Origin of the sequence: Rhizobium sp. L9 (assembly GCF_002531885.1) — a bacterium.
GTDB lineage: Bacteria > Pseudomonadota > Alphaproteobacteria > Rhizobiales > Rhizobiaceae > Rhizobium.
In genome coordinates this window covers 1-54,757 of the sequence record NZ_NWSZ01000002.1, presented here as the reverse complement: position 1 = coordinate 54,757, position 54,757 = coordinate 1, and the positions used below count along the sequence as shown (strand labels likewise).

At 61.2% G+C, this 54,757-nt stretch carries 57 protein-coding genes and 2 pseudogenes (1 of these 59 cut by a window edge); 28 read left to right on the top strand and 31 right to left on the bottom strand.

Annotation, left to right across the window (positions count from 1 at the left end):
• Positions 1-378: the 5' portion of a DUF58 domain-containing protein gene (locus tag CO660_RS00820; RefSeq protein WP_097596964.1), read on the bottom strand. 543 nt of this gene lie to the left of the window's left edge; 378 of the gene's 921 nt are visible here — the first part of the coding sequence; the start codon lies at positions 376-378; its stop codon lies off the left edge, out of view.
• A 13-nt stretch (positions 379-391) separates the two neighbouring features.
• Positions 392-1,402 carry a MoxR family ATPase gene (locus CO660_RS00815; protein WP_097596963.1) on the bottom strand — a complete coding sequence of 337 codons (1,011 nt, stop codon included), beginning with the start codon at positions 1,400-1,402 and terminating at the stop codon, positions 392-394.
• 158 nt (positions 1,403-1,560) lie between these two features.
• Between CO660_RS00815 and CO660_RS00810 the strand changes: the two genes are divergently transcribed.
• The 3 genes from CO660_RS00810 to CO660_RS00800 are packed head-to-tail and all read left to right on the top strand — an operon-like array spanning position 1,561 to position 4,081.
• A complete protein-coding gene (locus CO660_RS00810; protein ID WP_097596962.1) occupies positions 1,561-2,184 on the top strand; it encodes a DUF1285 domain-containing protein in 624 nt (207 codons plus the stop codon).
• Positions 2,181-2,831 carry a CoA pyrophosphatase gene (locus CO660_RS00805; protein WP_097596961.1) on the top strand — a complete coding sequence of 217 codons (651 nt, stop codon included), beginning with the start codon at positions 2,181-2,183 and terminating at the stop codon, positions 2,829-2,831. Before CO660_RS00810 ends, CO660_RS00805 begins: the two co-directional genes overlap by 4 nt.
• Positions 2,828-4,081 (top strand): CCA tRNA nucleotidyltransferase, encoded by a 1,254-nt coding sequence (locus tag CO660_RS00800; protein WP_097596960.1) that lies wholly within the window; start codon positions 2,828-2,830, stop codon positions 4,079-4,081. The genes CO660_RS00805 and CO660_RS00800 overlap by 4 nt, the downstream gene beginning before the upstream one ends.
• Before the next feature lie 71 nt (positions 4,082-4,152).
• Here the strand turns inward: CO660_RS00800 and CO660_RS00795 are convergent, their stop codons facing one another.
• The 3 genes from CO660_RS00795 to hemF all read right to left on the bottom strand — a co-directional run bounded on the left by CO660_RS00795 (position 4,153) and on the right by hemF (position 5,729).
• Positions 4,153-4,338 carry a DUF1059 domain-containing protein gene (locus CO660_RS00795; protein WP_097597125.1) on the bottom strand — a complete coding sequence of 62 codons (186 nt, stop codon included), beginning with the start codon at positions 4,336-4,338 and terminating at the stop codon, positions 4,153-4,155.
• A gap of 113 nt (positions 4,339-4,451) precedes the next feature.
• Positions 4,452-4,715 carry a hypothetical protein gene (locus tag CO660_RS00790; RefSeq protein WP_085778925.1) on the bottom strand — a complete coding sequence of 88 codons (264 nt, stop codon included), beginning with the start codon at positions 4,713-4,715 and terminating at the stop codon, positions 4,452-4,454.
• Positions 4,716-4,817: 102 nt separating this feature from the next.
• On the bottom strand, positions 4,818-5,729 hold the full coding sequence (gene hemF / locus CO660_RS00785) for an oxygen-dependent coproporphyrinogen oxidase (RefSeq protein WP_097596959.1): 912 nt from the start codon (positions 5,727-5,729) through the stop codon (positions 4,818-4,820).
• Positions 5,730-5,906: 177 nt separating this feature from the next.
• On the opposite strand from hemF, the gene CO660_RS00780 reads away from it, so the two are divergent.
• On the top strand, positions 5,907-6,167 hold the full coding sequence (locus tag CO660_RS00780) for a hypothetical protein (protein WP_085778923.1): 261 nt from the start codon (positions 5,907-5,909) through the stop codon (positions 6,165-6,167).
• A 3-nt stretch (positions 6,168-6,170) separates the two neighbouring features.
• Here the strand turns inward: CO660_RS00780 and CO660_RS00775 are convergent, their stop codons facing one another.
• Positions 6,171-7,817 carry a Na/Pi cotransporter family protein gene (locus CO660_RS00775; RefSeq protein ID WP_097596958.1) on the bottom strand — a complete coding sequence of 549 codons (1,647 nt, stop codon included), beginning with the start codon at positions 7,815-7,817 and terminating at the stop codon, positions 6,171-6,173.
• Positions 7,818-8,017: 200 nt separating this feature from the next.
• Positions 8,018-8,479, bottom strand: coding sequence for a tRNA (cytidine(34)-2'-O)-methyltransferase (locus CO660_RS00770; protein ID WP_085778921.1), 462 nt, complete (start codon positions 8,477-8,479; stop codon positions 8,018-8,020).
• 383 nt (positions 8,480-8,862) lie between these two features.
• Here CO660_RS00770 and CO660_RS00765 point away from each other — a divergent pair, with 383 nt between their 5' ends.
• The gene (locus tag CO660_RS00765) at positions 8,863-10,719 is read left to right on the top strand and encodes an ABC transporter ATP-binding protein (RefSeq protein WP_097597124.1); all 1,857 of its coding nucleotides are present in this window, start codon (positions 8,863-8,865) and stop codon (positions 10,717-10,719) included.
• Between the two features lie 101 nt (positions 10,720-10,820).
• Here the strand turns inward: CO660_RS00765 and CO660_RS00760 are convergent, their stop codons facing one another.
• Positions 10,821-11,051: a CopG family transcriptional regulator gene (locus CO660_RS00760; protein WP_085778920.1), complete on the bottom strand. Its 231-nt coding sequence runs from the start codon at positions 11,049-11,051 to the stop codon at positions 10,821-10,823.
• A gap of 161 nt (positions 11,052-11,212) precedes the next feature.
• Between CO660_RS00760 and CO660_RS00755 the strand changes: the two genes are divergently transcribed.
• On the top strand, positions 11,213-13,126 hold the full coding sequence (locus CO660_RS00755; RefSeq protein WP_097596957.1) for an ABC transporter ATP-binding protein: 1,914 nt from the start codon (positions 11,213-11,215) through the stop codon (positions 13,124-13,126).
• Here CO660_RS00755 and CO660_RS00750 read toward each other — a convergent pair.
• On the bottom strand, positions 13,082-14,014 hold the full coding sequence (locus CO660_RS00750; RefSeq protein WP_097596956.1) for an endonuclease/exonuclease/phosphatase family protein: 933 nt from the start codon (positions 14,012-14,014) through the stop codon (positions 13,082-13,084). The two genes, CO660_RS00755 and CO660_RS00750, sit on opposite strands and share 45 nt — an antisense overlap.
• A gap of 286 nt (positions 14,015-14,300) precedes the next feature.
• Between CO660_RS00750 and petA the strand changes: the two genes are divergently transcribed.
• From petA to CO660_RS00730, 4 genes are all read left to right on the top strand, one after another.
• Complete coding sequence (gene petA / locus CO660_RS00745) at positions 14,301-14,879, top strand: ubiquinol-cytochrome c reductase iron-sulfur subunit (protein WP_097596955.1); 579 nt, start codon at positions 14,301-14,303, stop codon at positions 14,877-14,879.
• Between the two features lie 14 nt (positions 14,880-14,893).
• Positions 14,894-16,174: a cytochrome b N-terminal domain-containing protein gene (locus tag CO660_RS00740; RefSeq protein WP_085778917.1), complete on the top strand. Its 1,281-nt coding sequence runs from the start codon at positions 14,894-14,896 to the stop codon at positions 16,172-16,174.
• A 25-nt stretch (positions 16,175-16,199) separates the two neighbouring features.
• Positions 16,200-17,084, top strand: a complete 885-nt coding sequence (locus CO660_RS00735; RefSeq protein ID WP_020921913.1) for a cytochrome c1 — start codon at positions 16,200-16,202, stop codon at positions 17,082-17,084.
• A 115-nt stretch (positions 17,085-17,199) separates the two neighbouring features.
• Positions 17,200-17,742 (top strand): adenine phosphoribosyltransferase, encoded by a 543-nt coding sequence (locus CO660_RS00730; protein ID WP_020921912.1) that lies wholly within the window; start codon positions 17,200-17,202, stop codon positions 17,740-17,742.
• A gap of 18 nt (positions 17,743-17,760) precedes the next feature.
• Here the strand turns inward: CO660_RS00730 and CO660_RS00725 are convergent, their stop codons facing one another.
• Together CO660_RS00725 and CO660_RS00720 are read right to left on the bottom strand one after the other, a co-directional pair.
• Entirely contained in the window at positions 17,761-18,228 is a 468-nt protein-coding gene (locus CO660_RS00725; protein WP_097596954.1) for a MaoC family dehydratase, read from the bottom strand.
• Complete coding sequence (locus CO660_RS00720) at positions 18,225-18,716, bottom strand: MaoC family dehydratase (protein WP_097596953.1); 492 nt, start codon at positions 18,714-18,716, stop codon at positions 18,225-18,227. Before CO660_RS00720 ends, CO660_RS00725 begins: the two co-directional genes overlap by 4 nt.
• A gap of 192 nt (positions 18,717-18,908) precedes the next feature.
• On the opposite strand from CO660_RS00720, the gene CO660_RS00715 reads away from it, so the two are divergent.
• Complete coding sequence (locus CO660_RS00715) at positions 18,909-19,982, top strand: hypothetical protein (RefSeq protein ID WP_097596952.1); 1,074 nt, start codon at positions 18,909-18,911, stop codon at positions 19,980-19,982.
• A gap of 16 nt (positions 19,983-19,998) precedes the next feature.
• Here CO660_RS00715 and ychF read toward each other — a convergent pair whose 3' ends face one another.
• Positions 19,999-21,102 carry a redox-regulated ATPase YchF gene (gene ychF, locus CO660_RS00710; protein ID WP_097597123.1) on the bottom strand — a complete coding sequence of 368 codons (1,104 nt, stop codon included), beginning with the start codon at positions 21,100-21,102 and terminating at the stop codon, positions 19,999-20,001.
• A gap of 154 nt (positions 21,103-21,256) precedes the next feature.
• Here ychF and CO660_RS00705 point away from each other — a divergent pair, with 154 nt between their 5' ends.
• From CO660_RS00705 to clpS, 3 genes are all read left to right on the top strand, one after another.
• The gene (locus CO660_RS00705; RefSeq protein WP_097596951.1) at positions 21,257-21,535 is read left to right on the top strand and encodes an AbrB/MazE/SpoVT family DNA-binding domain-containing protein; all 279 of its coding nucleotides are present in this window, start codon (positions 21,257-21,259) and stop codon (positions 21,533-21,535) included.
• On the top strand, positions 21,525-21,923 hold the full coding sequence (locus tag CO660_RS00700) for a type II toxin-antitoxin system VapC family toxin (RefSeq protein ID WP_097596950.1): 399 nt from the start codon (positions 21,525-21,527) through the stop codon (positions 21,921-21,923). The genes CO660_RS00705 and CO660_RS00700 overlap by 11 nt, the downstream gene beginning before the upstream one ends.
• A gap of 92 nt (positions 21,924-22,015) precedes the next feature.
• On the top strand, positions 22,016-22,327 hold the full coding sequence (gene clpS / locus CO660_RS00695; RefSeq protein WP_085780144.1) for an ATP-dependent Clp protease adapter ClpS: 312 nt from the start codon (positions 22,016-22,018) through the stop codon (positions 22,325-22,327).
• A gap of 9 nt (positions 22,328-22,336) precedes the next feature.
• Here clpS and CO660_RS00690 read toward each other — a convergent pair whose 3' ends face one another.
• The 5 genes from CO660_RS00690 to CO660_RS00670 all read right to left on the bottom strand — a co-directional run bounded on the left by CO660_RS00690 (position 22,337) and on the right by CO660_RS00670 (position 27,556).
• Positions 22,337-22,798, bottom strand: coding sequence for a GNAT family N-acetyltransferase (locus tag CO660_RS00690; protein WP_097596949.1), 462 nt, complete (start codon positions 22,796-22,798; stop codon positions 22,337-22,339).
• Entirely contained in the window at positions 22,795-23,526 is a 732-nt protein-coding gene (pth, locus tag CO660_RS00685; RefSeq protein WP_097596948.1) for an aminoacyl-tRNA hydrolase, read from the bottom strand. Before pth ends, CO660_RS00690 begins: the two co-directional genes overlap by 4 nt.
• 91 nt (positions 23,527-23,617) lie before the next feature.
• Positions 23,618-24,331, bottom strand: coding sequence for a transporter substrate-binding domain-containing protein (locus CO660_RS00680; RefSeq protein ID WP_097596947.1), 714 nt, complete (start codon positions 24,329-24,331; stop codon positions 23,618-23,620).
• Between the two features lie 24 nt (positions 24,332-24,355).
• Entirely contained in the window at positions 24,356-26,707 is a 2,352-nt protein-coding gene (locus tag CO660_RS00675) for an EAL domain-containing protein (RefSeq protein ID WP_097596946.1), read from the bottom strand.
• A gap of 234 nt (positions 26,708-26,941) precedes the next feature.
• Entirely contained in the window at positions 26,942-27,556 is a 615-nt protein-coding gene (locus CO660_RS00670; RefSeq protein ID WP_085778907.1) for a 50S ribosomal protein L25/general stress protein Ctc, read from the bottom strand.
• Positions 27,557-27,958: 402 nt separating this feature from the next.
• Here CO660_RS00670 and CO660_RS00665 point away from each other — a divergent pair, with 402 nt between their 5' ends.
• Entirely contained in the window at positions 27,959-29,509 is a 1,551-nt protein-coding gene (locus CO660_RS00665; protein WP_097596945.1) for a hypothetical protein, read from the top strand.
• 211 nt (positions 29,510-29,720) lie between these two features.
• On the opposite strand, the gene CO660_RS00660 is transcribed toward CO660_RS00665, so the two are convergent.
• The 6 genes from CO660_RS00660 to lgt form a co-directional block, all read right to left on the bottom strand.
• Positions 29,721-30,653, bottom strand: a complete 933-nt coding sequence (locus CO660_RS00660) for a ribose-phosphate pyrophosphokinase (RefSeq protein ID WP_011426263.1) — start codon at positions 30,651-30,653, stop codon at positions 29,721-29,723.
• Positions 30,654-30,758: 105 nt separating this feature from the next.
• Positions 30,759-31,580, bottom strand: coding sequence for a hypothetical protein (locus tag CO660_RS00655; RefSeq protein ID WP_097596944.1), 822 nt, complete (start codon positions 31,578-31,580; stop codon positions 30,759-30,761).
• A 102-nt stretch (positions 31,581-31,682) separates the two neighbouring features.
• Positions 31,683-32,834: a Xaa-Pro peptidase family protein gene (locus CO660_RS00650; RefSeq protein ID WP_097596943.1), complete on the bottom strand. Its 1,152-nt coding sequence runs from the start codon at positions 32,832-32,834 to the stop codon at positions 31,683-31,685.
• 5 nt (positions 32,835-32,839) lie between these two features.
• Positions 32,840-33,634 carry a peptidoglycan editing factor PgeF gene (gene pgeF / locus CO660_RS00645; protein WP_097596942.1) on the bottom strand — a complete coding sequence of 265 codons (795 nt, stop codon included), beginning with the start codon at positions 33,632-33,634 and terminating at the stop codon, positions 32,840-32,842.
• 109 nt (positions 33,635-33,743) lie between these two features.
• Positions 33,744-34,844 (bottom strand): class I SAM-dependent methyltransferase, encoded by a 1,101-nt coding sequence (locus tag CO660_RS00640; protein WP_097596941.1) that lies wholly within the window; start codon positions 34,842-34,844, stop codon positions 33,744-33,746.
• Positions 34,845-34,862: 18 nt separating this feature from the next.
• Complete coding sequence (gene lgt, locus CO660_RS00635) at positions 34,863-35,711, bottom strand: prolipoprotein diacylglyceryl transferase (protein ID WP_097596940.1); 849 nt, start codon at positions 35,709-35,711, stop codon at positions 34,863-34,865.
• Positions 35,712-35,915: 204 nt separating this feature from the next.
• On the opposite strand from lgt, the gene CO660_RS00630 reads away from it, so the two are divergent.
• The 4 genes from CO660_RS00630 to CO660_RS00615 all read left to right on the top strand — a co-directional run bounded on the left by CO660_RS00630 (position 35,916) and on the right by CO660_RS00615 (position 38,246).
• Entirely contained in the window at positions 35,916-36,176 is a 261-nt protein-coding gene (locus CO660_RS00630; RefSeq protein ID WP_085778900.1) for an accessory factor UbiK family protein, read from the top strand.
• A 387-nt stretch (positions 36,177-36,563) separates the two neighbouring features.
• Positions 36,564-37,064, top strand: coding sequence for a YbjN domain-containing protein (locus tag CO660_RS00625; protein ID WP_097596939.1), 501 nt, complete (start codon positions 36,564-36,566; stop codon positions 37,062-37,064).
• A gap of 1 nt (position 37,065) precedes the next feature.
• A complete protein-coding gene (gene proC, locus CO660_RS00620) occupies positions 37,066-37,893 on the top strand; it encodes a pyrroline-5-carboxylate reductase (protein WP_097596938.1) in 828 nt (275 codons plus the stop codon).
• An 11-nt stretch (positions 37,894-37,904) separates the two neighbouring features.
• The gene (locus tag CO660_RS00615; RefSeq protein WP_097596937.1) at positions 37,905-38,246 is read left to right on the top strand and encodes a tRNA-binding protein; all 342 of its coding nucleotides are present in this window, start codon (positions 37,905-37,907) and stop codon (positions 38,244-38,246) included.
• 51 nt (positions 38,247-38,297) lie between these two features.
• On the opposite strand, the gene CO660_RS00610 is transcribed toward CO660_RS00615, so the two are convergent.
• Positions 38,298-38,951, bottom strand: a complete 654-nt coding sequence (locus CO660_RS00610; RefSeq protein ID WP_097596936.1) for an MBL fold metallo-hydrolase — start codon at positions 38,949-38,951, stop codon at positions 38,298-38,300.
• Between the two features lie 288 nt (positions 38,952-39,239).
• Between CO660_RS00610 and CO660_RS00605 the strand changes: the two genes are divergently transcribed.
• From CO660_RS00605 to CO660_RS00590, 4 genes are all read left to right on the top strand, one after another.
• The gene (locus CO660_RS00605; protein WP_011426253.1) at positions 39,240-39,857 is read left to right on the top strand and encodes a DUF1236 domain-containing protein; all 618 of its coding nucleotides are present in this window, start codon (positions 39,240-39,242) and stop codon (positions 39,855-39,857) included.
• Positions 39,858-40,200: 343 nt separating this feature from the next.
• Positions 40,201-40,692, top strand: a complete 492-nt coding sequence (locus CO660_RS00600; RefSeq protein WP_097596935.1) for a MarR family transcriptional regulator — start codon at positions 40,201-40,203, stop codon at positions 40,690-40,692.
• Positions 40,693-41,394, top strand: a complete 702-nt coding sequence (locus tag CO660_RS00595) for a response regulator transcription factor (RefSeq protein ID WP_011426251.1) — start codon at positions 40,693-40,695, stop codon at positions 41,392-41,394. It begins immediately after the preceding gene.
• A gap of 75 nt (positions 41,395-41,469) precedes the next feature.
• Positions 41,470-42,846 carry an ATP-binding protein gene (locus CO660_RS00590; protein ID WP_097596934.1) on the top strand — a complete coding sequence of 459 codons (1,377 nt, stop codon included), beginning with the start codon at positions 41,470-41,472 and terminating at the stop codon, positions 42,844-42,846.
• Here CO660_RS00590 and CO660_RS00585 read toward each other — a convergent pair.
• Positions 42,843-43,265 carry a helix-turn-helix domain-containing protein gene (locus CO660_RS00585; protein WP_097596933.1) on the bottom strand — a complete coding sequence of 141 codons (423 nt, stop codon included), beginning with the start codon at positions 43,263-43,265 and terminating at the stop codon, positions 42,843-42,845. The genes CO660_RS00590 and CO660_RS00585 overlap by 4 nt on opposite strands.
• Before the next feature lie 71 nt (positions 43,266-43,336).
• Between CO660_RS00585 and CO660_RS00580 the strand changes: the two genes are divergently transcribed.
• Positions 43,337-44,209: an oxidoreductase gene (locus CO660_RS00580; protein WP_097597122.1), complete on the top strand. Its 873-nt coding sequence runs from the start codon at positions 43,337-43,339 to the stop codon at positions 44,207-44,209.
• 59 nt (positions 44,210-44,268) lie between these two features.
• Here the strand turns inward: CO660_RS00580 and CO660_RS00575 are convergent, their stop codons facing one another.
• The 3 genes from CO660_RS00575 to CO660_RS00565 all read right to left on the bottom strand — a co-directional run bounded on the left by CO660_RS00575 (position 44,269) and on the right by CO660_RS00565 (position 46,469).
• Positions 44,269-44,730: a BA14K family protein gene (locus CO660_RS00575; protein WP_085780142.1), complete on the bottom strand. Its 462-nt coding sequence runs from the start codon at positions 44,728-44,730 to the stop codon at positions 44,269-44,271.
• A gap of 147 nt (positions 44,731-44,877) precedes the next feature.
• Positions 44,878-45,093 (bottom strand): cold-shock protein, encoded by a 216-nt coding sequence (locus tag CO660_RS00570; protein WP_003561293.1) that lies wholly within the window; start codon positions 45,091-45,093, stop codon positions 44,878-44,880.
• A 485-nt stretch (positions 45,094-45,578) separates the two neighbouring features.
• Positions 45,579-46,469 (bottom strand): DMT family transporter, encoded by an 891-nt coding sequence (locus CO660_RS00565; protein ID WP_097596932.1) that lies wholly within the window; start codon positions 46,467-46,469, stop codon positions 45,579-45,581.
• A 99-nt stretch (positions 46,470-46,568) separates the two neighbouring features.
• Between CO660_RS00565 and CO660_RS00560 the strand changes: the two genes are divergently transcribed.
• On the top strand, positions 46,569-47,039 hold the full coding sequence (locus tag CO660_RS00560) for a DUF3052 domain-containing protein (protein ID WP_097596931.1): 471 nt from the start codon (positions 46,569-46,571) through the stop codon (positions 47,037-47,039).
• 4 nt (positions 47,040-47,043) lie between these two features.
• Here the strand turns inward: CO660_RS00560 and CO660_RS00555 are convergent, their stop codons facing one another.
• The 3 genes and pseudogenes from CO660_RS00555 to CO660_RS00545 form a co-directional block, all read right to left on the bottom strand.
• The gene (locus tag CO660_RS00555) at positions 47,044-48,186 is read right to left on the bottom strand and encodes a PQQ-dependent sugar dehydrogenase (RefSeq protein ID WP_097596930.1); all 1,143 of its coding nucleotides are present in this window, start codon (positions 48,184-48,186) and stop codon (positions 47,044-47,046) included.
• A 59-nt stretch (positions 48,187-48,245) separates the two neighbouring features.
• Positions 48,246-49,007: a class GN sortase gene (locus CO660_RS00550; RefSeq protein ID WP_097596929.1), complete on the bottom strand. Its 762-nt coding sequence runs from the start codon at positions 49,005-49,007 to the stop codon at positions 48,246-48,248.
• A pseudogene (locus CO660_RS00545) lies at positions 48,997-51,376 on the bottom strand (marine proteobacterial sortase target protein). The gene CO660_RS00550 and the pseudogene CO660_RS00545 overlap by 11 nt, the downstream one beginning before the upstream one ends.
• 519 nt (positions 51,377-51,895) lie before the next feature.
• Between CO660_RS00545 and CO660_RS00540 the strand changes: the two are divergent.
• The 3 genes and pseudogenes from CO660_RS00540 to CO660_RS00530 all read left to right on the top strand — a co-directional run.
• Complete coding sequence (locus tag CO660_RS00540; protein WP_097596928.1) at positions 51,896-53,098, top strand: pyridoxal phosphate-dependent aminotransferase; 1,203 nt, start codon at positions 51,896-51,898, stop codon at positions 53,096-53,098.
• A 298-nt stretch (positions 53,099-53,396) separates the two neighbouring features.
• Positions 53,397-54,302 carry a glycosyltransferase family 8 protein gene (locus CO660_RS00535; protein WP_097596927.1) on the top strand — a complete coding sequence of 302 codons (906 nt, stop codon included), beginning with the start codon at positions 53,397-53,399 and terminating at the stop codon, positions 54,300-54,302.
• A 47-nt stretch (positions 54,303-54,349) separates the two neighbouring features.
• Positions 54,350-54,757, top strand: a pseudogene (locus CO660_RS00530) (3-deoxy-manno-octulosonate cytidylyltransferase); the annotation flags it as partial.

Genomic DNA, 54,757 nt, shown 5'->3' with positions numbered 1-54,757 from the left:
CAGCATGACAACGAGCGCTCGGCTTTCCTTGGAGACGCTGCCGTAGCTCGACTTGTACATCATCGAGGGCGACATGTCGCACCAGAGCCAGATGGTGTGCGCTGCCTCCCATTCGCGCTCGCGCACATAGGTATGATCGTCGCGGGCGGAGCGGCGCCAATCGATGCGCGACAGGCTTTCACCTTCGGCATAGGGACGAAACTGCCAGAAATTCTCGCCGATGCCGCGCTTGCGGCGGCCGTGCCAGCCGGCAATCACCGTATTGGCGATGCGCTTGGCTTCCACCAGGCAGTCCGGCATCAGGGCGGCCCGCTGCCTGGCGCGGGAAAGGGCATCGCTGCCTGACGTCGGGTTAACGGTCTGTCCGATAGATGCCACGCGTCCGGCTTCCTTATCCCTTTGCCTGCCTGACCAGTCCGGCGATGACGTCGCGCACCGACATGCCTTCGGCGCGGGCGGCGAAGGTCAGCGCCATGCGGTGCTGGAGAATGGGTTCGGCAAGCGCGAAGATATCATCGAGGGACGGGGCGAGGCGGCCCTCGTAGAGCGCGCGGGCGCGCGCGCAGAGCATCATCGCCTGGCCGGCGCGCGGGCCCGGACCCCAGGCGACGTTCTTGTCGGTCGAGGCATTCCCCTGGCCTGGGCGGGCGGATCGCACCAGCGAAAGGATGGCGTCGACGACCGTTTCGCTCACCGGCATCTGACGCACCAGGGTCTGGATTTCGATCAGCCGCTGCGCATCGATGACGGCTTCCGGCCGGGTTTCGCCGAGGCCTGTGGTCTCGAGCAGGATCTGTCGCTCGGCGGCGAGCTCGGGATAGTTGACGTCGACCTGCAGCAGGAAGCGGTCGAGCTGGGCCTCGGGCAGGGGATAGGTGCCTTCCTGCTCCAGCGGATTCTGGGTGGCGAGCACGTGGAAGGGAGCCGGCAGATCATGGCGCTGGCCGGCGATGGTGATGTGATATTCCTGCATCGCCTGCAGAAGCGCCGACTGGGTGCGCGGCGAGGCGCGGTTGATTTCGTCGGCCATCAGGAGCTGGGCGAAGACCGGGCCTTTGATGAAACGGAAGGAACGGCGGCCGCTGTCGTCCTGATCCATCACCTCGGAGCCGAGAATATCCGAAGGCATCAGGTCGGGTGTGAACTGGATGCGGTTGGCAGCAAGGCCCAGCACCTCGCCGAGCGTCGTCACCAGCCTGGTCTTGGCAAGGCCGGGAACGCCGACGAGCAGGGCATGGCCGCCTGACAGCACAGCGAGGACGGTGTTCTCGACGACGCTCTCCTGACCGAAGATCACTTTCGAGACTTCCCCGCGGATGGCGGCGATATCGGAGAGCGCCCTTTCAGCGGCGGCGACGATCGCCTTTTCATCGAGGCTGGCTTCGGTCTTCATCATACCCACGGGCATCTCCAACGGCTGAAATCATTCGGCAGCGAATCGGCGGACTTATCCATCTGCCTCATACTCGATAGAGTTATGGAGATGCGACGGGCTGACAAGTTCGTTACGAATGACTATCTCGTGACTTCACTTCGTTAAGGACAAACCGGGACGGAAGAATGGCAGCCGAAGAAATCAGCGGACAGGCGGATGCGGCGGGGCTTGCCGCGCTGATCTCGCGCGCCTCTGCTGAAAACAGCGGTAAAAAACGCGGGTTACCACCGGTCGAGCGGTGGAATCCGCCTTTCTGCGGTGATATCGACATGGAGATCAGGGCCGACGGCACCTGGTTCTACATGGGTACGCCGATCGGCCGGCCGGCGCTGGTGCGGCTGTTTTCGACGGTCCTGCGCAAAGAGGAGGACGAAAAGACTTACCTCGTAACTCCTGTGGAAAAGGTCGGGATCAGGGTCATCGACGCGCCGTTCATCGCTGTGGAGATGAGCGTGACTGTGCGCGAGGGTCGCCAGGTGCTCACATTCCGCACCAATGTCGGTGATGTCGTCGAGGCGGGTGGAGAGCATCGGCTGCGCTTTTCCATTGCGGGCGAGAATGCCGAACTGAAACCCTACCTGCATGTGCGCGGGCGGCTGGAGGCGCTGGTGTCACGCGCGGTGATGTATGAACTGGTCGCGCTCGGCGAGACGGTCGAAGTGGAAGGGCAGACGATGTTTGCAATCTGCTCCGCCGGCGAGGTCTTCCCCGTCATGCCGGCCGATGAATTGGATGCGCTTAGCCGATGAACGATGCGATCACCCAACGTTATCCGCTGTTTTCAGCAGCCGAATTCCGCCGCCGTGCGTTCAATCAGAATGGCGGGCCGGTGGACCATGCCTGGCGCGATCATGGCGACCATGTTCTCAATCCGGATATCGTGGAGGAGGTGGCGACCTTCAAGCTGCGCGACGCCGCCGTGCTCGTGCCTGTTATCGACGACGGCGAGGAAGCGCGTGTGATCTTCACCAAGCGCACGGCGACGCTGCGCAAACATTCCGGCCAGATCGCCTTTCCCGGCGGCTCGATCGATCCGGCCGATATCTCGCCCGAAATGGCGGCGATCCGCGAGACGGAGGAGGAGATCGGCTTGGCCGGTTCTTTCGTCGAAACGGTCGGTAGGTTGCCGAACTATCTCGCCTCGACCGGTTTCCGCATTACTCCCGTGCTCGGCGTCGTCGAGCGGGGTTTCGCGCTGAGGCTCAACCCGGCCGAGGTGGACGACGTGTTCGAGGTTCCGCTTTCCTTCCTGATGAACCCGGCCAATCACCGCCGCGATAGGCGCGTGATCGACGGCATCGACCGGCATTTCTACCGCATGCCCTATGAAACCCGGATGATTTGGGGCATCACCGCCGGCATCGTCCGTACACTCTATGAAAGGCTTTATGCATGACCGGCGTTGCCGACCAGGCATGGTTCCGCGATCCGGCTCTCGCCCGGGTCCTTGCGCTTCTCAATGCCGATAAGGGGGAAGGTCGAGTGGTCGGCGGTGCGGTGCGCAACAGCCTGATGGGCCTGCCGGTCAGCGATATCGACATCGCCACGACGTTGACGCCTGAGGTCGTCATGGAGCGGGCGGCGGCGGCCGGCATCAAGGCGGTGCCGACAGGACTGCAACACGGCACGGTGACGCTCGTCGTCGATGGCAAGCCTTTCGAGGTGACGACGCTGCGTACCGATGTGGAGACCGACGGGCGCCACGCCAAAGTTGCCTTCAGCACCGACTGGAAGGCCGATGCCGAACGCCGGGACCTGACAATCAACGCGCTCTATGCAGATGCCGAGGGCGAAGTGGTCGATCTCGTCGGCGGACTGGCCGATATCGAAACGCGCAACATCCGCTTTATCGGCGATGCGGCAAGGCGTATTGCCGAGGACCATCTGCGTATTCTGCGCTTCTTCCGTTTTTTTGCCTATTACGGCTCCGGGCGGCCCGATGCGGAGGGTCTGAGGGCCTGTGCGGCCGCGCGTTCGAAACTGAGGACGCTGTCGGCCGAACGCGTCTGGTCGGAGCTCAGAAAACTGCTCGGTGCTGCCGATCCCGGCCGGGCACTTCTCTGGATGCGGCAGTTGGCGGTGTTGACGGAAATTCTGCCGGAATCGGAACGTTGGGGGATCGATGCCATCCCTTCGCTTGTCGCCACCGAGAGGGCGCTCGGCTGGGCGCCTGATCCGCTGCTGCGCCTGATGGCGATCGTACCGCCCGATGCGGCGCGGCTGGAGGCGCTTGCGGCCCGGCTGAAACTCTCCAATGCGGAAGCGGCCACTCTCAAGGCCTGGGCGATGGCGGCGCCGGTCAACGATGAAATTTCGCCGGCTGCTTTCGAAAGGCTGCTTTACCGTAACGGCCTCGACGGCATCGTGACCCGGTTGAAGCTTGCCCTTGCTGTTGCGCGTGGCAAGGCTGAGGGCGATCTAGCCGAGATGGCGCGTTCAGCGCGGCTCGGCAAGCTCATGGATCAGGCCGCGAACTGGAAGAAGCCGCAGTTTCCTCTGAATGGCGGCGACGTGCTCGCGGCGGGCGTCGCCTCCGGCCCTCGCGTCGGCGAACTGCTTGCGGTGCTGGAAAACCAGTGGGTGGAAGAAAATTTTGCGTCCGACCGAACGGCCCTGCTCGCCCGGCTGAAGGAAAGCGCGCAATAGCCGACATCGCGCCGCATCGGATGGATGCGGCGCAGCTTCAATGGTTGTTGCCAGGACTCGCTCACCGGCCGTCAGGCGGCGGTGGCTTCGTCACGGATGCGTGCCTTGATGTTATCAACCATGTTTTCGCGTATGATCGTTTCGCCGTGAGTAGTCTTCAAGTGCTCAACGGCGCGGCGAACCACTTCTGCGTCATTATCCGCCCGGGTGTGCCAGGCGCAGCCGGGAACGAGCGTGCCGCATTCGAACAGTCGCATGGTTTTCTCCTCTGTCTGGAACGCAACGGCCATCGCGCTTTCACGCGATTGATGAAATGTACGTGCGAAGAGAAGGTTCCGGCCGGCAGGAGGTGGCGACCGGACAAGGTGGTTCAGTCGGGCATCGCCCAGGCTTTGTAGGTCTCCGAGAGATGGCCGGGCGTGTTGCTGTTGGCTGCGTCCTTCTGCAGATCCTCCGGCGACTTTCCGCCGGCCAGTTGCAACTTGACCTGCTCGATGAAGCAGCACAGCGGCAGATCGGAGCCACTCTTGGCCCGCAGTTTCTCGGCAATGCGGACAAGGAACTCGGGTGTGTCGATGGCACGGAATGTTTCCTGGGCATCCGTGGACGCAGGCGAGCCGCTTTCTGTCGTCATGACAATCCTCCTCCGATTGTTACGCACGTACATATAAAGTTAGGACTCACTGAATTTTTATGAAGGTCCCTCAGCTCGAATAATCGATGAGATTTTACAGTCTCACGGCCATCGCACGACAGGCGGCAGCGACGAGAGAATGGATTCGACGTTGCCGCCGGTCTTCAGGCCGAAGATGGTGCCGCGATCATACAGCAGATTGAATTCGACGTAACGGCCTCGGCGGATCAACTGTTCGTCACGATCGGCTTCCGTCCATAGCTTGTTGAAGTTGGAGCGAACGATTTTCGGATAGACCATGACGAAAGCCCTGCCGACATCCCGCGTGAAGGCGAAATCGGCGTCCCAGCCGCCGGCTGCCTCGCTCGAATGCAGCCAGTCATAGAAGATGCCGCCGATGCCACGGGGCTCATTGCGGTGCTTGAGGAAGAAGTAGTCGTCGCACCAAGCCTTGTAGGCGCCGTAATCGGCGACGGCGTGATTGCGGCAGGCGATCTCCATGGCCTTATGGAAGAGCTGGCTGTCCTCGTCCTCCTGGGTGCGGCGGCGCGACAGCACCGGCGTCAGGTCGGCCCCTCCGCCGAACCAGCGGCTTGTCGTGACCACCATGCGGGTGTTCATATGGACAGCCGGAACGTTGGGGTTGACGGGATGGGCGATCAGAGAGATGCCCGAGGCCCAGAAACGCGGATCGTCCTTGGCGCCCGGAATCTGGGCCCGGAACTCCGGAGAGAATTCGCCATGGACAGTTGATGTATGGACACCGACCTTTTCAAAGACGCGGCCTTCCATCATCGACATGCGGCCACCGCCGCCGGCGCCGTTTTCACGCGACCAGTCTTTGGCGACGAAGCGGCCTGGTTCCTGATCGGAAAGGGGGCCTTGCAATTCGTCTTCGAGAGCTTCGAAGGAGGCGCAGATCGTATCGCGCAGCGCTTCAAACCACCTGCGCGCGGTCTCCTTCTTTTCCACTATATCGTCAGGCAAGCCGATCGGCAGTTCGGGTCTTTCCATGTCGCGCCTCCGCGGTCGGCATCCTGTGTGGGCACGACTCGCTCGATTCCTCGTTGCCCTCCCATCTAGCAGGCGGCGGCGCCCGCCGCCAAGTCGAGGCGGGTTCTGGCGCCGCATTCAAGATTCGACTCGCAAATCAACTATTTCGATACTACCTTTTCGAAAGAGGTAGGTTTGATGGCAAAAATTCCAGGACCTCCGTCATTCGACGGCCTGAAGCGCAGAATGGCGAGACACCGGGCGGAAAATCCCCCCCGTAAGAAAGATCATTTCGTGCGGGAGACATATTGCCTCGGCCTGATTGATGCCCGCGCCAAGGCGCGTGAATGGTTCGACGAATATCCGAAAGCCGCCTATTGGACGGAAGTGGAAAGCTGGCGCCAGCTGGACGGTGACCGGATCGAATTCACCATGCGCCGCCTGCCTTCGGCGGACTGACCGTCACTCCGCGACGGCGCGCACTCGGCTTTCGATCAGAAGGCCGCTTTCATCCAGGATCGGATGCGCCACCGAGACGATGTGGGCGTTGATCCTCTTCAGGTCGCGCAGCATATCGAGATGCAGCGAGCTTGTCTGCAGACTGTCGGCGCGTCCGTCGCGCAGGCGTTCCAGATGGTGTTCGGCCGACTGTTTCTCCATGCGCCGGACCTCCACCTTTGTCTCCATCATCTGACGCGCAAGATTGAAATCGCGAGTGACGAAGATCGTCTGGGCGACACGAAGATTGTCGATCGTCAGGTCGAACAGCTTGCGTAGTTCCTGATGACCATCGTCGGAAAATCTGAGCCCGAGGGAGATCTTCTTCCTCACCTGTTCCAGCAGGCCCTTTTCGATGATGTCGCCCATGTGTTCGAGGTTGATGGCATAGTCAATGACGACGATCGAGCGGCGGGCATTTTCGTCGCTGAGCCCCTCACGGCCGAGCTTCGACAGATAGACCTTCACCGCCTGCTGCAGCTTGTCGACGCGCTCTTCGAGGGTCGCGATTTCGGAAAGCTTGGAAGAGTCATTGCCTTCGAAGGCTTCGGAGACCCGGATCAGCATGCGCTCGATGAGGTCGCCGATGCCGAGCACTTCGCGGGTGGCGCTGGTTAAAGCAATGACGGGCGTCGAAAGCTCATGCGCGTCCAGATATTTCGGCGCGGTGTCCGGCTCGGCCTGGTCCGGGACCAGCCGGGTCATCAGGGTGGCGAGCGGTCGGGAGAAGGGCCAGGCGAGTGCGGCGAGCAGGAGATTGAAGAGCAGATGCGCGTCGACGGGCAGCTTGGACGGGCCGAAGGGCAACATCTGAATGAGCTCCGCACCGTAGCCCGCAAGCGGCAGGGCGATGACGCAGCCGAGCGTGCGGACGGCGAGATTGCCGAGAGTGACGCGCCGCGCGGAGGCCGGGCCGGACAGCGTCGCGACGACAGGGGGTATTGCGCCGCCTAAATTGGCGCCGAGCACGAGCACGATGACCAGCTCGGCCGAGATCAGTCCGGCCGAGGCGAGCGACAGGATGAGCACCACCACCGCCAGGCTTGACGATGAGACGAAGGCGAGCGCTGCCGAGAAAAGGAGAGCCACGGGCAAAGCGCCATCGAGCAGGCTGATGAAAGCGGCGAGAGCGGGGGAGGCGCGCATCGGCTCCGTCGCAAGGCTCAGGAGATGCAGCGACAACAACATCAGGCCGATGCCGATCAGCGCTGCGCCGCCGCCTTGCCGGGTGCTGGAACGGCCGCGGTAAAGCACGATGCCGCAGAGGATCAGGAGCGGAGAGAGCCATTCGATGCCGGTCGCGACGATCCACGCGGTGATCGCGGTGCCGACATTGGCGCCGAGCAAGACGATCTGGGCCATGCGCGGTCTTATCAGATCACGTTCGACGAAAGAGGCGGTCATCAGCGCCGTCGCCGTGGAGCTCTGCAGCGCGATGGTCGCGACCAGTCCCGACAGGAATGAGCGAAGGCCGCCGCGCGTCCCGGTCGCCAGCCCGGTTCTCAGCCGGGCGCCGAAGGCCCTGGATACGCCGTCCTTAACCTGCGCGAGGCCGAACAGCAGCAGCGCCACGGCTCCGAACAGGTTGATCATGATGATCGTAGAATCCATCTTCTTGTTTTAGTCTGCTTTCATCGGTTTGGAGGGGTCTTAGCCTGAGGACTCATCTTCTCAAGCTATTGAAATTGTGCCAATCCTTCGATATTTTTGATTGCCCGGCTAATAGATATACTCCGGTTTGAAGGATTCACAATGTTCGATTTCCGACACTTCAGCAATATATCAGACAATCTTTTCCAAGCCGGGGCTGATCAAGTCCAGCCGGTCTGCCGCATCGCCTCGCCGACGATCATGGCTGCCGAAATTGCAACATTGATTGAGCGCTGACCCTCGACCATCGGGATGAGGATACGGGCGTCAGCTCTTTCGTGCACGTGATCCGGCACACCGGCGCTTTCGCGGCCGAAAAGCAGCACATCGTCCGGCCGGAAGGCGAAGTCGGTATAGTGATCGGCAGCCTTGGTGGAGGCGAGGATCAGGCGCCGGTCGGTCGTGGCGCGCCAGGCCTCGAAGCGGTCCCAGTTGACGTGGCGGGTCAGCGCGGCGGCGGCGACATAATCCATGCCCGATCGTTTCAGGTTACGATGGGAGACGTCGAAGCCGGCGGGCTCGATCAGATCCACGGTGAAGCCGAGGCAGGCGGCAAGGCGCAGGATCGTGCCTGTATTGCCGGGAATGTCCGGCTGGTAGAGTGCCAGTCTGAGGTTCGTCATTCAGCGCCGCCCGTTCGTTTCGACGCGGGAGGCCTAATACATCTGTGATTTCAGCGCAACAGGGCGCAGTTTGGCCCAGAAACGTTCTATTCGCGCCAGTTTGGGCTGGAAATTTCGCAGTTTTCGCGTTATGCATGCACATCTTCGAACGCCAGCAGGGAGGGCCTCATGAATATTTTGCTCATTATGCGCTTTCCCGCCGTGATGCCGACCAAGGCGACATGGCGCCGCTAGAGCGGGCTTCCTTCTATAACTTCCCTTTTGATCGATCGTGCGGCTGTTTCAGCCTCGCCCCTTGAACGTCCGGTTCCCATATGTGCTTGCATAGCGCCGGGATGGCGCGAAGCCGGGGAGCCGGAATGCTGATGTTTCGGAGCAATTTCATGTTTGGCTGGTTCGAACAGCGACTCAATCCCTTTCCGAGCGAGGAGCCCGTCGCGCCCCCGAAAGGTCTCTTTGCCTTCTGCTGGCATTACAGCAAACCGGCAGCGCCGTGGCTCGGCCTGATGGCCCTACTGACGGCGTCGATTGCCGTTGGCGAAGTGGCGCTCTTCCAGTTCCTCGGCGATATCGTCGACTGGCTGACCAATGCCGACCGCGCCACCTTCCTGCAGACGGAAGGCCACAAGCTGTTCTGGATGGCGGCGCTGGTGCTGGTCGGCTTGCCGCTGGCGGCCGGGCTCGATTCCCTCATCATGCACCAGATGCTGCTCGGCAACTATCCGATGATGGCGCGCTGGCAGATGCACCGCTTCCTGCTGCGCCACAGCATGACATTCTTCGCCAATGAGTTTGCCGGGCGCGTCGCGACCAAGGTGATGCAGACATCCCTTGCCGTGCGCGAAACTGTCATGAAGATCCTCGACGTCTTCGTCTATGTCGTCAGCTATTTCCTGACGATGATCATCGTGATTGCCGCTGCCGACTGGCGGCTGATGATCCCGATCCTCATCTGGCTCGCCATCTATATCAGCATCGTGTCGTACTTCGTGCCGCGGCTTCGCAAGATCGCGGCCCAGCAGGCGGATGCGCGTTCGATGATGACGGGACGCGTAGTCGACAGCTATACGAACATCGCCACCGTCAAGCTGTTCTCGCATGCGGGACGTGAGGAGATCTATGCCAAACAGGGCATGGACGAGTTCCTGCAGACCGTGCACAAGCAGATGCGCAAGGTGACGCTGTTCCATATCAGCGTCTACCTGAACAACTGCGTCGCGCTCTTCGTCGTCTCGGGCCTGTCGATCTGGTTTTGGCTGAACGGGGCGATCTCGGTCGGCGCGATCGCTATCGCCATCGGTCTTGCCATGCGCGTCAACGGTATGTCGCAATGGATCATGTGGGAAGTCTCGGCGCTATTCGAGAATATCGGCACCGTCTATGACGGCATGGAGATGATGAGCAAGCAGCACGACATCATCGACAAGCCGAATGCGCCTGACATGACGGCGAAGAAGGGGGCGATCCATTACGATCGCATCCGCTTCCACTATGGCCAGGGCAAGGGTGTCATCGACAATCTGTCGCTCGACATCAAGGCAGGTGAGAAAGTCGGTCTGGTCGGTCGTTCCGGCGCCGGCAAGACGACGCTGATGAACCTGCTCCTACGCTTCTACGATCTGGAAGCCGGCCGCATCACCATCGACGGGCAGGATATATCAGGCGTCTCGCAGGAGAGCCTGCGTTCGCTGATCGGCGTCGTGACACAGGATACGTCGCTGCTGCATCGCTCGATCCGCGACAACATCGCCTACGGCCGGCCGGAGGCGACTGACGCCGAGGTGATCGAAGCCGCCAAGCGGGCCAATGCCTGGGAGTTCATCGAAGGGCTCGTCGACATGCAGGGGCGCCAGGGGCTTGACGCGCAGGTCGGCGAACGCGGCGTCAAGCTCTCCGGCGGCCAGCGCCAGCGCATTGCGATCGCTCGCGTCTTCCTGAAGGATGCGCCGATCCTGGTGCTCGACGAGGCGACCTCGGCGCTCGATTCGGAAGTGGAAGCGGCGATCCAGGAAAACCTCTTCGCCCTGATGGAAGGCAAGACCGTGATCGCGATCGCCCACCGGCTTTCGACGCTGACGGAGATGGACCGGTTGATCGTGCTCGACAAGGGCCGGATCGTCGAGGCCGGTTCCCACGGCGAACTGATCGAAAGCGGCGGCATCTATGCCGACCTCTGGAACCGCCAGTCCGGCGGCTTCCTCTCCGATCACGCCGAGGAGGCGGAAGAGGCCGCGGAATAAAAATCGACCCTCCCGGCGTGAGCGGGGAGGGCATTTTCGTGATTGCGATGATTTGACCTCGCAAGGCGATTGTCGAAGACCGGCTGCGGTCGGGCGTGGTTTCAAAGGCTGTCGGCCCAGTCGATCACGCGGTCCTGTTCGACGACAACGATGGTGTTGGCGGCTGCGATCGTGCGCAGTGCCACGATGCGGCGGCGTTCCTCGCTGTCGAGCCAGGCAGCGATAGCCTCGATGACGATCTCGTCGCGCGGCAGCGCCAGGTCGAGAGCCAGGGCATCCAACCTTTCTGCAAGCGGAAGCGGAATATGCGCATTGAGCATTTTCGTTTCCATGACCTTCTCTCCGGTGAAGCGCGATTCTAGCGTCAGATTGCGACGAGTTCGGGGGCAATCAATGGCGATGCCGCCGATGTTATCGTTTATTACCAAAATATTAGGTTGCGTCCGCTTTCCATTCCCTTTGCCGCTCCCCTTAATCCGCCTATATCGCTTCCATGTTTCTGCGACCCGTCTTCCGCCTGTTCGAAACCTGGATCGATCCGTTCCGTCCGCGCGACGACTTGCAGCCGCCACGCGCGACGATCGGTTTCATCTGGTTCTACATCGGCCAGGCGAAGATGCCGTTCATCGCCATGCTCATTCTCGGCGGCACGTCGGCGGCAATCGAGGCTGCGCTCTTCTGGTTCGTCGGACGCCTCGTCGATATTCTCGCTAGTATTACGCCGGGCGCCGGCTGGAGCGGTCTTATCGCGGCCCATGGCGGCGAGCTGTTCGGCATGCTCGCTCTCATCGGGCTCGTGCGCTTCGTCGTCGCCTTCCTGATTGCCCTCGTCGATCAGCAGGTGATCACGCCGGGCTTCTACAATCTAGCACGTTGGCAATCTTATCTCCACGTCTCAAGGCAATCATTGTCGTTCTTTCAGAGCGATTTCTCCGGGCGTATCGTCACCAAGGTCTGGTCTGCCGGCCAGGCAACCGGCGATCTCGTCACGTCTCTGATGGAAAGCGTCTGGTTTGTCGGAATTTATGCGGTAACGACGCTCGTGCTCGTCGCCAGGCTGGACTTTACACTCGCCGCCGTCGTGCTGTTTTGGCTTGGCGCCTTCAGCCTGCTTGCTCGCCACTTCGTCCCGCGGATCCGCCATCACTCCCGCGAAACGGCGGAGGCCGGGTCGATGCTGAACGGCCGGATGGTCGACTCCTACAGCAATATGCAGACGCTGAAGCTGTTCGCACGCGATGAAGAGAGCGATCGCTACATGCGCCAAGGTTTCGATATCTATCAGGACACGGTGCTGCGCTTCACGCGGTTCATCACTGGCGTGCGGGCCTCCATGGCCCTGCTCTCCGGCCTGATGATCGTGACGATGGCGGGCTTGAGCGTCGATCTCTGGCTGCGCGGCTTGATCACTTCCGGCGCGGTGGCATTTTCGCTGGCGCTGGTGCTCCGGCTGAATTTCCTGCTCGGCAGGCTGATGACGCAGTTCAACGGCATCATGCGCAATCTCGGCACCATCCAGAACTCCGCGGAACTGATTTCACAACCGCTCGGGCTCGTCGATCGGCCCGATGCGAAGAGCCTGGTGATCCGCCATCCCGGCATTTGCTTCGATAATGTCTCCTTTCGCTACGGCAAGGGTCAGCAGCCCGTCGTCGAGAATTTCTCCCTTGCCATCCGCCCGGGCGAGAAGGTCGGGATCGTCGGGCGTTCGGGCGCCGGCAAATCAACACTGATGAACCTGCTGCTGCGTCTCTATGACATCCAGGATGGCCGTATCCTGGTCGATGGTCAGGATATATCGGCGGTGACACAGGAATCGCTCAGGATGCGGATCGGCGTCGTCAGCCAGGATACGTCGCTGCTGCATCGTTCCGTGCGCGACAATATCCTCTTCGGACGGCCGGATGCCGGCGAGGAGCGGCTGATTGAGGCGGCCCGGCGCGCCGAAGCCTTCGACTTCATCGCCCGCCTGCAGGATCAGCAGGGCCGTAGAGGTTTCGATGCGCATGTCGGCGAACGCGGCGTCAAACTGTCGGGCGGGCAGCGGCAGCGCATTGCTATTGCACGGGTCATGCTGAAGGACGCGCCGATCCTGGTTCTCGATGAAGCGACGTCGGCGCTCGATTCCGAAGTGGAGGAAGCGATCCAGTCCAACCTCCATCGGATCATGGAGGGCAAGACGGTGCTCGCCATCGCCCATCGGCTGTCGACGATCGCCGCGCTCGACCGGCTGATTGTCGTCGACCTCGGCCGGATCATCGAGGAGGGCAGCCACGACGAGCTGCTTCGCCGCGGGGGGCTGTATGCCGAGCTTTGGGCTCGTCAATCCGGCGGCTTCCTCGCGACCGACGAGGATGCAAGCTCACGGATCGAGGAGGAATTCCGCCATGAGGCCAAAATGGTTTGATCCGAAATTGTTCTCGATGCGGCGGACCGATTTCAGCCGCAGGGGCGCTTTGCTGAAGACGTGATCGATCGAAATGCCGAAGGGGCCGGCGGCGATCGGCCATGTCGCAGGCTCCAGCGATGCTGTGCCCAAGCCCTGGCTGCGCATGAGATACTGCACATCCGGCGCCAGAATCGACGTATTGAAATCACCGGCAAGCACGAGCGGTCCCGGCAGAGAAGGGATAATCTCGGCGAGATCCTCGACTTCCAGCCCGTGGAATTCGTCATAATACGGTTTGGTCAGGTGCGCGGCGAGGAAGTTGATCTTCTGGCCGTCGAAATCGATCGTCGAGATCGTCAGCCGGTTGCGCCACAGCAGGCCGAGGCTGCGGATGCGAGGCTCGATCAGCGGGCGCTTCGACAGGACGAGCGTATCGCATTGCCCCATGCCGACGCCGCAGCCGACGTAATAGGGGTAGGTCTTCAGCAGTCGCGGCAATTCGGACAATACCGGTTCGGCCTCGAGGATGTTGACGACATCGGCGCCCGAGCCGATCGCCATGTCGGCAATATCAGCGCCGTTTGCGAAATTGTCGTTCTCTATATTGAAGGACATCAGCTTGAAGAGAGCAGGACGGCTCTCGTCTACCGCAGGCTCGACGAATTCACGCGTCATGACGATGCCGTGGACAACGAGAACCATCGATGCGCCGAGTGTCAGCAACGCGTACCAATGCCGCTTAAAGAGGAGGGCTATGCCGGAGGCCACTGCTGCGGCCGCCGCCAGATGGATCTGGAAGCTGTAAAAAAGAGAAAGCAGATAGAAATCTTTGACATAGCGCAGCGAGATAATGGCGAGGACGAGGGTTGTGAGAACGCTCATTACGCAAAAGATCGTGTCTCTCATCCGCTCGGGTCCGGCTGGCTGGCATCGTTGCGGTTGCGCCTAACACGGTCGCTTTTTTGTTGCAATGCAACATAAAGGCAAGCGGGTGTTTGCCGTAAAAAATTCATCTGAAATTTCCCGCGACATTGTGCCCTCATCCCCCTGTCAAGGCTGGACATAATTTGCGATCAAGCTTAGAACGCGCCGGATTGCCGGGGAATCTATGGCCGAAATGTGTCCAGATCGATTCGCCAGCAGAGGGGGCGGGGCGGAATTCCGCGATAACTGCGCAGAGGATGGTTAAGCCGTGAGCGAACACGTAACGACAAGCGAGGCTTCAGCAGAGCCCACTCGCCGTGATTTCCTTTATCTCACCACTGGTATGGCGGGCGCGGTCGGCGCCGTTGCTGTCGCATGGCCGTTCATCGACCAGATGCGTCCGGATGCGTCGACGCTGGCGCTTGCCTCCATCGAAGTCGACGTCGCGAGCCTCGAGCCCGGCATGTCACTGACGGTCAAGTGGCGCGGCAAGCCGATCTTCATCCGCAACCGCACGCCGGAGGAAGTGAAGGCGGCAGCCGATGTACCGCTGGCGGATCTCAAGGATCCGGTCGCGCGCAACGCGAACCTTCCGCCTGAAGCGCAGGCAACCGGTGTTGACCGTTCGGGCGGCAAGGACAAGGAAAACTGGATCGTCATGATCGGCACGTGCACCCACCTCGGTTGCGTTCCGCTCGGTCAGGCCGGTGAGTACAATGGTTGGTTCTGTCCCTGCCATGGCTCGGTCTACGACACCGCCGGCCGCATTCGCAAAGGCCCTGCGCCGCAGAACCTGGCGATTCCGACCTTTTCATTTGTGTCCGATACCAAAATCAAGATCGGTTGAGGGGAGACTGATTTATGAGTGGCCATTCCAGCTACGAACCATCAACCGGCTTCGAAAAATGGGTCGATGCGCGCCTGCCGCTGCCGCGCATGGTCTATGACAGCTTCGTGGCATATCCGGTTCCCAGAAACCTGAACTATGCCTATACCTTCGGCGCGATGCTTTCCGTCATGCTGATCGTGCAGATCCTGACGGGTGTCGTGCTCGCCATGCACTATGCCGCCGACACGACGATCGCTTTCAACTCCGTTGAAAAGATCATGCGCGACGTCAACCACGGCTGGCTGCTGCGTTACCTGCATGCCAACGGCGCCTCCTTCTTCTTCGTCGCCGTCTACCTGCACATTGCCCGGGGCCTCTACTATGGCTCCTACAAGGCGCCGCGCGAAATCCTCTGGATCCTCGGCGTGGTCATCTACCTGCTGATGATGGCGACGGGCTTCATGGGCTACGTCCTGCCCTGGGGGCAGATGTCCTTCTGGGGCGCGACCGTCATCACCGGCTTCTTTTCGGCCTTCCCACTGGTCGGCGAATGGGTGCAGCAGTTCCTGCTCGGCGGCTTTGCCGTCGATCAGCCGACGCTGAACCGCTTCTTCTCGCTGCACTACCTGCTGCCTTTCATGATTGCAGGCGTCGTCGTCCTGCATATCTGGGCGCTGCATGTGACCGGCCAGACCAACCCGACTGGCGTCGAGGTCAAGACGAAGACCGACACCGTGCGTTTCACACCCTATGCAACGATGAAGGATGCGCTCGGCGTCTCCGTCTTCCTGCTCGTTTACGCCTATTTCGTCTTCTACCTGCCGAACTTCCTCGGTCACGCCGATAACTACATCCCGGCCGATCCGTTGAAGACGCCCGCCCACATCGTTCCTGAATGGTACTTCCTGCCGTTCTACGCGATGTTGCGTTCGATCACCTTCAACATCGGCCCGATCGACTCCAAACTCGGCGGCGTGCTCGTGATGTTCGGCGCGATCATCGTGCTCTTCTTCCTGCCGTGGCTTGACACCTCGAAGGTCCGCTCGGCGGTCTACCGTCCCTGGTACAAGCTGTTCTTCTGGCTGTTCGTGCTCAACGCGATCATCCTAGGCTGGCTCGGTTCGCAGCCGGCGGAAGGCAGCTACGTCATCGTGTCGCAGATCTGCACGCTTCTCTACTTCGCCTTCTTCCTGGTCGCGATGCCAGTTCTGGGTCTGGTGGAAACGCCGCGCCGCATCCCGAACTCGATCACTGAGGCGGTGCTTGAAAAGCGCAACAAGACCACTGGCGCCGCCGCGGCGGCCAATGCGTAAGCGAGCGACGGAAGGGAATAGAACTATGAAAACGCTTGTTGCAAGCATTCTGCCGCTTGCCGTCGCCGCTCTCCTTGGCAGCGCCGCTTTCGCCGAGGAAGCGACGCCCGCGAATGGTGCAGCTCCCGCGCATCACGAGGAAGGCGCGACGCCGCACTATCCGCTAAAGGAGCCAAAGGAGCAGGAATGGAGCTTTGCCGGCCCCTTCGGCCACTACGACAAGGCTCAGCTCCAGCGCGGCCTCAAGGTCTACACCGAAGTCTGTTCTGCCTGCCATTCGATGAGCCTCGTGCCTTTCCGCACGCTCGACGAACTCGGTTATTCCGAGGCACAGGTGAAGGCATTCGCTGCCAATTACGAAGTTCAGGACGGGCCGGACTCGGCCGGCGAAATGTTCACCCGCAAGGCAGTCCCTTCGGATCATTTCCCATCGCCCTTCGCCAATGCTGAAGCCGCGGCTGCGTCCAACAACGGTGCGGCTCCGCCCGATTTTTCGCTGATCGCCAAGGCTCGTGAAGTCGAGCGCGGCTTTCCGCAATTCGTCTTCGACATCTTTACGCAGTATCAGGAAAGCGGCCCGGACTACATCTACTCGCTGCTGACCGGCTATGAAGAGCCGCCAGCCGGCTTCCAGGTGGCGCAGGGCGCGCATTATAACCCGTATTTCCATGCTGCCGCCGTTCTCGCTATGCCGAAGCCGCTTTCCGACGGCCAGGTAACGTATGACGACGGCGCGCCGGCGACCGTCGACCAATACGCCAAGGACGTTTCCGCCTTCCTGATGTGGGCCGCCGAACCGCATCTCGAGGAGCGCAAGCGCACCGGCTTCATGGTGATGGTGTTCCTGGCGATCTTTACCGTGCTGATCTACCTGACGAAGCGCTCGGTTTACGCCAACAAGGAACATTAAGCGTTCCGTGCCTGAATTCGAAAAGGCGGCTTGCGAGCCGCCTTTTTTGTTGGTTCCACCCTCGGCAATTGATAGGGTGCGGCCGATTTTATGCGCTCGCAGATACGGACGTTCCATGGGCAATACAATTTCGGAGCTTGCAGCCAGCATTCGCTCCATCCCCGACTATCCCAATCCCGGCATCATCTTCCGCGACATCACCACCCTGCTCGGCAACCCCCGTGCTTTCCGCCGGGCGGTCGACGAGTTGGTGCAACCCTACGCCGGCACGAAGGTCGACAAGATCGCCGGCATGGAGGCGCGCGGCTTCATCCTCGGCGGTGCGGTGGCGCATCAGCTTTCCTCGGGCTTCGTGCCGATCCGCAAGAAGGGCAAGTTGCCGCACGACACCGTGCGCATCGCCTACAGCCTGGAATATGGCGTCGATGAAATGGAGATGCATCGTGATGCGGTCCAGCCCGGCGAGAAGGTGATCCTGGTCGACGATCTCATCGCCACCGGCGGCACGGCCGTGGGCGCGACGCAGCTTCTGCGCCAGATCGGTGCGGAGGTGGTCGGCGCCTGCTTCGTCATCGACCTGCCCGACCTTGGCGGCCGCAGGAAGCTGGAAGAACTCGGCGTCGTCGTACACACGCTGGTCGAATTCTCCGGGCATTGAGCCCGTATTGCGGCGGCGTCAGTCGAATTCCAGCACACCGCTTTCAAAGCGCATGACGGGATCGCCGTTCTGATTGACGCCCTCGCAGAGGATGGTGTTGAGATGCCAGCCCGGCCGTGATGCCAGCGGTCGGCTGGAGAGCAGGGCGACGGAATAGGTCACGGCGTCACCCGCAAAGACCGGCCGCAGCCATTTCAGCTTCTGAAAGCCGGGTGAGGGGCCGAGGTTCGGCGCCGTCAGGCCCCGCTCGGCGAGTGCGACGCGCTGCCTTTCCCAGAAGGCGAGGAAGGTTCGCATCCAGGCGGCCGTGGTGTGCCAGCCCGAGGCGCAAAGCCCGCCGAAGAGCGTGTCTTTCGCTGCTTCCTTGTCGACGTGAAAACGCTGCGGATCGTGGCGGGTTGCGAAGCGGATGATGTTTTCCTCGGTGAAGGTGTAGGTGCCGATCTCGGCTTTCTGACCGACGGTGTAAAGCTCGGACATTCTCATGCTGACGGCTCCGAGCTCACGTTGGCATCCTCCGGAGTGGGGCGCGCGCGGATCATCACGGAATTCTCTGAGAGGCAGACGAGTTCGCCGCGCTGGTTTTCCACCGCGTGGCGGAATTTGACGATGCCCATGCCGGGGCGCGAGCGCATCGGCCGGGCTTCGAGAACGGTCGAATGGCCCTGCAGCGTATCGCCCGCAAGCACCGGCTTTCGCCATTCCATCAGATCGATGCCCGGCGCACCCTCGCAAAGTGCGTCCAGCACGTAGCTGTCTGCCATCATGCGCATGAGCATTGCGGAGGTATGCCAGCCGGAGGCGGCAAGCCCGCCGAGGATGCTGGCGCGACCGGCGGCTTCGTCGAGATGCATCGGCTGCGGGTCGAATTCGCTGGCGAACTCGATGATTTCTTCGGTGAGCACCAGTTTCGGGCCGAGGGCGAAACGGCGGCCGGGTTCAAAATCCTCGAAAGACAGCTTTTCTGCCGGCATTCTCTCCTCCGCCATATCAAGCGCCTAGAACAGGATGTTTTTAGGCCGGTCGGCCTAAAATCTGAATCCTGTTCTACATTAAAGAGTTAGAGCATGATGTCGTCCGAAAACCGCTTACACTTTTCGCCATCATGCTCTAGTGCTTACAATAGCATCCGCGCGGGCTCAATGATTCCCGGGAGATAAACCGGTATGACGGAACTGAGGTCGATACTAGACGAGGCGGCGCGCCAGGGGCTGATTTCGTCGGAAGCGGGCGGGCGGCTTCTGCCGTTTCTGACCGAGCGTGGCGTGTCTGTTGTTGAGACGCAGAAGGCAGTCGCAGCCGAGGAGCGGGCCTGGTCGGACACCGAGACGCCGCGCTTCGTGCGCGGCTTTCACGACGTGCTGATCACCATCGGTGTTATCGTCGCGCTCGTCGGCCTCTGGGGCCTGGCGCCGCTTTACGCCGTGCCGGTCGCTATCATCGTGCTTTCGGAAATCCTGGTGCGCCGCCAGCGGCTCGCCTTGCCGGCTGTCAGCCTGACAATCGCGCTGTTCTGCTGGACATTTTTGCTGATGTCCCGCGTCTTCACGCCATGGACCTCCGAAATCGGGGCGGATCTGACGCAGTTCGTCGCCGGCTTTCCGATCCTGCTCGGCGTCTATTATGCCCGCTATCGCGTGCCCCTGTCGCTGGCGCTCACTATCATGTCGACGCTTGCCTTGGTGCTCACGCTGCTTTTGCGCCTGGTGCAATGGCTAAGCGGCAATCCCGCGTTTTTCGTCGATCATCTTGGCGTGCTGGCCGCTGTCGCTTTCGTCTGCGCGCTCGGCCTGTTCGCGACGGCGCTATATTTCGATCTCGGCGACCGGCTGCGGCGGACGACGCGTTCGGATATCGCCTTCTGGCTGCATCTCGGCGCAGCGCCGGCGCTGCTCTACAGTGCCGTCTCGCTACTATCGTTCGGGGAAGCCGGCCGTATCTTCGACCTGGCGAACATGTCGGCCCGGACTCCCGTGGTCGTCGCGACCGTGGCGGCGCTGATGCTGATCGGCCTGGTCATCGATCGTCGCGCCTTCGTCACGTCGGGGCTGCTGTCTCTCGGCGTTGCGATCTTCAGCGTCGTCCGCAAGGGAAATGCGACCGTCGATACCTACATCTTCACGACGCTGATCGTTGTCGGCGCGATCGTGCTCATTATCGGAACGGGTTGGATGCCGCTTCGGCGGCTGGTGCTCAGGGCACTGCCGCCGGCAATCGCAAACAGGCTGCCGCCGGGTTAAGGCGGCAGCGATTTTATCAGGTATTGAAACGGAAGTGGATGACGTCGCCGTCCTGGACGACGTATTCCTTGCCTTCGTCGCGCGCCTTGCCGGCATCCTTGGCGCCAACTTCGCCGTTGTACTTGATGTAATCGTCGTAGGCGATGGTGTTGGCACGGATGAAGCCGCGTTCGAAATCCGAGTGGATGACGCCGGCGGCCCGCGGCGCCTTGGTGCCGCGCTCGATCGTCCAAGCGCGCGTTTCCTTCGGGCCGACGGTGAAATAGGTGATGAGGTCGAGCAGCTTGTAGCCGGCGCGGATCAGCCGGTCGAGGCCCGCCTCGTCAAGGCCGAGGGCAGAGAGGAATTCCTTGGCTTCCTCTTCGGCAAGCTGGGCGACCTCAGCTTCGATCGCCGCCGAGATAATGACGGTTTCGGCGCCCTGCTCCTTCGCCATGGCGGCGACGGCGGCGGTGAATTCGTTGCCGGTCGAGGCATCGCTTTCGGCGACGTTGCAGACGTAGAGCACCGGATGCGAGGTGAGGAGGTTGAGGCCCTTGAGGATAGCGATCTCCTCGGCATCGAGCTTCGACAGCAGCGTGCGCACCGGCTTGCCTTCGTTGAGCAGCTTCAGCGAGGCTTCCATAATCGGCAGCATCGCCATCGACTCCTTGTCCTTGCTGGTGGCGCGCTTGCGCGTCTGCTCAGTGCGACGCTCCAGGCTCTCGAGATCGGCGAGCATCAGCTCGGTCTCGATCGTCTCGGCATCGGCGACGGGATTGATGCGGCCCTCGACATGGGTGATGTCGCTGTCTTCGAAGCAGCGCAGCACATGCACGATCGCATCGACTTCGCGGATATTGGCGAGGAACTGGTTGCCGAGGCCTTCACCCTTCGAGGCACCGCGCACCAGGCCGGCGATATCGACGAAAGAAATGCGGGTCGGGATCAGTTCCTTGGATTTGGCGATGTCGGCCAGCTTGCGCATGCGCGGATCGGGCACGGCGACTTCGCCGGTGTTCGGCTCGATGGTGCAGAAGGGGTAGTTCGCCGCCTGTGCAGCCGCCGTCTTGGTGAGCGCATTGAAGAGGGTCGATTTGCCGACGTTCGGCAGACCGACGATGCCGCATTTGAAGCCCATGGCTTGATCCATATCTATTGGTAACTTTGCCCTGCCTATGCGGGAATGGCCGGCTCGGGTCAAGGGTTTGCGGCACGAATCGAAAAAGCAAGGCCAGCCGGTTTGAAGGTAAGGCGGTTTAGCCTTACCTTTTGGCGGAAAGGATACAGCTGACATGGCAACCCTGAAAGTGACAGCAAAAGGACAGGTCACCTTGAGAAAAGAAGTGCTTCGGCACCTCGGGATCAGGCCCGGCGATAAAATCGACGTTGATCTCCTGGCTGGTGGCAAGCTTGAGGTCGTTGCGGTCAAAACGCAGCCGGCCAGCGGTTCCATCGAGAATTTCTTCGGAAGTCTCGAGAACAAGGGCAATATTCATGCGACGCTCAAGGAGATCGATGAGGCCATAAAGGCGGGCTGGGCTGGCGAGGTCGGCATCGCTGATGATCGTTGATACGAATGTGCTCGTGCGGGCGGCCGTGGATGACGATCCGAAGCAAACGGAACATGCAAGGATATTGATGCGCGAGGCTGAGCGGCTGTTCGTCTCCAACCTGACGTTCTGCGAGTTCGTCGGGGTCGTCGGCCGGATTTATCGTAAAAGCGCCTCCGAGATCGCTGCGACCATCCGGCTGCTGTTAGCCGACAGGAAGATCGTCTACGACAGAGCAGCTGTCGAGGCTGGATTGTCCTTCCTCGATGCCGGCGGTGATTTCGCCGATGGCGTCATTGTCTTCGAAGGCCGCAGGCTTGGCGGGGAAGTATTCGCGACCTTCGACAGGAAGGCTGCCGCCATCGTCGAAAGCGCCGGGCGAGCCTGCCTGCTGCTCTCGTCGGAATGATATTCCGTCATTGAACTGCCGTGCTGACGATGCAATATAGTCCGGCGGATGTTTCTTCCGCCTTTTCATGTCATCAACGGGTGGATTTTCCGATGACTGACAATGACGTTGCCCTGAAACCGAAGACCAAGGTGAAGCCGAAGCTGGACAAGCCGAAGCTCTACAAGGTCATTCTCGTCAACGACGATTACACGCCGCGCGAATTCGTCATTGTGATCCTGAAGGTCGTCTTCCGTATGAGCGAGGAGACGGGTTACCGAGTGATGATGACGGCGCACAAGCTCGGCTCCTGCGTGGTCGTGGTCTGCGCCAAGGACATTGCCGAGACCAAGGCCAAGGAGGGTATCGACCTTGCCAAAGAGATGGGTTTCCCGCTGATGTTCACCACAGAGCCCGAGGAATAGCCTTTCAGCTCACGGTCGGCGGATCTGATAGCCGGTCTTGTCCTGCAGGAAGCCGCAATTTTCGTAGAACCGCAGCGTCACCGGGTTCTTCGAGCCGGTGAGCAACATCACCTTATAGCAGCCGGCCTTCCAGGCCTCATTCACCGCATGGCCGACGACGGCGCCTGCATAGCCGCGCCGGCGGTGCTCGGCGTGGGCGACGACGTTTTCGATCAGCGCATAAGAGGCGCCGCCGCGCGTCAAGTTCGGCACGATGATCAGCGTGACGGTGGCGGCGGCGTGAGGGCCGGCAAAGCCGATGAATACAGTTATGCCGGGCTGGGCGAGAATGGCGGAAAAGCGCTCCTCGGCCATGGTCCCGTCGAGAATGGGATCGGTCGGATTCAGATGCCGGTAGAGGACGGTCAACCCATTGAGATCGTCGGGAGCGGCACTGCGGATGGTAAAATCCCGGTCTGGCAGCGGCCTCATTCCCCCTTGTTGCCGAACATCTTTTTCAGCATCTCTGCCATCGGGCCGCTGGTCGGCAGCTTCGGCTGATTGCTGTTGCGGGCCTGGCGGATATGCGACTGGCCGGCCGGCTTCTTGTCGCTATCCTTGCTTTCCTTTCGCGGCTTCTCTTCCTCGGCCTTGCCACCCAACGCCAGGGCGATCTTGTTCATCAGCTGTGAATCCTCGTTTCGCACCAGCATGTCGGCATTGTCGGCCAGCGTTTCGAGAAGCGGCTCCAGCCACGCCCGGTCGGCCTTGGCGAAATCGCCGAGCACGTGGTTCTGCACCATCTCCTTGACGCCGGGATGGCCGATGCCGAGGCGCAGCCGCCGGTATTCCTTGCCGCAATGGGCGTCCAGCGACCTGATGCCGTTGTGGCCGCCATGGCCACCGCCGGTTTTCAGCCGCGCCTTGCCAGGGGGCAGGTCGAGTTCGTCATAGATCGCGACGAGCTCGGCGGGCTGGAGCTTGTAGAAGCGCATCGCCTCGCCGACGGCCTCGCCGGAGAGGTTCATGTAGGTCTGCGGCTTGATCAGCAGGACCTTGTCGCCGCCAAGTTCTCCCTCCGCAATTTCGGCCTTGAACTTCTTCGACCAGGGCGAGAAGCCGTGGCGCCGATGGATGGCGTCGACGGCCATGAAGCCGATATTGTGGCGGTTGCCGGCGTATTTGCCGCCGGGATTGCCGAGACCCGCGATGATCAGCATGGCCTGTCGTCCTCGCTTAAGCTTTTCCGACGTTCACCACCCGGAAACGGGAGCAAAGTCAAGCGGAAAGGCAGTGGAGAACCGGGCGGTATCAGTCCGACAGGTTCATACCGTATTTCTGGAAGATCTGCTTCTGGTCGCCATCGGCAATCAGCTTGTTGAGCGCAGCCTGCATCTTGGCGAGCAGATCGTCGGGAAAGCTCTTCTCGCAGGCGATACCCATGGGCTGGGAGGAGAGCACGGTTACGATCTCCACCGGCTGATCGGCCTTCAGCTTTTCGAAATAGAGTTCGGAGATCGGCATCATGTCGATGCGACCGCTGAGCAGCTTGCGCAGCGTGGCGTTGAAGTCACTGGCGACGTCCAGCTTGGTGAAACCCTTCTCCTTCAGGATCGTCTCGGTGTAGTCCTCGCGCTGGGTGCCGATCGTATATTTCTTTGCTTCGTCGAGATTGCTGGCGGTGACGCCCGAACCCTTGCGGGTGATCAGGATGTTTCGGTCGATGAGCAGCGGCTCGACCCATTTGAACAGCGGATCGCGCGCGCTATTGTGGGCGGTGGCGAAAACACATGTCATCGGCGCAGTGCGGGCAAGGCCGAAAGCACGCGCCCAAGGCATGACTTCGATCGTATAGTCGACGCCGATCGCGGCCATCACCTTTTCGACCTGCTCGACCGTCGCGCCTTTGATCTCTTTGCCTTCGCGATAGTTGAAGGGGGCGTAATCCTCGGTCGTGAAAGCAACCGTCTGTGCGTGGGCGGCGCAAGGCAGCGCCAGCCATGCGAGAAGCAGGAGCTTTTTCATCGTGTCGTCTCCTTCGTTCTTCGTTTACGAGGCGCGTGCGACGGCTGATTGCGGGGCCATCAGTTCCTCAATGAGTGCGGCTGCGTGCTGTGGACGATGGAAGAGATAGCCCTGGCCATAGTCCAGACCCATCTGGTGAAGCGTGCGGCATTCCTCTTCCGTCTCGATGCCCTCGGCGATGACGGTGCAGTTCATCTTGTGGGACAAGGTGGTGATGCCTTCGATCAGCATGCGGCTCTTCTGGCGCACGTCGTCATCGCCGTCGTTGATCGCGCGGGTGAAGGACTGATCGATCTTGATGATATCGACAGGGAAACGGTTGAGGTAGCTGAGCGACGAGTAGCCGGTGCCGAAATCGTCGAGCGCGATGCGGCAGCCGAAGCGGCGAAGCTCGGTGACGATCATGCGAATCTGCGGGTTGTCGTGCATCAGCACGGCTTCCGTGATCTCGACCACGATGCGCTCGGGGCGGATGCCATGGCGACCGACGATCGCGGCTAGACGGGCCGGCAGAGCCGGCTCGAACTGCAGCGGCGAGAAGTTGATGGCCAGGTAGGTATCCTGCATCCCCGATATGCGAGAGATTTTCGCGAGATTGGAAATCGCCTTTTCCATGATGACGTTGCCGACGCGGACGATCTTGCCCGTCTCCTCGGCGACGCTGATAATTTCGGCTGGCGGCATCAGACCTTTCTGCGGATGGTTAAGGCGCATCAGCGCCTCGAAACCGGCAATGCCGCGGCGGTTGAGATTGACGATCGGCTGCAGGAAGGCTTCAAACCAATTGTCGACGAAGCCGGCTTCGATATTGGCCTCGATTTCGGCGCGGCTGCGGGCGCGGTCGAGCATGGCTTTGTCGAAGAGCTGTGCGCCGTTCTTGCCGTCCCGTTTCTTGGCATACATCGCCATGTCGGATTTCTGCAGCAGCTCGGCCGCGGTCGCGGCGTGATGTGGGTAGATGGCGATGCCGATGGACGCGCTCAGATGCATGTCCGGGGCAAATGGCGTTTCGAAGATTGAGGCGATCTGCTCGCACATCGCCTTTGCGCGCGTTTCGGCGTCCTTTGCAGGCAGCAGGATGGCGAACTCGTCGCCGCCGAGACGGGCCGCCTCGTCGGAGGGGGCAAGATGGGTCTTCAGGCGCTCGACGAGTTCGATCAGCGCCGTGTCGCCGGCAGCGTGCCCCATATTGTCGTTGATCCACTTGAAGCGGTCGAGATCGACGAAGAGGCAGGCGAGTTCCTGGCCGGCGGCGTCTGCGGCAGCGATCTTGTTATCAAGCACCGCCTCGAAGCCTTGGCGGTTGAGAAGCCCGGTCAGATGGTCGGTGATTGCCTGGCGATGGTTGCGGTCCTCCGAAGCCTTGAGCTCGGTCACATCCGTCATGACGGACAGCGAGAGGCGATCGTGAGCGCCGGCGGCCGCTTCCGATTCCATGATGAGGACGTCCATGGTGCGGCCGTCGCGGCAGACGAATTTGACGGTGACCGTCATGCCGTTTTCAGCGTAGCGGCGCTTGACGAATTTATTGCGGCTGTTCGGCGTGACCAGATCTGCAAAATTGCGGCCAATGACGTCGGCGCGACTATAACCGGTGGCGAGCAGCCAATAGTCGCTGACGGCAGTGATGCGGTCTTCCTCATCGAGCGAGAAGAGCATGGCGGGCGTCAGATTGTAGATGTCGGTGGCGCGGCGATGGGCGAGCTTCAGCTCCTTCTCCTCGCTTTCCAGCTTGGTTTGCATCTCGTTGAAGCTGCGGGCAAGCCGTCCCATCTCGTCGTTTGACTGCCAGTCGACATGATGGCGCGAGCCGAGCTGCCGGGTGGCCTCGATCGCCGCCGTCAGACGCATCAGCGGCTGGATGACGAAGAACCGGTTGCCGATCAACGCTGTGCCGAAAACGGTCAGAACCGCGAAGATGAAGATCGAAATGAAGACGACCTCTTCCTGCTTCAGACCGGAAAACAGCCCGAGGGCGGGATAATAGACGCTGATGCTGCCGAGGTTCTTCGGACCGTCGACGGTATTGTAGATGATGGCACGCGACACCTGCACGAGCTTGCCGTCAAAGGAACGCGGAATGGTAGATTGGCTGACGTCAAGCTGACCCGACTGATCCCGCACCTCGACCTTGACGATGGCGCCCTGGGAAACGACCGTCGCGCTGATCTGGGTGACGCTTTCCTCATCGAGGTCCCAGAGCGGTTTTGCCAGGGCTTGAGCATTGGCGACAAGAAGAACAGAGATATGGTCGCGTATTTCTTTATCGGCGCGTTCCGAGGAAAGAAAAAGGAAAAGAACAAAAAGCGGAGCGACAAAAACAAGCAGCGCTCCGCAAACAATCCCAAAAAACCTGTTCTCAACGGAATTGTTCATGGTTCCGTCTACTCCCCCAGGCCGGCATATTTGCTGTCGCGCGTTCAGGCCGGCTTCTTCGCAGCTGACGGCCCATGCTTTCATGAATATGTTAAATGTTGCTGAAACGGAGGCTTGGCAGGCAATGAAAAGCCCGCCTTCCCCGTGAACTGGTTCTCGAAAGTTGGATGACGACTTTCGGGAGCCACTTCACCGGGGAAGGCGGGCCATATGCTTTGCAACTGGTCGAAGCGATCAGGCTTCGGCTTCGCCTTCAGCTTCCGCGGCGCTCTCATCGACGCCGGCAGCCGGAGCGACGATGGTCGCGACCGTGAAGTCGCGGTCGATGACCGGGCTGACGCCCTTCGGCAGGGTGACTTCCGAAATATGGATGCTGTCGCCGATCTTCTTGCCGCTAAGGTCGATGTTGAAGAATTCCGGGATCGCATCGGCCGGGCAGTGAACTTCAACTGCGTGGCGGACGATGTTCAGAACGCCGCCGACCTTGAGGCCCGGAGACTTCGCTTCATTGATGAAGTGAACCGGGATTTCGACGGTCACCTGTGTGTTGCCGGAGACGCGCAGGAAATCGACATGCAGCGTGAAGTCGCGGACCGGATCGAGCTGGTAGTCCTTCGGCAGAACCTTGTACTTCTTGCCGTCGACTTCGATGGTCGCCACGGTGGTCATGAAGCCACCGGCGTGAATGCGCTTCGTCACCTCATTGGTGTTGAGAGCGATGGCAATGGGGGCCTGCTTGTCACCATAGATGACAGCGGGAATCAAACCGTTGCGGCGAAGTTCACGGGCGGACCCCTTACCAACCCGTTCGCGCGCCTCGGCCTTGAGCTCGTAAGTTTCCTGGCTCATGGCTATTCCTTTCGAGGTTATTTGGAGAGTTCGGCGGCAGGCAAAAACCCAGTTCCGTCGAACCGGAGGCGGGTTTTCCCATCCTCATCCGCGTTGCCTCCAAGGGTGTCTACGCGGACCGGTGGCCTATAGTATAAGTCGCCCGGAAACGCAAGTTGCCGATTGCGCCGGTTTTTCGGCGATGGAGGGGCTTTCGCCGGGGCGCTTCATCATCGGTGAGAGCGAACTCGCCCAGATTGCATCCGCACCCATCCCAATGCGAGAACCTTGTTGAAATCACTCGCGATCTGCACCTGGTCAAACGCAAAATTGCCAGTGCTTATCGCCACTTGGCTTGACATTGCCGCGCTTCGCATCTTTGGATGGCCGCAATCAAAAAGTGGCTGAGGAGAAAACCAGACCATGCGTCTCAAACTTGTCACGGCAACGAGTATTCTTGCCCTTTGCCTTTTCACCGGGGCCGAGGGCGCGGAGATCAACCAGGAGGGCGCCAACGCGGTCAAAGAGACCCTGACGAAGCTGCTTCCGCAGGATTTGGCAAAAAGCGGCTTCATCACCGTCAATCCGGCCGGCACGCGCTATGAGGTCATCTACGATCTGGCGAAGCTGCTTACCAAGGCGGATCCGGCGACGTTTACGATCACAGGGTTGACACCGTTTTCGATGTTCGCCACGCCGCTCGACAGTGGCCTCTGGAACATCGAAGGCGACAACAGGCTCAACGTCTCGGGCCATTTCAAGGGTCCAGACCAGAAGCCGACGGATTTCACCTATTCTATCGCGTCGCTTGTTTATTCCGGCGTCTTCGACCCGGCGATCAGCTATCTGCGCTCCGGCACCTTCGCGGCCAAAGACATCAAGGTGGCCAGCAAGACCGAAACGGAGGAGGTCCATGCCAGCATCGCCAGCATGGATCAGAAGCTGAGTTCGACCGACAGCGCAGGCGGCCATGGACGTATCGATTTCGCCGGCAGTGGCTCGATGTCCGATTTCGTCGAGCAGGTTTCCGGCCTGCAAATGCCGCCTATCGAACTTCGTGCCGGCTCGATCAATGTCGAGGCCAAGGTGAACGGCCTGCCGGCCAAGCAGATTCGTGAGATGGTCTTCTTCGTGCTCGACCATCTCGATGAGAAGGAATTGAGCCCGGAAAACAGCGACAAGATAAAGGGAATAGTGAAGGAAGCCTTCCCGCTTCTGACCTTGTTCAGCGAGACGATCGGCGTCAACGACCTGACCGTCAGCAGCGAGATGGGCAAGGGCGGCGCCAAGGCATTCGGCTACAACCTCGCCATCGACGGGCCGAGTGACGCCATGCGTTTCGGCTTCGGCATGAATGCGCAGGAGATCAGCCTCGACACGCCGCTGATGCCGGCAAACTATTCGGCCTTCATGCCGAGCAACTTCGATTTCCAGCTCGCGCTTCCGAATCTGGATTTCGCAAGCTTCGGCGACGCCCTCATGGCGATGGATTTCAAAGATTCGGCGTCCGAGAAGACCGGCGAGGAGATGGCGAAGAAGCTCTTCCGCGATGGCCGGCTTGCCGTCGAGTTTCCGAAGATCAGTGCCAAATCGCAGGTCTATGACGTCGATATAACCGGCAGGATCGAAGGTCGCGTCGATACCGAGAAGGACTATTCGATGGAGGCGACGATCCTTGCCCGCGATCTCGACAAGACGATCGCGGCGGTTCAGGAGCTTGCCAAGACGGACCCCGACCTCAACCAGGTCTCCTTCGGCATCATGATGGTGAAGGGCTTTGCCAAGACCGATCCGGATGGCCGTTCGCGCTGGGACGTGAGCATCAGCCGCGACGGTTCCGTGGCGGTCAATGGCCAGCAGATCAAGGGACCGGATGGTCCGGATCAGGACCAGGATCAGGGGCTGGAGTCGGACGAGCAGCAGGAACAGGATCAAGGTCAGGACGTAGTCCCTGCGCCGCCGCAGCAGCCTTGAAGGTTCTCGATTGGACCCAGAAATGAAAGAGGCCGGACTTGTGCCGGCCTTCAGGCTGCTGACAAACCACTGCAGAAGCCGTGACGCCATCCTCGGCCTTGTGTGCCCAGGATCTGCCCCGGCTGATTAAATCTGAAAATAATGCTTTCCTGCCAAGGAATTGCAGAGGTCAGATGCTCGGCACAAGGCTAGGCATGACGGAGGAGACTTTTTAATCGAAGAGGCTGGAGACGGACTCTTCCTGGCTCGTGCGGCTGATGGCTTCGCCGATCAGCGGGGCCGTCGTCACGACGCGGATATTGTGCGCTGAAAGCACCGCCGTTGTCGGCTGGATCGAATCGGTGATGACGAGCTCACGCAGCTTCGAGGAGGTGACGCGGGTAACCGCGCCGCCCGAGAGAACGCCGTGCGTGATATAGGCGGTGACGCTGGAGGCACCCTGGGCGAGCAGTGCGTCGGCCGCATTGCAGAGGGTGCCGCCGGAATCGACGATGTCGTCGATCAGCAGGCAGTCCTTGCCGGTGACGTCGCCGATGATGTTCATGACTTCGGATTCACCTGGCCGATCGCGACGCTTGTCGACGATGGCCAGAAGACAGTCCAGCCGTTTGGCGAGCGCGCGTGCGCGCACCACGCCGCCGACGTCGGGCGAGACGACCATGACATTGCTGAGGTCATAATGGCTCTTGATGTCGCGCGTCAGCACGGGCAGGGCGAAGAGGTTGTCTGTGGGTATATCGAAGAAGCCTTGGATCTGACCGGCATGGAGATCGAGCGTCATGACGCGATCGGCGCCGGCTTCGGTAATCAGGTTGGCAACCAGCTTGGCGGAGATCGGCGTGCGGCCGGATGCGCGGCGGTCCTGACGGGCATAGCCGAAATAGGGAAGAACGGCGGTGATGCGGCGTGCCGACGAACGACGCATCGCGTCGATCATGATCAGCAGCTCCATCAGGTGGTCGTTGGCGGGAAAGGCGGTGGGCTGCACGAGGAAAACGTCCTCGCCGCGCACGTTTTCCTGGATTTCCACGAAGATTTCCTGGTCGGCAAACCTTCGGACACTGGCTCTTCCCAAAGGAACATTGAGATAGTTGCAGATCGCTTCGGCGAGTTGCCGGTTCGAATTGCCTGCGAAAACCTTCATTTTGGTCCGCCTGTTATGCGCTGATAGCCGCGCTTTTTAGTCAGCTTCCCAGTGAATGCAAGGGCAAAGGCGCCACAGACTTTCATATTTGCAAAAAGTTTGTGACTAACCGCCCTGAGTTTGCCGCCAGGAGGTGAATTCCGCGATGGTTTTCGAGGCGATCTGCTGCATCACCGAAGCCGGGACACCCGCCCAAGGGTCGGCGGCGGCCGTCGGTACGCTTTCCTGCCCCTGGATGCGGTGCAGGCGGGCGCCGCCACCGTCGAGAATGTCCCAGACATAGACGACGGTGACCTTGCCGTCGTCGCTGAAAGCGGAGAGATAGCCTTTGAGGATGTAATCGCTGCTCGTGTCGTTCGAGCTCTTGATGGAAAGGCCATGGGCGCGCGCCTCGGCGCCGAGTTGGCGCGAGAGCGGAGTCACGGCTTGCACCGGCGCCCCGATGATCGGCAGGAAGCGCACGGTATTGCCGCGCGCGGATGATGTGCCGGGGGTGAGGGCGGCGGTCTGCTGCGGTTGCTGCGCGTCAAGCCGCTGGCCGGGCTGTGTTGGCGATCCGGCGCCGGCGGCAGCCGGCGGCAGCGCCTGTCCCTTGATCGGAGCGGAGGCGGCGGGCGAGGAGCCGTTCCTCGACAGCGCGTCTGCCTGCTCCTGCATCGTCGTCGGGGGCGCGCCGCTGCCGGGTCGATAGGTTCTTTGCGATTGATCATAGGCCGGATGATAGCCACTCGGCTGTGTGCTCCCGGCAAAAACCGGCTGTCGGGTGCCGGCCAGACGTTCTGCCTCGCCCTGCGTCACCGGACTTGACGGCGGAGTTCCGGAGGATTCGCCAATTCCGACTTGCGGCGTCAGCGCGTCGGTGGTGTTGCAGGCGGTCAGCAGAGCCATGACGAACAGGAGCGTGGGCGCAGTCGCAGCTCGCGTCATCCCGTGATCCGTCCTTCCCACAATCGTATCAGCCCGCCCGGATTTATGCGGGCGGGGATGGTCCTCTGTCAATTCCGGATTCTCACCGGTCAGTCCCGGTCTTCAAAGGCCGATGAAATCGAGCGAATGACGGGAAAGTGTGCGCGGCGCATCCGCCGTCGTCAGGTAGGTCTGTCCGAGCGTCATTGCCGTGCCGGTATCGGAATCGGCAATGATCATGTGCACGAAGAGCGACATGTTCGGCTCGATCGGCTGCGGATTGCCGACATGGAACATCTGGTGCTCCATCCAGGAGGGCGAGAAGCGGGCGCCGAGCGAATAACCGCAAGCATTCAGCCGGTGTCGGGCAAGGCCACGCTCGTCCATGATCCTGGCATGGATGTCGAAGACGTCGCCGAAGGTGTGGCCGGGCTTCAGCACGGTCTCGATCGCCTCAATGGTTTCGCGGCAGGCATTGTAGAGCTCTCGATGGCGTTGCATCGGCTCGCCGATGACGATCGTGCGCATCATGGCGGCATGATAATGCGCATAGGTGCCGGCCCATTCCAGCGTCAGCTGGTCGTTGGCGTCGAGCTTGCGGCGGCCGGCCTTGTAGCGGCAGAGCAGGGCGTCGGCAGCGGAGCCGATGATGAACTCGTTGGCGGGATAATCGCCGCCGCCGGAAAAGACCGCACCCTGCATGGCGGCGAGGATATCGGCCTCGTCGGCGCCCGGTTTCGTTAGCCGGATTGCGGCGTCGAGCGCGTCGTCCGCGAGAGCGGCAGCGCGCTCGACATAGGCGACTTCCGTCGGGCTCTTGACGAGACGAAGACGGCTGACGAGATAGGAGGCGTCGACGATCTGGCCGAAAGTGGTCAACTGCGCGTCGAGCAGGCGGGCGATGCGGCCGGTCATCCCGTGCGTATCATATTCCACGCCGATGCGTGCGCCGAGCAGATCCATCTCGACCAGGAGGTTCTTCAGGTCGAGCGTCGGATCGGCATTGACCCTGTCGACCCAGATGTGGATGTCTTCGAGGATCGAAGTGTGTTTGGCCTGGCGGAGATCGGCCGAGCGGGTGATCAGCGCCATCGTACCGTCGCTCTTGACGACCAGCGTCTGGAAAAAGCAGTAGCCGAAGGTGTCGTAGCCGGTCAGCCAATACATGCTTTCCTGGGCGAAGAGCAGCAGGGCGTCGAGCTTTTCTTCCTTCATCTTCTCGGTGAGGCGTGCCAGCCGGCTTGCGAACTCGGCCTTTTCGAAATGCAGTGCCATTCTGCTCAAGTCTCCCTGATTGATATCGCTGAAATCTGGCGGCCGTAGTCCGGCTCGTTGCGATGTGTCGTCCTGCGATAGGAAAAGAAGCGCTCGCTATCCGGATAGGTGCAGAGCCCGAGGTTTTCGGCCTGCACACCAGCCCGCGTCAGCCTGTCGATCGTCAGCGCCGGTAGATCGAACATGGCGCGGCCCGGCGTTGCGGACGGCGTGAAAAAGCGTTCGTAGTCCGGATTTTCGGCGACGAAGCGATCGACGAATTCCGGCCCGACCTCGTAACTCGCCTGACTGATCGAGGGGCCGAGGCAGGCCAGTAGGCTGGCGCGATCGGCCCCCAGGGCTTCCATGGCCGCAATGGTGTTTTCGAGAACACCGGTCAGCGCGCCCTTCCAGCCGGCATGGGCGGCGCCGATGACGCGATTTTCGGGATCGACAAAGAGGACCGGACCGCAATCGGCGGCCAGCACGCCAAGCGCAATGCCGGGAACTGCCGTCACCATCGCGTCGGCGTCGGGGCGGGCGCCGTCGTAATCGGCGCCAATCGTCACGACGTCGGGCGAATGCACCTGATGAACAGTTGCCAGCCGCTCGAGCGGCAGGTCGAACCAGGCGGCGACGCGGCGGCGATTTTCCATGACGTTCCGGCGCTCGTCGTTGGAGCCGAGGCCGACATTGAGACCGCGATAGATCCCTTCGGAAACACCGCCGGCCCGGGTGAAATAACCGTGGCGGATGGTGCCGCCCGTCGCTTCGTTCAGCAGCGGGCTTTGGATCGGTGCGGGAGAGGCCGCGTCCTGCATCTGTAATTCCGGGTTTTCGAGGGGTTTGTTTTGTCCCGAGCGCATCGCGTCTGCGGCGCGCTTCAAGTTCCTGTTTCGCGCGGATGTTGGCTCAGCCGCGTGCGCCCTGTCAATCCACCGGGCGAAAGGGCATGAGATCGACGGCAGGATGGGAGACCGCCATCACCTTGAAGAGTTCACCCATCCGGCCCTCACCGGCGCCGGCAAGCCTGTCGACCGCCGATTGAATGACCTGCTGGGTCTGCGGCTCGCGGTCACGCCCGAGGGCTGCGGCGCGTTCGAGAATGCCGAGGCCGGTCAGAAAGTCACCCTGGTGCAGGGCGCCGTTCAGATGGAGGCCGGCCGTCAGTGCCGTCTCGGCGAGCTGCTGGAAATCGACATGGCTCGTCAGGTCAGCTTCGCCGGGATGGGCGAGCGGCGGGTCGAATTCATGCATGCGCACCGCTTGCAGCGTATCGCCGAAGCCGGTGACGAGATGGCCGTAGTCGACGACCAGCGCCGTGCCGCCGAAGGCGCGCAGCCGCTCGCAGATCGCCATCATCACGGCCTGGCGGGCGGGTGAGATCTCGAAGAGCGTGCCGAGCGGCAGGTTCTGCACCGGTTCCGGCAGTAGGGCCGGATCGAGGCCCGCGACACCTGCGGCAAAGGTCAGTTCGCCATCGGCGTCAAGCCCGACCATGCGCTCGCGGAAACCCGTTTGCGTGCGGACGAACTGTCGGATCGGGATTGCGTCGAACAATTCGTTGGCGGCAATCAGCGTGAAGCCGGGCGGGACCTCATCGAAGCCACCGTGCCACGCGATCCTTTCGCCATAAGCTTCGAGTGTCTGGCTCTGGACGTCGCGCAGGCGCTCGCTGGTTTCGACGAGATGCACGCCCATCGTGTCAAACAGCGGCGGGGCGATGCGGGCGATGACACGCAGCATATCCGCCATCATCGTGCCGCGGCCAGGCCCGATCTCGACAAGGCGCACATCTGCCTGCGTGCCGTGGCGCTGCCAGGCATGGACGACGAAGACGCCGATCATCTCGCCGAAGATCTGGCTGACTTCGGGCGCGGTGACAAAATCGCCGGACCGGCCGAAGGGTTCTCGGGTGCGGTAATAGCCGTGCTCGGGATCGGCGAGGCAGAGCGAGAAATAGTCGGTGACGCTGATCGGGCCGTTGGCCTGGATGATCGCCTTGATCTTTTCGCCTAGAGCGGTGGTCATGTCGCGCGTCCTGCCGGTTTAGAGCTGCGGCGCGGCCTGGCGGCGGGCCCGCAGGATCGCCCAGAGGCCGAGCAGGATCATCGGGGAGGAGAGGACCATACCCATGGTCAGCCAGTTCGTGCCGAGGAGGTAACCGAGCTGGGCGTCCGGCTCTCGGAAGAACTCGACGAAGATGCGCGACAGTGCATAACCGCAGACGAAGACGCCCGTGATGAAGCCAGGGCTTTTCAGCGCACGCATGCCATAGACGAGGGCGGCAAGCACCAGGAGCAGAACAATGCCCTCAAGGCCGGCCTCGTAGAGCTGGCTCGGATGGCGGGCGAAGGGCCCGCCGGTCGGGAAAACCACGGCCCAGGGGACGTCGGTCAGCCGGCCCCAGAGCTCACCGTTGATGAAATTGGCGATGCGGCCGAAGAACAGGCCGAAGGGAACGACGGCGGCGACGATATCGAACAGGCTCCAGATCGGAATGGCATTGCGGCGAGCAAAGATGATCATGGCAATCGTCGTGCCGGTCAGGCCGCCGTGGAAGGACATGCCGCCGTTCCAGATTTCGACTGCGCGGATGGGATCGCGCAGGACAGCGGAGAGGTCATAGAAGAAGATATAGCCGAGACGGCCGCCAAGCACGACGCCGAGGGCGGCCCAGACGATGAAATCGTCGAGCTGCGTCTTCGTCATCGGCGATCTATTGCCCGGCCAGAGACTGTCGTTGGCGGCGAGGCGGCGCGCATAGGCCCAGCCAAGCAGGATGCCGGCGACGTATGCCAGGCCGTACCAGTGAATCGCCAACGGACCGATCGAAAAAGCGATCGGATCGATGTCCGGGAAAGGCATGATCGCAAGGAGATTGGCTGCTGTCGGCAAGGTTTTCCCATCCGTTGAGGTCGGCGGAACATGCCGCCGCGATCCCGGACGGTCAAGTGCATTGTTCGTGATCGCGCCTCGGCTGCCCGCTTCAGGATAAGGCTATCCCGCGCAAAGCGCTTGCATCGCGGGTGGCGAAGCCCTACCTCAATCTTCGGGGCCCTGAAGGGCTGAATTCACCTTATACGAAGGGAGAAAAACGCCATGACGACCGGAACGAACCGCATCATGGACGAGTTCGCCAAGCTGATGACCGATGCGGCAGGTGCCGCGCAGGGCGTCCGCAAGGAGATCGAGACGGCTTTCAACGCCCAGGCCGAGCGTTGGCTGAACAGCATGGACGTCGTCAAGCGCGAGGAATTCGAGGCCGTGCGAGAGATGGCGATCAAGGCGCGCGATGAAAACGAGGCGCTTGCCGCCCGTATCGCGGCGTTGGAGGCCAAGCTCGCCAGCGAGGGCCACTAAATTCAGCTAGGTGCAGATGCGGCGTTGCCTTCATGCCACACGCCGCATCTGTCACAAAAAATTCCAGGTGAGTTTTCCACCTGTGGACACTGCCAAAAAAGCCAATACGCAGAGTCGCTTATTCTCCCTTCTGAATTGAGTTTCGAAGTGCTTTCCACAGCAGGCCTGCCCTATTTTCCCTTCTGGGGGCTGGCAGGTGGCAAGGGTCATTATACACTGATTTTAAATGATGATTCGAAGCGACTTGGTAAGCTCCGGGCAGGTTATCTGCGTTAAGTCTGGCAGCGGTTCAACGATCATCCGATGGTGGTTTCCGGTGTTGCGTGTGTCTTTCTTGTGTTCGTATCCCAAGCTAAGCCGCATTCGTTCCGGTCAAGAAGGTGCTGCATGAACCTGATGGAATTGGAAGTCGAGCGTCAGTCGAACCCGGTCGATATGATCGAGTACGTGGCCTCCAACAACGACTGGTCGTTCGAGCGATCCGGCGAGGACGAGATCGCGATGACGGTCGAGGGACGCTGGGCGGACTATCATGTTTCCTTTTCCTGGATGGAGGAATTCGAGGCGCTGCATCTTGGCTGCGCTTTCGATATCAAAGTCCCCGACATTAGGGTCAACGAGGTGGTCAAGCTGCTCTCGGCGATCAACGGGCAGGTCCTGATGGGTCATTTCGATCTCTGGCGTCAGGAAGATGTCGTCATCTTCAGGCAGTCGCTGCTGCTTGCAGGCGGCGCGGAGCCGACCAATCGCCAGGTAGAGGTGCTGCTTTCCAGTGCGCTCGACACATGCGAAGCCTATTTCCAGGTATTCCAGTTCGTTGTCTGGTCCGGCATGGACGCGGCTAAGGCGATGGAAGCCGTGCTGTTCGAAACGGTAGGCGAGGCATAAGATGCCGGCGAAGGCGGTCTCCCCGGCAAATCCCGTCGTACTGATCGGCGCCGGAAACATGGGCGGAGCCATGCTCTCCGGCTGGCTGAAGAGCGGCGTTCCGGGCTCCGCCGTCATTGTTGTGGATCCAGGCCCTTCATCGGCGATGCTGGCGACGATCAAGGAAGCCGGCGCGACGCATCTGACCGCGATCCCTACGGAATTGAAGGCGAGCGTTTTGTTTCTCGCAGTTAAGCCGCAGGTGATGGAGACGGTGTTGCCTGATGTGAAGAGCGCCGTCGGGCCGGCGACGGTCGTCGTCTCGGTGGCAGCCGGCAAGACGCTCGGTTTTCTCGAAAAACATCTCGGCAAAGCCGCCATGGTGCGAGCCATGCCGAACACGCCGGCTATGGTCGGCCGCGGTGTGACCGGGGCCTTTGCCAATTCAGGAGTCAGCGATCCGCAACGCAAACGCGTCCATGCCCTTCTCAGCGTCTCCGGCCCGGTCGAATGGGTGCCTGCGGAGGCCGATATCGATGCCGTGACGGCGCTTTCCGGCAGCGGCCCGGCTTATGTATTCTATCTCGTCGAATGTATGGCGGAGGCAGGCCGAAAGCTCGGCCTGCAGGCGGACCTCGCCATGCGTCTTGCGCGGGAAACGGTCGCGGGGGCTGGTGAACTCTTGCACCAGTCCCCCGACGATGCTTCGCGGCTGCGGCAGAATGTGACGTCTCCCGGCGGCACGACGGCGGCGGCGCTCGCCGTTCTGATGGCGGAGAACGGCATGCAGCCCCTGTTCGATAAGGCGCTTGCGGCAGCGCGCAAGCGGGCCGAGGAACTGGCCGGCTGACGGAGATGCACATGGCGGAAGAGATCAGCTACGCCGATTTCGAGCGTGTCGACATCCGTGTCGGTACGATCATCGAAGCCAGCTCTTTTCCGGAGGCGCGCAAGCCGGCTTTCAAGCTGCTCATCGATTTTGGCCCTCAGATCGGTATCAAGAAATCCTCGGCGCAGATCACCGTGCATTATACGCCGGAAACCCTGATCGGCCGGCAGGTGTTCGGCGTCGTCAATTTCCCGCCCCGGCAGATCGGTCCGTTCCGTTCGGAAGTGCTGACGCTGGGATTCGAGGACGAGAATGGCGCGATCGTGCTTGCGGCGGTCGACCAGCCGGTGCCGAACGGCAGGAAGATGATGTGAGCATGGGCTCACACCATTTTGCCGGGTGCCTGATGTGTCTGCATCGGATGCTCAACGAGGCCTGATTTCCTGCAGATACGGATTGCTTCGCCGTTCGTCACCGATGCGGCTGCCGGGCCCATGGCCGCAGATAAAGCCGACGTCGTCGCCAAGCGGCAGGACCTTGTCGCGGATCGAATCCAACAGCTGCTGATGATTGCCGCCAGGCAGGTCGGTGCGGCCGATCGAGCCGTTGAAGAGCACGTCGCCGAGATGGGCGAAATTCTGTGCGCGGTTGAAATAGATCACGTGGCCGGGGGCATGGCCGGGCGTGTGATAGACCTCGAATTCGTGGGCGCCGAAGGAGACCTTGTCGCCGTTCTTCAGCCAGCGGTCCGGCAGAACATTGCGCAATCCTGATATGCCGTACGTCGCGGCCTGGGTCTCGATGCGCTGCAGCAGCGGCAGGTCATCCTGATGCGGGCCGACTATGTCGACGCCGAGGGCTTCCTTCAACTCCCCGGCGCCGCCGGCATGGTCGAGATGACCGTGCGTCAGCCAGATTTCCTTGATGGTCAGGCCGCTTTTCTCAATCGCCTGAAGGATAAGCGGCACGTCGCCGCCCGGATCGACGACGACGCCTTCCTGGGTATCGGGATCGAAGAAGACCGTGCAGTTCTGCTGAAAGGGTGTCACCGGAATGATGCCGGCCTGGAGCATGCCCATAAGTGCCTCGCTTGGGTGTCTCGGGTGCTCAGGGTATAGTCCGAAACGGCGGCGAGGACAGCCCAAATCTTCTGCTTTGACGCGTGTTTCACGGCAGCAAGACCGACTGCAACACAAGTTTATAGGTCTCTTCCGCCGTTCGGCGCGTCGACGAAATCAAGTTTTATTCTAATTTTTCAATTGCTTGTGAGGGCGTATCTGGAGGGGCCGTTTTGCCCCGGCGGGGCGCGTCGGAACATCGTGGAACGCCGCGCGTTGTCCGGCCATCGAAACCAAGGAGACGCTCACATGACCTTGAAGAGAAACATCCTGTTGGCTGGAGCCGTGCTCCTGGCGAGCGGCGGTCTGGCGCAGGCGGAGATGGTGGCGACCACGGTCAACGATCTCAATGTCCGCGCAGGTCCAGGCCCGCAATATCCGGCGGTCGGCCTTGCCACCCGCGGTTCGACCGCGGTGCTCGACGGCTGCATCGAAGGTAGCCGCTGGTGCCGTGTCGACGTCAACGGCATGCGCGGCTGGGTCTATGCGGATTATCTGCAGATGGACTACGGCGGCAACCAGGTTATCGTCGAGCAGCATCGCGCCGAGATCGGCGTTCCCGTGGTGACCTACGAATCGACTGCCAGCGTTGTCCCGGCCGACCCGCAACCGGCGCCGGGCGATGAATTGATCGGGCCGGTTGGAGCTGTCGAAACGATCACTCCGCCGGAGACGGTGCGGACCTATATCGAGACCAATCCGACCGAGACGGTGCGGCTTGGCGGCGATGTGGTCGTCGGCGCGGAAGTGCCTGCCGACGTGACTTTCCAGACCATTCCGGATTACGAATATCGCTACACAAGGATCAACGACCGGCCCGTCCTCGTCGATCCAGGTACGCGCCGGATTGTCTACGTCTATCAATAAGATCATCGGCAACTGTGAAAGGAGGCGGTCGGCAGGCCGCCTCGTTCGCGCAATCCTCCTCCCGCCTTTGAAGCCATTCCAAATCTCCGCCGGGGCTTCACTCGCCATGCCTGTTGATTGTTGTCCCCATTACGTTTTATCCAAGACGTCGGGGGAATTGCTTATTGCGTCGGAAGTTCCGGGCGGACCTTGGTTACCAAAGAAATATCAGGGAAATTGCGAAATAAGCTCGGGCTCCCACGAAGTTCGGTGAAGCTGGTAGCCGCGTAAATTTACGTCAATAATACTGACCTATGTATGCGGAAGTTTCCCGCAACGCGCGCAACGAGAAAGGAAATGTGGAGTGTCACGACAGACCGGTCCCAAAGCAGGCAAGCCGGAGCCGTTGGCCACGCCAATGGAGGATACAGGCGGTATCGATTTCGAGATGATCGAACTATTCTTCTTCGCCTATCGCGACTTCGTTTCTGATCCTGACGCCATCCTAGAAAAGAGCGGCTTCGGACGGGCGCATCACCGCGTCGTGCATTTCGTCAACCGCAATCCCGGCATGACGGTTGCTGATCTTCTCGACACACTGAAGATCACCAAGCAGAGTCTTGCAAGGGTGCTGAAACAGCTGATCGATTCGGGCTATATTCGCCAGGTGGCCGGTCCTGAGGATCGGCGGCAGCGCAAGCTTTATCCGACGAAATCGGGGCGCGAGCTGGCGCTTGCCCTTGCAGAGCCGCAATCGCGCCGCATTGAGCGGGCATTCGAAGGAGCCTCTGCGCAGGTGAGGGAGGGCGTGAAGGCCTTCCTTGGAGGCATGCGGGATAGAAAGAAGGCGGAGTGAATGGCGGTCAAGACAGGTATTTCCGACGATGCGGCGCATCTGCTGGTGGTCGACGATGACTCCCGTATCCGCGCGCTGCTCAATCGCTATCTCGCGGAGAACGGCTTTCGCGTCACTGTCGCGGCCGACGGCGCCGAGGCGCAGCGCAAACTTGCCGGTCTCGATTTCGATCTCATCATCATGGATGTGATGATGCCGGGCGAATCCGGCATCGACGTCACCCGCGGGCTTCGCGCCATCAAGAACGTGCCGATTATCATGCTGACGGCGCTGGCGGAATCGGGCAATCGCATCGAAGGCCTTGAGGCCGGCGCCGACGATTATCTCTCCAAACCCTTCGATCCGCGCGAGCTGGTCCTGCGCATCAACAATATCCTGCGCCGCAACGCCAACGGTGAGGGGCTGAAGATCGAACAGGTCATGTTTGGGCCCTACACTTTCTCCCTGACCCGCAAGGAGCTGAAGAAAGCCAGCGAGGTGATCCGGCTTACCGATCGCGAACAGGAAATCATGCTGCTCTTTGCGCGCCGCGCCGGTGACACCATCCCCCGTCACGAACTGATCGGCAATGACACAGAGGTCGGCGAGCGGACGATCGACGTGCAGATCAACCGGCTCAGGCGCAAGATCGAGGAGGATCCGGCCAATCCCGTCTGGCTGCAGACGGTGCGCGGCATCGGATACAGGCTGAGCATCGACTAGATTTGAGAAGTGGAGCATGATGCGGAGGACGGTTCACACTTTCCCGTATCGCGCTCTGAACGGCCGGGACCGACGATGGTGACAATGGACAGTTTGCGGCGGGAAGACCGCGCTCCGGCGGCGGGCTGGCGCTGGATCGTCCGCTGGCTGCGGCGCCGATTGCCCACCGGGCTCTACGCGCGCTCGCTGCTGATCATCATCATCCCGATGGTGCTGCTGCAATCCGTCGTCGCCGCCGTCTTCATGGAGCGTCACTGGCAAATGGTGACCGAGCGCCTGTCGCTCGCCGTCACCCGCGACATCGCCGCCATCATCGAGATCGTCGAGACCTATCCGCAGAATTCCGACTATAGCGAGATCATCCGCATCGCGCGCGATCAGCTTAACCTGCAGATTTCGATTGAGCCGGACGGCGATCTGCCGCCGCCGCGCGTCAAGCCCTTCTTCTCGATCCTTGACGGCATCCTCAGCGATGAGATCACCGACGAGATTCACCGGCCTTTCTGGATCGACACGGTTGGCAACTCGAACCTCGTCGAAATCCGGATCAAGCTCGAGAACAAGATCCTGCGGGTGCTGGCCAAACGCAGTCAGACCTATGCCTCCAACACCCACATCTTCATCGTCTGGATGGTCGGCACGTCGCTGGTGCTGATCGGCATTTCGATTCTCTTCCTGCGCGGGCAGATCCGGCCGATCCTGATGCTGGCGCGGGCTGCCGAAAGCTTCGGCAAAGGGCAGAAGCCCGACAATTTCTATCCGCGAGGCGCCGACGAGGTCAGGCGCGCCGGCCTTGCCTTCATTCTGATGCGTGAACGCATCGAGCGGCAGATCGAGCAGCGTACGGCGATGCTTTCCGGCGTCAGCCATGATCTGCGCACCATTCTCACCCGCTTCAAGCTGCAACTGGCGCTCGCCGGCGACAATCCCGACCTGCATGGCCTGAACGACGACGTCAATGATATGCAGACGATGCTGGAGGCCTACATGGCCTTCGCCCGCGGCGAGGTCGAAGAGGATGTCGGCGAGCTGAAGCTCAGCGAGATCTTCGCCAAGCTGGAATCCGATTTCGTCCTGCATCGTAAGCAGTTCAGCTATACGATCGAAGGCGACGACGACATTTCCGTCAGGCCGAATGCGTTCACGCGTCTCGTCACCAACCTTGCCTCGAACGCGCGCCGTTATGCCAATAGGCTCGACATCGAGGCCAAACACAATGCCAAGTGGCTGACTGTTATCTTCGACGATGACGGGCCGGGCATTCCGGAAAAGAATCGCGAGGACGTGTTCAAGCCGTTCTTCCGGCTGGACGCAGCGCGCAACCTGGATGCATCCGGCACCGGCCTCGGTCTTGCGATTGCCCGCGATATTGCTCGCAGCCATGGCGGCAACGTCACGCTGGGCGACAGCCCGCTCGGGGGCTTGCGGGCAACGATCCGTATTCCGGCCTAATTGTCCGTTGCCGTCAGCTTCACGGCCTTGCGCGAATCGAACTCATCCAGGCGCTCCACGATCCAACGCCAGAGAGTGACGACCTGCATGAGGAGGTCGCGGCCAAGCGGCGTCAATTCATATTCAACGCGCGGTGGAATCTCGGGATAGAGGGTGCGAATAATGAGGCCGTCGCTTTCGAGGGTGCGCAGCGTCTGCGTCAGCACTTTCTGGCTGATGCCCTCGATCCGCTCCATGAGGCGCGAGAAGCGTAAGGGTGCGCCGGCATCCGATAGTGCGTGCAGGATGCGCAGTGGCCATTTCGCCGCCGCCCGTTCTATCAAGGCGCGCGCCCGTGCATCCTGCTCGTCAGTCATGTTGCAGCAGAAATCGAATATGTCGCCGGCCACTTCAGTTACCTCGAGGTGTGTATAGATCATTCTGGTACCTTCTTTCGATCGGGAACAATAGGACCTACATGCTCGGGGAACCAATCAAGGAGAGGTTTCCGATGTCGAAGGTGTGGTTGATTACAGGCTGTTCGCGTGGTCTCGGCCGGGCGCTGGCGGAGGCGGTTCTGGCCGCCGGCGACAATCTGGTGGCGACGGCGCGCGATCCTGCCCGGCTTGCGGATCTTTCCGAACAATATGGCAATCAGGTGCTGACGCTGGCGCTCGACGTGACCGACGAGGAAGCGGCAGCCGCCGCGGTGGAAGCTGGCGTGAAGCGGTTCGGCCGTATCGACGTGCTTGTCAACAATGCCGGCTACGGCAATGTCAGTCCGATCGAGGATACCAGCCTCGCCGATTTCCGAGCCCAGGTCGAGACCAACCTCTTCGGTACTGTTATCATGACCAAGGCGGTGATCGCCCTGATGCGCGAACAGGGTGCGGGCCATATCATCCAGTTCTCATCCGTCGGCGGCCGTATCGGACCGGCCGGACGTGGCGCCTATTCGGCAGCCAAATTTGCAGTCGAGGGCTTTTCGGAGGTGTTGTCTAAGGAAGTCGCGCCATTCGGCATCAAGGTGACAGTGGTCGAACCCGGCGGTTTCAGAACTGATTTCGCCGGTGCCTCGACGGTGCTGGCCGAGGGGCGCGCGGACTATGCGGAAACGGTCGGCGCCACGGTGCGCTTCCAACGTGAATATGACGGCCGTCAACCTGGCGATCCTGCCAAAGCGGCCGCCGTCGTCATTCACATTGCCGGTCTCGACCAACCGCCGCTCCGGTTGCTGCTCGGCAGCGATGCTGTGCGCAATGTCGAGAAGGCGGATGCGGCACGCATCGAGGCCGATCGGGCATGGCGCGCGGTCAGCGTCTCGACCGATTTCGAGCCGGATGCCGAGTTGCGGGCGATGCCCTGGGAGAAGAAGGCGGGCTGAACGAGGCAAAAACAAAAGCGCCGCTGGAGAGCGGCGCTTCGCGATGACGTGTTGGCAGATCAGCCGGCGGTGCAGAAGTGACTGCGGCCATCATTGCCGATATAGGTGCCGCTGCGGGGATCGAAGGAGCGGTAGCGGTAGGAGCAATAACGCTCCCATTGCGGTGACCAGGGCTCCACCGACGCGCGCGCAGGCGCATAATATCTAGGCTGTTCAACATATTGCGGCTGCTCGACATAGACGCGGCGCGGAGCGCGATAGACCGGAGCCGGCTCGTAATATTCTGGCTCGTACGGCGGGTCGATGTAGCGGGGTTCGTCATAAACAGGGCCATTATTGGCGTTGGCGATAGCCGAGCCGACAATCAAACCGGTGGCGAGACCGACAGCGCCACCGACGAGGGCATCGTTGTTGTGATGATGGCGCCAGTGGTGGTCACCGGCCGAGGCCTCGCCGATGACGGAGAGAGAAAGCGCGGCAGCCGTTGCCGTCAGCAGAAGAGTTTTGGCGAGCCTGTTCATAAGCATCAAGTCCTAATCTCGGAAACCGAACGCCGGTTCCTTCTCGATGGTGTCAGTCCTAAAGATTCCTGGCTGAACGAAGGCTGAACGACAAAACCCGGCATTGCTGCCGGGCTTCAACTCGAATTCGACAGCCTTGTTAAGGGCTCAGCCGGCAATCTGCAGATTGACGGCCTTGGGGCCCTTGCCGCGGCGATCCGGCTCCGTGTCGAAGCTTACCTTCTGGTTTTCCGTCAAACCGGCCAGCCCGGAGGCCTGTACGGCAGAAATGTGAACGAAGATATCGGCGCCGCCCCGGTCCGGCTTGATGAAGCCGAAGCCTTTGTCGGTATTAAAGAATTTTACAGTGCCAGTCTCGGCCATGCGTCAGGTCCTTTTCTCTCTGCCCGCCATCCACACGGGCAGCATCATAGCATTGCCTCCTTGCGGGAGGCGTTGGCAGGCAAGTCTTGAAATTTGAGAAAAAGGTCCCCTCTACCTCGGCCTGCTCCAAGCAGGACTTTCGCCTGCTTTGTTTGGAACCGGCTGACCGGAATATTAGCGTTCCCGGCGCGCAAATACTTAAGGACTTCCCATGCTCGCAAAATGCCCGAACGCGCTGAGAGTGCTGCGTTTAAGGGATTTTGGCAAGCAAAAGTTTTTTAACGTGTCCTTCCGGGCACACTGCTGCCCGCGTCTGGTTTGCGCAAAAACGCAAAATTTCCGTCGTTAATGGGAGATGATTAACGATTTATATCGCCCGCAATGTAAGTTTCGGGCAGATTTTGCCAAAAATACAACGTAAACGGGCTAGCGAGTTCCCTAAAAATTTTTTTGAACACGGCGTCCACCCATATTTGGACGCATGTTCAGGCGGCTGACAGGCGGCGGCGAGCAAAGCCGGGCACGATCTCGACTACAAGCATAGCGATAAACATTAGCGCACAACCTGTATATCCGGTGGCCGGCATCGACTCACCGAGAATCAGGGCTGCGAGCGATGCGCCGAAGAGCGCTTCGGACGAAAGGAAGATCGCCGCCTGCGACGGAGTCGTGTAGCGCTGGGCAATCACCTGCAGCACGAAGGCCAAGCCGGACGAGAAGATGCCGACATAAAGGATCTCAGGTCCTGCGGCCCAAATCGCCGAAAGGCTGATCGGTTCGACCGCTGCGGCAACGGCTAACGCGCAGGCCGTGGTGACGGCAAATTGCGTGGCGGCCAGCGCGAGCGGCCTTCCGCTCTCGGAGACGGTCATGCCGGCAAGGGTGATCTGGATCGCCCAGAAGGCGGCGCAGGCCACGGTCAGGAGATCGCCTGAGGTGAGCGCCGAGAGATGACCGCCGGACAGGAGATAGATGCCGGCGAACGCCATCAGCGCGCCCGGCCAGATGATCCAATGCGGGGCACGGCGCAGGAAAAACACGGCAATGAGCGGCACGAAGACGACATAGAGGCCAGTGATGAAGCTGGAATTCGTCACCGTCGTCGTCTGCAGGCCGACCTGCTGGGTGGCGGCGCCGCTGAAAAGGGCAAGGCCGGTGAGGATATAGAGCTTGGCATGGCGCGCGCTGGTTTTCACCTTTGCCTTGCGCACTTCCAGAAGAACGAAAGGCAAGACGGCCAATGTGGCGACGGCAAAACGTAAGGCGATGAACCAGAAGGGGCCGATCGCCCTCATCGCCGTCGACTGCGCGACGAAGCCGCCGCCCCAGATGGCGGCTGCAAGCAACAGGAGGAGGTTCGCCTGAATGCGCGTCATGTCGTCCTCGATGAGGAAGGGAGATCTGTTCGAGCGGTTAGCAGTTGCCTTTCCTCTAGGCAAGGGCGAAGACTTGGCGCTGATGGCGGAGGTGGAGGCATGCAACGCGAAAAACAGACGCCGGCGAGCGGTATGGCGGTATCCGGAATGGCAGGCTATTCCGGCACGCCGCTGGCCATGAAGCTCGGGCTTGCGCATGGGCAGGCTGCCGCTCTTCTCGGTGTTCCCGAAACGATCGACGACATCAATGGTTTCAGCGGTTTTGCTTCAGTCATCCGCCTGCTTCCCGAGACTCTTTTGCGGGCGCTCGATTATGTCCATCTATTTGTGACTGAGCGCATAGTGTTGGAAGCGGCGGCGCCGACGCTGTTCCGGGTCCTGAAGCCCGACGGCATGATCTGGATCTCCTGGCCGAAGAAGAGCTCACGCGTGCCGACCGATATCACCGAGGATGTGCTGCGGGAGATCCTGCTGCCAACGGGCCTGGTCGATGTGAAGGTCTGCGCAGTCGACGAGATCTGGGCCGGGCTGAAATTCGTCATTCGCAAGGAATTGCGCGGCGCGCTGTGACCGCTCAACCGTTGTTGGCCTGAGCGCGCGAGACCCTGAGCAGCGCGCCGTCGTCCTCGTCCGTCAGCATCAGCAGCGCGCCGTCGGGCGCTACAATGACCTCGCGGATGCGGCCGTAGTCGCCCTCGAACAAGCGCTCCTCGGCGATGAAGGCGCCGCTCTCGTCGCGCTGCATGCGCGAGAGCAGCTGGAATTTCAGCGCCGCGACGAGGAAGTCGCCGTCCCATTCCGGGAACATGGCGCCGCGATAGACAGCGAGCGCGCCGGGCGCGATCGAAGGATCCCAATAGTGCAGCGGCTGCTCCAGCCCTTTTTTGGCGGTGCCTTCGCCGATCTCGGCGCCTGAATAGTCACGGCCGTAGGTGATGATCGGCCAACCATAATTCTTGCCCGCTTCGATCTGATTGATCTCGTCGCCGCCGCGTGCGCCATGTTCGACGGTGTAGAGCTTGCCGTCCTTCGCATCGAAGGTGATGCCTTGCGGGTTGCGGTGGCCCTTCGACCAGATCTCCGGCAGCCCCTTGCCGCCGTCCTTGAACGGATTGTCGGCGGGGATGCTGCCGTCGGCATTGATGTGGACGATCGAGCCGGCATCGTCCTGCCAATCCTGCGAGCGGTCGCGGTCGCCGCGGTCGCCGACGCTGATGAACAGCGTGCCATCGCGGGCGATTGCGATGCGCGCGCCATATTGGATGTTGCCTGACGTGAAGCGCCGCATGGTGAAGATGGGCGTGACCGCCTGAAGCCTCTTTTCGTCGGGAGACAGCGTTGCGCTGAAGGCCTCGGCGCCGGAGCCCTGCCTGTTGGCGATGGCGGCGGTGAAATAGAGTTTTCTGCTCTTGGCAAAATCCGGGGCAAGCGCCACGTCCATAAGACCGCCCTGGCCGCGGGCATTGACCTTGGGCACGTTGGCGATCGGCTCGGAAAGCTTGCCATTGCGGATGATACGTATGCGGCCCGGCCGCTCGGTGACGAGATAGGCGCCGTCGGGCAACACTTCGACCGCCCAGGGGTGTTCGAGACCACCGGCCAGTTTTTCGACGCGAACCGTAGGACCCTGCGTGTTGACGCTATCGGCCGCATTGGCCGATGTGGCGACGAACAGAATCAGCGTCGCGGCGAAATGGAAGGCGGATATTCTCGTCATTTGCTTCCCCCTCGTCTCTCCACCCGGAACGTGGAGTGGGCAGGGCAGAGCTTCAAGCCTCAGTCTGTCTGTAATAACGGCTTTGTGTTTGCCGGTTGAACGGAGCCGGTCGCGTTACCATCGACCAGTTCGGCTTCGAGGATGTAGCGCAGCGGCCCGCGTTCGGTCGCATCGAAGGGCCAGCAGGTGGCTAGTACGAGGCGTCGGCCATCGGAGGCGGGGTCGATGCCGCTCGCGTCCCAGGGGGCAATGCGGCCTTGGCCGGCCTTGAAGGTCAATAGCTTACCGTCGCGGCGGGTAACTTCGATCGTATCGCCCGGCCTTATATACTGCAGCCAGCGAAAATGGGTGTCGCGATGGGCGGCGATGACGGAGGTGCCCTCGTCGCCCGGCTGCGGTGTATTGGCGAGCCAGAGCGGGCCGAAGGCGAGCGCCTCGCCGGATGCGCCGGAAAGCACGATCGCGTCCTTGCCGAGGCGCGGCGCACGCACCCTGGCCATCGTGGTGAAATCGGCCCAGGGCCAGGGTTTCGTCTCCTTGCCGCTCAGTTCGGCGGCAAAAGCACGCTTCAGCAGGACCTGAGAGATTTCTGCCTTCGCCTTCAGCAGGAAACCGTCGCCGATCAGCGCCAGACCATATAAGGCAAGACCGGCGATGGCGAAGGCGATCGTCTTTTCGATCGGCGAAAGACGCCAGAGGAAGAACCCCTTTCTCCTCCGTGGCTTCGGCATGTCGTGCGCCGTGGCGGCGGCCATGGCGAGTTCCAGATAGATCGGAAGCGGCTCGAATTCGGCCGCTTCCTGATTGTTGCTAGAAACCATTGCGCTTGGCTCCGGCCATGATGAGACCCTTGAGGCGGCGGCGCCAGATGGCGAGCCCGCTCGCCGCCGCCAGCGCTAGCAGCAGCATGGTCAGCCCGCGCATGATCTGCTCGTCGGCGCGCGTCGCCGTCTGCGGCAGGTTCACGGTCGAACTCTTCTGTGCGATCAGCGTGGCGGCTTTCGCCGTTGGTGCAGCGGCCATCAGGTTGGCGATCTCGGGCGACGCGGCGAAAGCCTGTGTTGCGGCTGCGGCCTGTTGCGGTTCGGCGCTTCCATCAGGCGCAGCCGCGCCGTGGCGCTCTGCGCCGCCGGGTGGGACAGAATTTTCGCCGAAGACCTTCCCGAAGTCCCAGCCCTCGGGCAGGTGGAGCGGCAGCTTCGCCGAGCCGAGCGGCTCGTTCGGACGCGACGGCGTGACGTCCACGGCGACCAGGCTGGTGACGCGCGAGACGAGGTGGTGGGCAAGCGCCACCGTTTCGATGTCCTTGTCGAGCGCGGCGGGATCCTGGCGCTCATAGGCGCGGGCCTCGAAATCGTCGATCTTGCGTCGCGCCCAGAGCTTGGAAATGCCGTTGCCGTCTGCGGCATTGGCGATATCCATCTCGACGCGCCAGGGCTGGTTGCCTGTCTTGCCGACGATCTGCAGCTTTCCGGCAGCCTTGTCCTGCGGCAGTTCCGCTGTCAGAACCACAGGCTCGCCGCTATAGAGGTCGGGCATCGGGTTCGGCGTGATATCCTCGGCTTCGATGCCTTCGAAGGTCGCGGCGATATCGGTCATGGCGGGGTTCTGCAGCTTGGCGAAGAGTTCGCTCATGCGGCTTGCCACCTGATCGGTCGAGCCGATCTGGGTGAAGGTGCCGCGGCCGACCTCGGCGGCTTTGGTCATGAAATAAGTGTTCGGCGCCGAGCCGATGCCGACGGTGAAGACGCGGGCATCGCCGCGGCTCGCGGTGATTTCCTGGAAGAGCTGCTGTTCGTTGCCGATCGCGCCATCCGTCAGGAATACGACCTGGCGCAGCGCTCCGCTTGCGATCGGGCCTTGGTTGCGCAGCGCGCTCCTCGAGCGCCGGCAGCATTTCCGTGCCGCCATCGGCGTTCAGGCTCCTGATATAAGCGATGGCCTTTTCGCGGTTATCGGGGGTGGCGGCGACGAGGCCGTTGAAATAGTCGGTCATCGTATCGTCGAAACGGATGACGTTGAAGCGGTCCTCGGGGTTGAGCCTGGAGATGGCAAGCGCCAGGCTCTGTCTTGCCTGTTCGATCGACTGGCCGGACATCGAGCCGGAATTGTCGATGACGAAGACCACCTCGCGTTTTGACGGTACTGGAGCATCCGGCGCGGTGGGCGGAGTGATGAAGGCAAGCAGGTAGGTCTTGCCATCAATCGCTTCGCGGAACAGGCCGGCGCTTGGCGTCTTGCCCGGAGCGGCTTTCCAGGTGAGCTCGAAATCCTTGTCGGCAGGAACCGCGTCTCCTTTCAGGCTGATCGTTCTCGCCTGGTCGCCGTCCTGCCGGATATCGACGTGGTGGAAAGAGGATTTGACCTCACCGAGCGGGAAGCCGGCCTTAAGGTTGATTGTCAGCGAAACGGGGTTGATCCTGGCATTCTCCCGCGGGTCGAGCACCGGGGCTTCGATCTTCTCGCGATTTTCCACCGGGTCGGATGGTGTTGCGAAGCCGGCACCGTTGTTGAACTCGACGGTCTGGACGATCGGCGCCGGATTATAGCGCGGCGCAACGACCATCGGGAAGCGCAGCGAGAATTCACCGCCGGACTGATGGACCGTCTGCTGATATTCGATCTGTACGACGATCTCTTCGCCGGGGCCGATATTGGCGACCTGGTTGGTGAAGATGTTCGGCCGCTGCTGTTCGAGCAGCGCCGTCTTCTTGCCCTCGGCCTTGGCCTGCTCATAGATCTCGCGGGCTTCCTGGCGTGGCTTGATCTGGCCTTCGATGAAGCGTTCGCCGATCTGCATCTTCAGCGCGTCAACGGCCGAATTGTCGGGCAGCGGGAAGACGTAGGTGCCCTCGACCCAGCCCTGGCTCGGGTTCTGGAAGCGCTGGGTCACCTTCACCCTGGCGATCGGGCCGGAGATATCGATTGCGACGTCGGTCCTCAGCCGCGGCGCTTCGACATAAAAGCCTGGCTCCTTCGAAGGAAAGAGCAGCGAACCGCTATTGACGTCGTTCGGCCGCACAAAGGCCGCGAGCTGACCGGATGCCTGCCGCGTCTCGGCGCGGGCGGCGGAGGCAAGTCCCAGCATCGCGGCGATGCAGGCGACAAAGACGGTGATGGCGACAAGACATGAAATGGAGATCCGGCGCATGCGCATGCGCCCGATGGCGAACTCATCTTCCAGAAACATTGGCCTACCCTCAATAACCAATTTTGGATGAGGGAATGATGCAGCTTCGATCTCGGCGCCCTCGCGACCGAATTGCGGCGGCGGGCTGCATTTGTTACGGCTTATTCGTGGCGGCAGGATCGCCGTACCGAGGCTCAGGTAGTTGCGGCGAGCGATGTCCTGGCCTGTCGTCTGCTACTGATATTGCCGAGCTTCGGCCTGGTTCAATTCCCGGACGTCCGTCATTTCTAACCGTGCCCTCCCTGACGCCCGATACGCGCCGGCATCGGATCGGGAGGAAGATTAGGCTGAGCTAAATCCCGCCGCAAGCGCGTTTGGCTGCGGAGCGCTTCGACCGTGCGCCGCAAGCCGCGCCGAAATGGAGAGCGGGTCGGTTTGCCAGTGCGGCAAAACGATCAATAAGAATCATTGCCGCCATCACGCCTTTGCGCTTGAAATGCCGTCATACATTGGACATAGAGCTAACCGCAGAACTCCGGTCCCGGCTTTCTGCCCGTTTCAACCAATAGGACCGATATCATGGCCTTCCTTGCCGATGCTCTTTCCCGTGTGAAGCCTTCAGCCACCATCGCCGTCTCCCAGAAAGCGCGTGAGCTGAAAGCGAAAGGACGCGACGTCATTGGCCTCGGCGCAGGCGAGCCGGATTTCGATACGCCAGACAATATCAAGACAGCTGCCATCGACGCGATCAACCGTGGCGAGACGAAGTATACGCCGGTTTCCGGCATCCCTGAGCTGCGCAAGGCGATCGCCGCCAAGTTCAAGCGCGAGAACGGCCTTGAATATTCCTGGGAACAGACGATCGTCGGCACCGGCGGCAAGCAGATCCTGTTCAACGCCTTCATGGCGACGCTGAACCCGGGCGATGAAGTCGTCATCCCAGCGCCCTACTGGGTGTCCTATCCGGAGATGGTGGCGCTCTGCGGCGGCACGCCGGTGTTCGTTTCGGCTACCCAGGAGCATAACTTCAAACTCCAGCCTGCCGATCTCGAAAAGGCGATCACGCCGAAGACGAAGTGGTTCATTTTCAACTCGCCGTCCAACCCGACGGGCGCGGCCTATACGCATGCCGAGCTGAAGGCGCTGACCGATGTGCTGATGAAGCATCCGCATGTCTGGGTGCTGACCGACGACATGTACGAGCACCTGACCTATGGCGACTTCAAATTCGTCACGCCCGTGGAGGTCGAGCCCAGCCTGTATGACCGCACGCTGACAATGAACGGCGTCTCCAAGGCCTATGCGATGACCGGCTGGCGTATCGGCTATGCCGCAGGCCCGCTCCAGCTCATCAAGGCCATGGACATGATCCAGGGTCAGCAGACCTCGGGTGCCACGTCGATCGCCCAGTGGGCGGCTGTCGAAGCGCTGAACGGCACCCAGGACTTCATCCCGGCGAACAAGAAGATCTTCGAAGGTCGCCGCGACCTCGTCGTCTCCATGCTGAACCAAGCCAAGGGTATCGTCTGCCCAGTGCCGGAGGGCGCCTTCTACGTCTATCCGTCCTGCGCCGGCCTGATCGGCAAAACGGCACCGTCGGGCAAGGTCATCGAGACGGACGAGGATTTCGTGTCCGAGCTTCTGGAATCCGAAGGCGTTGCCGTCGTTCATGGCTCGGCCTTTGGCCTCGGCCCGAACTTCCGCATCTCCTATGCGACATCGGAAACGCTTCTCGAAGAAGCCTGCCGCCGCATTCAGCGCTTCTGCGCGGCCTGCAAGTAACACGGACGGCGATAACATCGATCGAAGGCCTGCCGGTGACGGCGGGCCTTTTTTTGCCTGCAGCATTGGCGGATATTGGAAACGAGTTTCGGGCTGATGCGTTGGCTGCGGTTATAGCTCACATCCCGATTCAACGCGTTGCCGCATCGATTCAGCCTTGCCTCGCAAGTCTTTGAATTTCGATTCAAAACGTGAGGGCGAGCGCCGGTCGCACGGGCTGTCTGCGGTTGCGGGCGGACGCCAAACCAACTAGATATCCGGCATCAAGTTCAATTTGCCGCTTCGGGGGGGCCGGATTTTGCAGCAGAGTGCCGTCATCGTCTGTTCTGACGTTAACATGCTCCCGGCCGCCTGCTGCACTCTGCTTTCCGTCAAGCGCAATCTTACGAATGCCGGTGTAGAGTTCCTCCTTCTCGGCATCGACCTCAAGCCGCACGAGGTCGCCGAGGTCGATAATTTTGGGCGGCTTCACGATATGGCGATCAGGGTGTTGCCCTATAAGACGCCAGATGCCGGCCTCCAGGCGCGAGGCCGCTGGTCCGCCGCCACGCTGGCGCGGCTCTATATGGATCGGGATATACCAGGCCATGTCGAGCGCCTGCTTTACCTCGATGCCGACGTGCTGGCGGTTGCGCCGGTCGATGAACTCTTCACCCTTGATTTTCAAGGCAAGGCGCTTGCCGCCGTTGACGACTATGTCATGGCCTTTCCCGAGAAATCAGGCGCGCGCCAGCGCAAGATCGGCATGGGCGAGGGCGGCCGCTACTTCAATGCCGGCGTATTGCTGTTCGACTGGTCGGCTTGCCGAGCGAGGGGGCTCTTCCCCAGAACCCGGGAAATCTTCGAGCAGCGGTCGCACCTGTTCGAGAACAATGACCAGGATGCGCTGAACGTCACTTTCGACGGCGACTGGCTGGTGCTCCATCCGCGCTGGAATACGCAGACGGGCCTGCTGCCTTTCGTTGATCGGCCGGCCATCTTTCATTTTACCGGCCGCAAGAAGCCGTGGCAGGCGAACGTTCCCTGGGTGCACCGGCGGATGGCCAATCGTTATGCCGAAGATCTTCGCAACACAGCCTGGACGTCCTTCTGCAGGCAACCGTCGACGACGGACCGAGTGGCGGGCTTCCTATCGCATGTGGGAAAGCAGATCGGCGGCCTGACGCGGCTTGCCCGGACGCGCGCCTATTTCAGCAACAGCTAGTCGGGCGGGCCGAGCGCATCGTCTTTGGAAAGTGCATGTGAGCCGATATGGAATCAATCCCCAGCGATAACAAGGCTACGACCGCTCCGGATGGCGGCTTCGATTTCCTGACGCCGGACGCTTGGAAGGCGCTGTTGTCGGGCTACTCCCATATCGTGCTGGTAGCAAATAGCGAGGCGGTCGATCTCGAACGGCTGCGGAGCGAATTGCCGGAGACGGCGCTCTACGTCTTCTTCAACAAGGTCTATAAGGTGCTCGACGCACCCTTCGTCGGCCATTCCATGCTGGTTGCCCGCAGCGACGTGATGGGCGCCCATATCGTCCACCGGCGCGAAACAGGGGATGTCTTGCGCTTCTTTGGCGGCGACGATTTCCTCGGCGTCGTCAATATCCGGGTCTCCGTCGAGGAAAATTTCAGCGAGGAGAGCCGCTTCGAAGGCGCTAAAGCCCGTCAC

Excerpts from the sequence above, each read along its gene's own strand:
- CO660_RS00590 (WP_097596934.1), top strand. The coding sequence starts at position 41,470 with ATGGTGACAATGGACAGTTTGCGGCGGGAAGACCGCGCTCCGGCGGCG.
- CO660_RS00610 (WP_097596936.1), bottom strand. The coding sequence starts at position 38,951 with ATGGGCATGCTCCAGGCCGGCATCATTCCGGTGACACCCTTTCAGCAG.
- proC (WP_097596938.1), top strand. The coding sequence starts at position 37,066 with ATGCCGGCGAAGGCGGTCTCCCCGGCAAATCCCGTCGTACTGATCGGC.
- CO660_RS00810 (WP_097596962.1), top strand. The coding sequence starts at position 1,561 with ATGGCAGCCGAAGAAATCAGCGGACAGGCGGATGCGGCGGGGCTTGCC.
- CO660_RS00705 (WP_097596951.1), top strand. The coding sequence starts at position 21,257 with ATGGCAACCCTGAAAGTGACAGCAAAAGGACAGGTCACCTTGAGAAAA.
- CO660_RS00730 (WP_020921912.1), top strand. The coding sequence starts at position 17,200 with ATGGGCAATACAATTTCGGAGCTTGCAGCCAGCATTCGCTCCATCCCC.
- CO660_RS00725 (WP_097596954.1), bottom strand. The coding sequence starts at position 18,228 with ATGAGAATGTCCGAGCTTTACACCGTCGGTCAGAAAGCCGAGATCGGC.
- CO660_RS00790 (WP_085778925.1), bottom strand. The coding sequence starts at position 4,715 with ATGACGACAGAAAGCGGCTCGCCTGCGTCCACGGATGCCCAGGAAACA.
- CO660_RS00770 (WP_085778921.1), bottom strand. The coding sequence starts at position 8,479 with ATGACGAACCTCAGACTGGCACTCTACCAGCCGGACATTCCCGGCAAT.
- CO660_RS00680 (WP_097596947.1), bottom strand. The coding sequence starts at position 24,331 with ATGAAAAAGCTCCTGCTTCTCGCATGGCTGGCGCTGCCTTGCGCCGCC.
- CO660_RS00550 (WP_097596929.1), bottom strand. The coding sequence starts at position 49,007 with ATGGTTTCTAGCAACAATCAGGAAGCGGCCGAATTCGAGCCGCTTCCG.
- pgeF (WP_097596942.1), bottom strand. The coding sequence starts at position 33,634 with ATGCAGGACGCGGCCTCTCCCGCACCGATCCAAAGCCCGCTGCTGAAC.
- clpS (WP_085780144.1), top strand. The coding sequence starts at position 22,016 with ATGACTGACAATGACGTTGCCCTGAAACCGAAGACCAAGGTGAAGCCG.
- CO660_RS00720 (WP_097596953.1), bottom strand. The coding sequence starts at position 18,716 with ATGCCGGCAGAAAAGCTGTCTTTCGAGGATTTTGAACCCGGCCGCCGT.
- CO660_RS00595 (WP_011426251.1), top strand. The coding sequence starts at position 40,693 with ATGGCGGTCAAGACAGGTATTTCCGACGATGCGGCGCATCTGCTGGTG.
- CO660_RS00570 (WP_003561293.1), bottom strand. The coding sequence starts at position 45,093 with ATGGCCGAGACTGGCACTGTAAAATTCTTTAATACCGACAAAGGCTTC.
- CO660_RS00755 (WP_097596957.1), top strand. The coding sequence starts at position 11,213 with ATGTTTCTGCGACCCGTCTTCCGCCTGTTCGAAACCTGGATCGATCCG.
- CO660_RS00765 (WP_097597124.1), top strand. The coding sequence starts at position 8,863 with ATGTTTGGCTGGTTCGAACAGCGACTCAATCCCTTTCCGAGCGAGGAG.
- CO660_RS00735 (WP_020921913.1), top strand. The coding sequence starts at position 16,200 with ATGAAAACGCTTGTTGCAAGCATTCTGCCGCTTGCCGTCGCCGCTCTC.
- CO660_RS00615 (WP_097596937.1), top strand. The coding sequence starts at position 37,905 with ATGGCGGAAGAGATCAGCTACGCCGATTTCGAGCGTGTCGACATCCGT.
- CO660_RS00650 (WP_097596943.1), bottom strand. The coding sequence starts at position 32,834 with ATGGCACTGCATTTCGAAAAGGCCGAGTTCGCAAGCCGGCTGGCACGC.
- CO660_RS00660 (WP_011426263.1), bottom strand. The coding sequence starts at position 30,653 with ATGAAGGTTTTCGCAGGCAATTCGAACCGGCAACTCGCCGAAGCGATC.
- CO660_RS00795 (WP_097597125.1), bottom strand. The coding sequence starts at position 4,338 with ATGCGACTGTTCGAATGCGGCACGCTCGTTCCCGGCTGCGCCTGGCAC.
- pth (WP_097596948.1), bottom strand. The coding sequence starts at position 23,526 with ATGCTGATCATCGCGGGTCTCGGCAATCCCGGCGGCAAATACGCCGGC.
- CO660_RS00670 (WP_085778907.1), bottom strand. The coding sequence starts at position 27,556 with ATGAGCCAGGAAACTTACGAGCTCAAGGCCGAGGCGCGCGAACGGGTT.
- CO660_RS00655 (WP_097596944.1), bottom strand. The coding sequence starts at position 31,580 with ATGACGCGAGCTGCGACTGCGCCCACGCTCCTGTTCGTCATGGCTCTG.
- CO660_RS00780 (WP_085778923.1), top strand. The coding sequence starts at position 5,907 with ATGGCAAAAATTCCAGGACCTCCGTCATTCGACGGCCTGAAGCGCAGA.
- CO660_RS00800 (WP_097596960.1), top strand. The coding sequence starts at position 2,828 with ATGACCGGCGTTGCCGACCAGGCATGGTTCCGCGATCCGGCTCTCGCC.
- CO660_RS00750 (WP_097596956.1), bottom strand. The coding sequence starts at position 14,014 with ATGAGAGACACGATCTTTTGCGTAATGAGCGTTCTCACAACCCTCGTC.
- CO660_RS00640 (WP_097596941.1), bottom strand. The coding sequence starts at position 34,844 with ATGACCACCGCTCTAGGCGAAAAGATCAAGGCGATCATCCAGGCCAAC.
- CO660_RS00540 (WP_097596928.1), top strand. The coding sequence starts at position 51,896 with ATGGCCTTCCTTGCCGATGCTCTTTCCCGTGTGAAGCCTTCAGCCACC.
- CO660_RS00775 (WP_097596958.1), bottom strand. The coding sequence starts at position 7,817 with ATGGATTCTACGATCATCATGATCAACCTGTTCGGAGCCGTGGCGCTG.
- CO660_RS00605 (WP_011426253.1), top strand. The coding sequence starts at position 39,240 with ATGACCTTGAAGAGAAACATCCTGTTGGCTGGAGCCGTGCTCCTGGCG.
- CO660_RS00565 (WP_097596932.1), bottom strand. The coding sequence starts at position 46,469 with ATGACGCGCATTCAGGCGAACCTCCTCCTGTTGCTTGCAGCCGCCATC.
- CO660_RS00700 (WP_097596950.1), top strand. The coding sequence starts at position 21,525 with ATGATCGTTGATACGAATGTGCTCGTGCGGGCGGCCGTGGATGACGAT.
- CO660_RS00690 (WP_097596949.1), bottom strand. The coding sequence starts at position 22,798 with ATGAGGCCGCTGCCAGACCGGGATTTTACCATCCGCAGTGCCGCTCCC.
- CO660_RS00665 (WP_097596945.1), top strand. The coding sequence starts at position 27,959 with ATGCGTCTCAAACTTGTCACGGCAACGAGTATTCTTGCCCTTTGCCTT.
- CO660_RS00715 (WP_097596952.1), top strand. The coding sequence starts at position 18,909 with ATGACGGAACTGAGGTCGATACTAGACGAGGCGGCGCGCCAGGGGCTG.
- CO660_RS00630 (WP_085778900.1), top strand. The coding sequence starts at position 35,916 with ATGACGACCGGAACGAACCGCATCATGGACGAGTTCGCCAAGCTGATG.
- CO660_RS00575 (WP_085780142.1), bottom strand. The coding sequence starts at position 44,730 with ATGAACAGGCTCGCCAAAACTCTTCTGCTGACGGCAACGGCTGCCGCG.
- CO660_RS00675 (WP_097596946.1), bottom strand. The coding sequence starts at position 26,707 with ATGAACAATTCCGTTGAGAACAGGTTTTTTGGGATTGTTTGCGGAGCG.
- CO660_RS00560 (WP_097596931.1), top strand. The coding sequence starts at position 46,569 with ATGCAACGCGAAAAACAGACGCCGGCGAGCGGTATGGCGGTATCCGGA.
- CO660_RS00585 (WP_097596933.1), bottom strand. The coding sequence starts at position 43,265 with ATGATCTATACACACCTCGAGGTAACTGAAGTGGCCGGCGACATATTC.
- CO660_RS00760 (WP_085778920.1), bottom strand. The coding sequence starts at position 11,051 with ATGGAAACGAAAATGCTCAATGCGCATATTCCGCTTCCGCTTGCAGAA.
- CO660_RS00625 (WP_097596939.1), top strand. The coding sequence starts at position 36,564 with ATGAACCTGATGGAATTGGAAGTCGAGCGTCAGTCGAACCCGGTCGAT.
- CO660_RS00805 (WP_097596961.1), top strand. The coding sequence starts at position 2,181 with ATGAACGATGCGATCACCCAACGTTATCCGCTGTTTTCAGCAGCCGAA.
- CO660_RS00580 (WP_097597122.1), top strand. The coding sequence starts at position 43,337 with ATGTCGAAGGTGTGGTTGATTACAGGCTGTTCGCGTGGTCTCGGCCGG.
- hemF (WP_097596959.1), bottom strand. The coding sequence starts at position 5,729 with ATGGAAAGACCCGAACTGCCGATCGGCTTGCCTGACGATATAGTGGAA.
- ychF (WP_097597123.1), bottom strand. The coding sequence starts at position 21,102 with ATGGGCTTCAAATGCGGCATCGTCGGTCTGCCGAACGTCGGCAAATCG.
- CO660_RS00555 (WP_097596930.1), bottom strand. The coding sequence starts at position 48,186 with ATGACGAGAATATCCGCCTTCCATTTCGCCGCGACGCTGATTCTGTTC.
- CO660_RS00740 (WP_085778917.1), top strand. The coding sequence starts at position 14,894 with ATGAGTGGCCATTCCAGCTACGAACCATCAACCGGCTTCGAAAAATGG.